The sequence below is a fragment of the Eoetvoesiella caeni genome, from assembly GCF_003315175.1.
Taxonomy (GTDB): Bacteria; Pseudomonadota; Gammaproteobacteria; order Burkholderiales; family Burkholderiaceae_B; genus Eoetvoesia; species Eoetvoesia caeni.
Window position 1 is genome coordinate 1 of the sequence record NZ_QNRQ01000008.1, and the last position, 55,278, is coordinate 55,278.

The following is a 55,278-nucleotide window of genomic DNA, read 5'->3' on the forward strand; positions in this document are numbered from 1 at the left end:
ACACCGCGCATCCTCCGATTTGCAGTGTCGAACCCTATCAGATCAACCGGCCAAGATAGTTGTCGCTGACCGGTCAAGTTAATTGTCGCTGAACAGCCAGCCTGAACCAGCCTTTTACCGCATGGCGGACGTGTTACGGATTACAGCCTTGAGCCGTTCAAGTCTTTACCGTCGTATTGCATCAGGGGATTTTCCCGCTCCTGTATCGCTCGGTGGACGAGCTAAGGGATGGCGGCGCGCGGCATTATTGGAATGGATCGAAGATCCGGTGAGCTATCGGCCACTAACCCATTGTGTGAAGGAAACCAGCTCCGCTGGTGGCCGTGTCAGGCGTGTTGCAGCGGCCACGTCCCAGTCATAGGCTTAGGCGTGGGTCAACACCAGGTGGCCGATTGGCTCTGCTGTCTCGCGCACACGAATTTCGATGTCGTAGCCCAGGCGGTTCAGACAATCCATCAGTTTGCGTTCGGAGAAGTTCGAGAACTCGCCGCGCAGCAGACTCGATACCTTGGGTTGGGTCAGGCCCATGCGCTTTGCCGCTTCGGCCTGGGTCAATCCGCGCTCGCGAATGGCTTTGGCAATTTCTACGGTCAGCCCAGACTTGATCTGGAGTTTGTCGGCATCGGGCAGGCCCAGGTCGGCAAACACGTTACCCGAACTGGCTTCGACCTCAATCCCTTCGACAATGCGTTTACTCATTTCTCAACTCCTGTGCGACGATCGCAGCGGCTTTCATGCGCTGACGGACGATGTCCATATCCGGCTTGGGCGTTTCGATACCTCGCTTGCTCTTCTTTTGAAAGACGTGCAACACGAATATCGCTTCAGCGAAACGCACGGTGTAGACAGTCCGGTAAGTGCCGCCAGTATCGTCTTCGACAATTTCTAGTACGCCAGCACTGCCAAAGCCCTTTAGCACTTTCGCTGCTTCGTGCTGTTCGCCGCGCTGGGCAGTGTCGAGCGCATGGCCGAAGAGCTTTCGTACGGCCACCGGCAGAGCCAACAGGTCTTTCTTGCTGCTGCCAAGCCAGAAGAGCGGTTTTATGGAGGAAGGCTTCATGTCAATATACCATTTCTGGGATGTTTCGGACTGCTGGTGAACGCAAGTAGGCGTAGGCTACGCCCGCTTGAGCCAGAGGACGTTTTCCGCAAGCTTGGGCATCTTTCCCGCTTCCAGTTGGTCCAGAAAATCCGCCCATTGCTGCACCATCACCTTGCGCTGAGCCAAGAAGGTGGCGCGGTCGTAGCTGGCGCCCAGTTCTTCTTTCGATACGTGCGCCAGGTGGCGTTCGATGACATCAGGCTCCCAACCGAGATACTCGCGGATCATCGTGCGCGCGGTGGCACGAAATCCATGGCCTGTGATCTGTTCTTTGGTGTCGTACCCCAGTGTGCGCAAAGCCGAGTTGATCGTGTTTTCGCTGATGTAGCGTGACTTGTCAGAGCGCCTGGCCATGTTGGGGAACACAGGGCCGGAGGGGCCGGTAATCGGCAGCAGATCCTCTAGAATCCGTCGCGCCTGGCGTGACAGGGGCACGATATGCGCAGGGGTGCGGCTATCGCGTTTCTGCCATTCGCGCATTTTCATGTTCTCTGGCGGGCAGCGCCACAATCCCTTTTTGAGATCGACATCTTCCCAATGAGCCAAGCGCAGCTGGCCGGGCCGCTGGAAGACCATGGGGGCCAAGCGCAGGGCGGCAACGGAAATGAAGTTGCCGGAGTAGGCGCGCATATCCCTCAAAAGCTGGCCCAGTAGCTGCGGGTCAGTGATGGCGGCGTAGTGGCGGCCGCGTGGTGTTGGCAAGCCGCCTGTGCGGTTGTTGACGAAATTCTGGGCCGGTTCCAGTACGCCGGTATCCACAGCGTACTGATAGACGTGCTGGACGGCCTCGCGGACACGCTGTGCCGTTTCCAGGTTGCCGCGATCCTTGATGCGATGCAGGCATCGAACGATTTCTGGGGGCCTGATAGCCTCCATCGCCTTGTCACCCACCCACGGGAATACATGAATCTCCAGATGACGAGTGACCTTGCTTTTGTAGCCGGCAGACCAGACGCGATCTTTGCTGGCACTTTCGAGCCAGGCGCGCGCCATCAGCTCGAAAGTATTCATCTTCGCGATTTTGGCTTGCTCTTGCTGCTCTCGTCGGGCGTCTTGCGGGTCGATGCCTTGAGCGCGCAGTGTGTTCGCCTCTCTGGTGAGTTCGCGTGCCATTGCGAGGGTGATCGTTGGGTAGGCGCCTAAGCCGATCTTGATTTGTTTCGTACCGGATTTGTACCGATAGAGCCAATTTTTGCTGGATGCGCGCACGCGCAGGTAGAGGCCATCGCCGTCATTCAGCATCTGTTCTTTGGTGCTGGGCGAGAGGGTGCGGATTTTAAGGTCAGTCAGGAATCCCATAGGTGTACCCCTGCAAAAAGAAAACTGGGTACAACCAGTCTAGGGTACACCTTGGGGGGCACGCAACGTTGGGATTTGCTGAAACTTGATGGAACTTCATGGGTTAAGTTTTCAACCTAACCGCATGATTTTTTTGAGAATTTGGTGCAACTTGAACCTGTTTGGAACAAGCCGTTGGTGCCCGGGGCCGGAATCGAACCGGCACGCCTTGCGGCGGGGGATTTTGAGTCCCCTGCGTCTACCAATTTCACCACCCGGGCATATCAAGCAGATCGCTTTGAAGAACTCCAAAGCGGGTAGAAAGAGCGTCATTATACGCTACTTGAAAAAACGTGCTTTGCCCCCATTGTTCAAACGATAAGCTCGAAGGGTGCCGGCCCTTTATTGTTTCAACTTCTTTTATGTGAATTGATTATGACGCAAGCAGAACCATCCACTCTATCTTCTGAAACGCTGGGTTTTCAGGCTGAAGTCAAGCAGTTGCTGCATTTGATGATCCATTCGCTGTACAGCAACAAGGAAATTTTCCTGCGCGAGCTGGTCTCCAACGCGTCGGACGCGTGCGACAAGCTGCGCTTCGAGGCTATTGACCAGCCCGACCTGATGCAGGGCGATACGGATTTGCGGATTCGCGTGGAATTTGACGCGGACAAGCGCACGGTTACAGTTTCTGACAATGGTATCGGGCTGTCGCGCGAAGAGGCTATCTCTAATCTTGGCACGATTGCGCGTTCGGGCACGAAGGAGTTTTTCTCCAAGCTTACGGGCGACAACAAGAAGGACGCGAATCTGATCGGCCAGTTTGGGGTTGGGTTTTATTCTTCGTTTATTGTTGCCGACAAGGTTTCGGTGCTTAGCCGGCGTGCCGACGCAGAAGCCACCGACGCGGTGCTGTGGGAATCGGACGGACAGGGCGAGTTTTCGGTAACTCAGGTTGAAAAGGCCGACCGGGGCACGTCGGTTACGCTGCATCTGCGCGAAGGCGAGGACGATTTCCTTAGCGGCTGGAAGCTGCGCGAGGTGCTGCGCCGTTATTCGGACCATATTTCCTTGCCGGTGCAGATGCTGAAGGAAGAGTGGAACGAAGAAAAGTCGGCCCAGGTCAAGACTACGGAATGGGAAACGGTTAACCAGGCCAATGCGCTGTGGACGCGCCCGAAATCGGACATTACTGACGAGCAGTACCAGGAGTTCTACAAGCATATTGCGCACGATTACGACGATCCTTTGGCCTGGACGCACAATCGGGTGGAAGGCCGCAGCGAATATACGCAATTGCTGTTTTTGCCCAAGCACGCGCCCATGGACCTGTGGGACCGCGAGGGCAAGCGCGGGGTGAAGCTGTATGTGAAGCGCGTATTCATTATGGACGACGCCGAACAATTGCTGCCGATGTACCTGCGTTTTGTGCGCGGGGTGATTGATTCGGCCGATTTGCCGCTGAATGTGTCGCGTGAAATCCTTCAAGAAAGCCGCGATGTGCGGGTTATTCGGGAAGGTTCGGCCAAGCGGGTGCTGTCGCTGCTGGAAGATTTGGCCGAGAACAAGCCCGAGCAGTACGCGGCATTCTGGGAGCAGTTCGGCCAGGTGCTGAAGGAAGGCGTGGGCGAAGATGCGGCCAATAAAGACCGTATTGCCAAGCTGCTGCGCTTTGCGACGACGCAGGGCGAAGGCGCGGCGCAAACGGCTTCGCTGGCCGATTATGTTGGGCGCATGAAGGAAGGGCAGGACAAGATTTACTATGTCAGCGCCGAGTCCTATGCCGCCGCCAGCAATAGTCCGCACCTGGAGATCTTCCGCAAGAAGGGGCTTGAAGTGCTGGTGTTGTCTGATCGCGTAGACGAATGGATGTTGTCATTCCTGCGCGATTTCGAGGGCAAGACGCTGGTGTCGATTGCCAAGGGCGGACTGGATCTTGACCAACTGGCCGACGAGGAAGAGAAGAAGCACCAGACCGAGGCGGCCGAGAAGTTCAAGCCGCTGGTCGAGCGCTTGAAGACGGCCTTGGGCGACAAGGTAAAAGATGTGCGCGTTACGGTGCGCCTGGTGGATTCGCCAGCTTGCGTGGTGGTGGATGCCAACGAGCTTAGCCCGCATTTGCTGCGCATGTTGCAGGCGGCCGGGCAAGAGGCGCCGCAGGTCAAGCCTATACTGGAAATTAACCCGGAACACGCGTTACTGGGCCGTATCCAAGAGGCTTCGGACGCGGACTTCGGCGAGTGGGCCTTATTGCTGCTAGACCAGTCCATGCTGGCCGAAGGCGCGCAGTTGGCCGATTCGGCGGCGTTTGTTAAGCGCCTGAACAGCTTGTTGTTGAAGGGCTAGTCGCGCAACGGCTCCGGCCTTGCGGCCGGAGTTGTTCAATCAACGCTTGAACCTAAGCCAGTGGCGGCAGCTCGCGCAGCAGCCACTGGCTTTCGCGCGCGTAGCGCCGCCAGTGGAATTTGGGGCCGGGGTCGGTCTTGCGCTTGGGGGCTATGTGTTCGTGGCCGCGCACGGCGCTTAGGTTGTGGCGTGCGCGCAGGGCGCGAGTCAGGCTTTTAAGGGCGCTGTATTGTTCGTCGCAATAGGGTTCGGTGTCGGTGCCTTCCAGCTCGATGCCTATGGAAAAGTCGTTGCAGCGTTCGCGCCCTTTGAAGCTGGACACGCCGGCGTGCCAGGCGCGGTCGCCGGTGGCGACGAACTGAACGATCTGGCCATCGCGGCGTATAAGAAAGTGCGCGGCAACCGTCATGCCTCGCAGGCATTCCAGCCAGGGGTGGCTGCTGTAGTCCAGCCGGTTCTGGAAGAAGTCGACGATTTCGGGGCCGCCGAACTGGCCGGGCGGCAGGCTTATGTTGTGGATGACCAGCAGGGTGGGCTCGACCGAGCGCGGCCGGGCGTCGCAATTGGGCGATGGCGCCAGCAAGACCCCGGCATGGGGTCTAAGCCAGCCTTGTCTGTCCAGCACCAGTCCGCTCATTGGTGGACTCCTAGTTTGGCGTGGTCTTTGCTGCACCAGGTCTGGCCGTTTACCAGCAGGGCTTCAGAGCGCGGCATGTGTATGCCGCAATGGGCGCAGCGCACCATGGCTTCGGGGGTAGCGGCGGCCTTGTTTTTGCTGGGCGCCAGCGGCGGCACGCGCGGCTGGTCTTCTTTGGCGGCCTGGCGGGCCAGCAGGCGTGCAACGAACAGGCCGCCTATGATTACCACGATCCAGAATACGATCTTTCCCACATTAGCCTCGTTGCAATATAACGTCCAGCACAAACCGGCTGCCTGTATAGGCCAGCATGACAAAAGCAAAGCCCACCAGGGTCCAGCGTAAGGCCTGGCGCCCGCGCCAGCCGCGGGCGTAGCGGCCCAGCAGCAGCACGCCGAAGGTTATCCAGGCCAGCAGTGTGAAGATGGTTTTGTGGTCCATGGGCAGGATGGCGTGGCTGATGCCCAGGGAAACAATGGACCCGGTAATGATGGTAAGCGTCAGCATGATGAAGCCGAACCAGATCAGCCTGAACAGGATGTGTTCCTGTACCAGCAGGGGCGGCAGGGATTCCAGCGCGCGGCTGATGCCGCTGCGGTGTTCGGCCTGTTCGACGGGGCGGTGCAGGTAGCGGTCGAGCATGGCCATCAGCATGGCTTGCAGTGCGGCTATGGTGATAAGCCCATAGGCAATGAAGGCGATGATCAGGTGGGTGCGCAGCCATTCGTTGTTGGCGTGGTCGATTAAATGGGTATGGGGGAACAAGGCCGCCAAAACCGTAACCAGGGTCGCTGCGGGAAGTAAAATAAGCAACAATCCGTCGATGCGCTGGGCCAGGCTTTCAAGCCAGAATACAATCATGCCCAGCCAGATGGCGACCGAAAGCGCCAGCGCCCAGCCCAGGTGCAGGTGGCCGCCATGCAGCACGGCGCGTTCTACCGCTATGGCATGCAAAACTATGGCGCCCAGCAGGCAAACGCGCTGGATATGGCCGGTTTTGGCCTGGGGGCCGTTCTTGATCAAAGGGCGCCATAGCGCTACGCCTAAAATGGCGTAGGCCAGCGCAGCCAGCGAGTGAAATACAATGTCAGCAGACATAGTCCTTGAGTTCAAATGGGACAGACGGGGCATAATGCCCTGATCACGGCATTTTAGACCGTATCCAGTTATACCAACTAGTTTAAGCGAAACCATCGACATGCTTGAAAATCTTACCCAGCGCCTGTCGCGTGTCGTCAAGACGATGCGTGGCGAAGCGCGCCTTACCGAATCCAATACCCAGGACATGCTGCGCGAAGTGCGGCTGGCCTTGCTGGAAGCCGACGTGGCGCTGCCCGTAGTGCGCGACTTCGTGGCCCGCGTCAAAGAGCGCGCCCTGGGCCAAGAGGTGGCCGGCAGCCTGAATCCGGGCCAGGCGCTGGTGGGCGTGGTGCACAAAGAACTGACCGTGCTGATGGGTGGCGACCAGGGCGCCGAGGGCAGCGAGCTTTCGCTGGCCACGCAGCCGCCGGCTGTCATCTTGATGGCGGGTTTGCAAGGGGCGGGTAAAACCACCACCACCGGCAAGCTGGCCAAGTGGCTTAGCGAAGGCGGCCACGTGCAGCAGGGCCGCAAAACAGGCAAGAAAAAAGTGCTGGTCGTCAGCGCCGACGTTTACCGCCCCGCCGCTATCGAGCAGTTGAAGACGGTGGCCGGCCAGGTGGGCGTGGATTTCCTGCCTTCTGATTCGTCGCAAAAGCCGGCCGATATCGCGCGCGCGGCGCTGGACCATGCCAAGCGCCATCATTACGATGTGCTTATTGTCGATACGGCGGGCCGCCTGGGCATAGACGAAGCCATGATGCTGGAGATCCGCGAACTGCATGGCTTGCTTGATCCTATCGAGACCTTGTTCGTGGTCGACGCCATGCAGGGCCAGGACGCCGTCAATGTGGCCAAGGCGTTTGCCGACGCCTTGCCGCTGACCGGAGTGGTGCTGACCAAGCTGGACGGCGACTCGCGCGGGGGCGCGGCGCTGTCGGTGCGCCACGTTACGGGTAAGCCGCTGAAGTTCGTGGGCATGTCCGAAAAGCTCGACGGCTTCGAGCCGTTTCATCCAGAGCGCATGGCGCAGCGGGTGCTGGGCATGGGCGATATTGTTTCGCTGGTCGAGCAGGCGCAAAAGAACGTCGACATGGCCGAAGCCCAAAAGCTGGCAGCCAAGATCAAGTCGGGCAACAAGTTCGACCTGAACGATTTCCGCGACCAGTTGCAGCAGGTCAAGAAAATGGGCGACATGGGTTCTATGCTTGAAAAGCTGCCGGCGCAGTTTTCGCAGGCGGCCAGCCAGCTGCAGGGCGGCCAGGCTGAAAAGCAGTTGCGCCGCACCGAAGGCATACTCAATTCCATGACGCCGGCCGAACGCGCCAAGCCCGAATTGCTGAAGGCTTCGCGCAAGCGGCGCATTGCCACAGGCGCCGGCGTGCCGGTGCAAGAGGTGAACCGCATGCTGACTCAGTTCGAGCAGATGCAGGGCATGATGAAGATGATGAAAAAAGGCGGCATGGCCAAGATGATGCGCGCCATGGGCGGGCTTAAAGGCATGGGCAAGGGCGGCTTTGGCGGCATGCGCTAGGCGTGTTTTAAGGTGCTGTTTGCCTTTGCAGCAGTTTGCACCTTCTCAATAAAAAAACCGGCGCTCTTTTGGGAGCGCCGGTTTTTTTGTGGCCCTGTGGCTTGGGCCGAAGTGGCGGCTAGGCGGCGCGGTGCTTAGCCTCCGCCCACGGCCACCACGATTTCTATGGCGTCGTTTTCGGCCAGTTCGGCCTGCGCATGCTGGCTTTTGGGAACGATGTCGCCGTTGCGTTCGACGGCAATGCGTTTGCCGGTATAGCCTAGCATGGCGATCAGGTCCTGGATGGTGCGGGCTTGGCCGCAGTTGTGCGGCTTGCCGTTAAGCGTGATGTTCATGGCGTACTCTTTGGGTTCTAGGGCTGGCCGGCGAATTTGTCGGTTGCCGCCAGCAGTTGGGCCAGGTTGCCGGGTTCGTCGAAGGCATGGCCGGCATTGTCGACCAGGTGGAATTCGGCGCGCGGCCAGGCTTTGTGCAGTTCCCATGCGGTTTTGGCGGGGGTGCAGGCATCGTACCTGCCTTGCACGATAACGCCCGGTATGCCGCTCAGCTTATGCGCGTCGCGCAGCAACTGGCCTTCTTCCATGAAGCCTTTGTGCACGAAATAATGATTCTCGATGCGGGCAAAGGCCAAGGCCGCCGCGTCGCTGACGTGCGACTGGCGGTGCTTTTCGCTGGGCAGCAGGGTGATGGTGCTGTCTTCCCATTGGCTCCAGGCATGCGCCGCCTGCAGTTGCATGGCGCCGTCGGGCGAGACCAGGCGCTTGCGGTAGGCGGCAATCAGGTCGTCGCGCTCTTCCGGCGGAATGGGGGCCAGGTAGCCTTCCCAGGCGTCTGGAAACAGCCACGAAGCGCCTTCCTGGTAGAACCATTTCAGCTCGGCCTGCCTTACCGTGAAAATGCCGCGCACGATCAGCGCGCTGACGCGTTCGGGATGGGTCTGCGCATAGGCCAGCGCCAGCGTTGAGCCCCACGAACCGCCGAAGACCAGCATTTGCTCGGCCGCCAGCACTTCGGTGCGCAGGCGTTCGATATCCGCAACCAGATGCCAGGTTGTGTTGTTTTCCAGGCTGGCATGGGGGGTGGAGCGCCCGCAGCCGCGCTGGTCGAACAGCAAAACGTTATATCGCTGCGGGTCGAACAGGCGCCGGTGCGTGGGCGAACAGCCGCTGCCCGGGCCGCCATGCAGGAAAATGGCGGGCTTGCCTTCAGGGTTGCCGCAAAGCTCCCAATAGACTTGGTGGCCGTCGTCCGTTTGCAGAAAGCCCTGGCGGTAGGGTTGGATGGCAGGATACATATCAGGCGCGGCGCTTGAAGATAAGGTCCCACACGCCGTGGCCAAGGCGCAGGCCGCGGGTCTCGAACTTGGTTTGCGGGCGGAAGTCCGGGCGCGGCGCATAACCTTCGCAGGTATTGACCAGGCTGGGCTCGCCGCCCAGCACAGCCACCATTTGTTCGGCGTAATTTTCCCAGTCGGTGGCGCAATGGATATAGCCGCCCGGCTTGATGCGGCTGGCCAGCAGTTGAATGAACGCCGGCTGGACCAGGCGCCGCTTGTGGTGGCGCAGCTTGGGCCAGGGGTCGGGAAAGTATATGTGCACGCCCGCCAGCGAGTCCGGCGCAATCATGTCGCGCGCCACTTCCACGGCGTCGTGCTGAATGATGCGGATGTTCTGCAACTGGGACGTTTCAATGCGCTGCAGCAGCGCGCCCACGCCGGCATTGAACACCTCGACGCCCAGGAAGTTGTCTTGCGGCCGGGCCAGCGCAATCTTTTCAGTGGTCTCGCCCATGCCGAACCCAATTTCCAGCACCGTGGGGGCGCTGCGGCCAAAGGCCTGCTCCAGGTTCAACAGCGCCGGGCGATAGGCCACGGACCATTTGGGCAACAGCTCGTCCAGCGCAACTTGCTGCCTGGGCGTAATGTGGCTGCGCCGATGCACGAAGCTGCGGATATGGGCGCTGCCGGGATGTGGTTTGGGAGCCTCGGCGGCTTCCATGCCGGCCGTTATGTCCGGGTTCTGGGAGGAGGGAGTATTCGTCATGGACGAATTATAAGATAGCCGGTGGTATCGCTCCGCTGCCGCGACGCTGCCAGGCCAGCACGCGTACATCTTGCGGCGACGTGTCCTCCAATGCCCAAGTGAGAGCGGCGCGGGCGCCTGGAAAGCCGACTTCCGACGCCCGTGTGAGTTTGCCAAGTACGCGCTATAATTTCGTGCTCTGCAACATCACAAAGCAGCATTGCTGCGGCGATTTCAGCCCAGGCGGGTGTCGTATAATGGTCATTACCTTTGCTTCCCAAGCAAAAGACGACGGTTCGATTCCGTTCACCCGCTCCACTTCGACTTTCCAGGGACTTTCACCGAACGCCATGGAACGCCGCAAGTCGTTGTCATGATTGATGATTTTCACCAAACATCGATCCACTGACATCCAGCGAGAACCACTGACAACCGGCCCAAACTGGTACAAAAAGTGGCCCAAACAATGTGCGAGGTTCCCAATCCGCATTGTTGCTGGAGGAGCTGGCGCTAGAAGAGAACGATTGCATTCAACTCGCCTTCTGGAGTTGGACATATGCTCTCGGACCTCATGGCTCGGCAAGCCAAGGCCACCGGCAAGCCGTACTCGCTTGCCGATTTCGACGGCCTTTACCTCTACGTCTCCGCCATCGGCAGCAAGGTATGGCACTTCCGCTATTCCTGGCTGGGCAAGCGTGAGCGCATCACCTTTGGCGGCTATCCGGCGCTTTCCCTGAAAGACGCTCGCAATCTGCGCGACGAGGCCCGGGCCATACTGGTCAAGGGCATCAACCCGCATTCGGAGCGCAAGCGCAAGCGCCACGCCATCGTCCTGGCGGGCGAGCACACCTTCCAGGCCATCTACGACAAATGGCTGGCCCACCGCAGCCTCTCTCTGGAAAATGAGGGCCGCCAAAGTACGCCCAAGCAGATCGGGCGCGTCTTCGCCAAGGACGTGTTTCCCGTATTGCGCCACCTGACCATCTACGACGTCACCCGCGCCCACCTGCTGGACATCATCGGCAGAGTGGAAAAGCGTGGCTCGCTGTCGGTGGCCGAGAAGCTGCGCACCTGGTTCAGCCAGCTATTCACCTACGCCTCGGTGGTGGTGCCCAACATGGGCGACAACCCGGCCAAGGATTTGGACGTGGTGGCGATGCCGCTGCCCCCGGTGGAGAACAATCCCTTTTTGCGCATGCCCGAGCTGCCGGCAATGCTGCAGACGTTGCGCAAGTACAGCGGTCGCCTGAATACGCAACTGGGTCTACGTCTGCTGCTGCTCACGGGCGTGCGCACCGGTGAATTGCGCTACGCCACGCCCGATCAGTTTGATCTGGAGCGCGGTCTGTGGATCATCCCGGTTGTCAGGCTCAAGCAACGCAAGCAGCTCACCAAGAAGAAGCGCCAGCGTTTCGCCGACATCCCGCCATACATCGTGCCACTGTCGTTGCAGGCACAAGAGGTCGTTCGTCATTTGCTGGGAAATCTGAAGCCAGCACAGGTGTATCTCATCCCCGGTGATTGGTGCCTGAAAAACCCTCTGAGCGAGAACACGCTCAATGGCGCGCTCAAGCGTATGGGCTATGAAGACCAACTCACTGGGCATGGCGTTCGCGCCACCATCTCGACTGCGCTCAATGAATTGGGGTATCCGCCCAAGTGGGTAGACGCCCAACTTTCGCATGCCGATCCGGATCGGATCAGCGCGACCTACAACCACGCCGAGTACGTCGAGCAACGCCGCGTCATGATGCAGGACTGGGCCGACCGGCTGGACTTGTTCGAGCAGAATCAGGTCGAAGTTGCCAGCACGCACTTGACCATCACGTTGCAGGGCCTGCCCACAATCGCCGGACAGGCGGCAGCGCAGCCGCCCGCCCTGAATCCAAACGCCCCTCAGTTGATCGTTGCGCCTGCACCCGATGCACCAGCGGTTCCAGCTTCCGTCTATCGACTTTCGGCGGTGCATCTGCCCGAGTACGCGCGACCCACGCTGTCAGAGGTGCAGCGCGAGCGCTTGCAATTGCTGGAGATATTCGAGGCATCCCACAACCTGTCGGTGGCCGATTACGCCAAGCTGGTTGGCAAGTCCCGCCGCTGGATCACTTACGAGATTCAGGCCGGCAATCTCCTGTCGATCCATCTGGGTCACCGTGGGCAGCGCGTCCCGGACTGGCAACTCGACCCCATCAAGCGCAAGCTGATTCAGGCTGTCCTGAAGCTGGTGCCGCGCGGTATCGACACCTGGCACATCTATCACGCACTGCTGCGGCCATACGATGCCCTGGGCAAGTGTCCAGTCATCGAGGCCGTCGATCCGACCAACCTGCATCTTGCAGCTCGACTGGTCGCCGCACATGCCATAGAAACCGATGAGCTTGCAGAGCAATCGGAGGCGTCTCCGGTGCTGGCCAGGCAGACTGTAGAGCGCCTGGTAAAAACGGCAATGTTGGTTGATATGCCCGAAGATCCCGTCGCCCGTTGAGCTGAGGCCGGGCGGCAGCACCGTCCGGTCAAGGTCAAAGGAGGGAACGTCGATCGCTTCGCATGGCCGCCCATCCGTCTTCTGCGCGGCCAACTCGCAATTTCCACGTTTTGGCAGGCAGCGTTTAGCGTCGGATCAGCGCTCGGCAGTCACCATAGGCGACTTCTCGGTAATGCTATCTCGCTATATCAGTATCTCGATCGGATATGACACCAGCGGATTTTCGTTGCCAATCTCAAGCCCCGATCAATAGATTCCGAGCGTTCGCCGCTTTTTGAAACCGCTGGCGCATCAGACCATACCGATACGGTTTTGCGAGAGCAGCCACTTCTCACGATCCTGATAGCGCAAGCGTCACTGTCGAGCCGCGACAGACGCTCGGTTTTCTTGTGCCCGATGGATTTTTGCACATCGAGCACACAACGCCTACTCGTTGCGCGAACTGATCAGAAGTCATCAAAAGCGGGCGTCATCACTCGCGTCTTGCGCGGACAACAGGCCGACCATGAGGACGGCTGCAAAAGCAGTCGGCCCTGTAGTTCTTCTCCTGGAAGGAGACGGAGCATGCACGAGAACAAAAATGATGCACCAACATCAAAGGTGTTCTACCGCCCGCTCGAAGCGTCCATCCGCTGGGCCGGACTGCTGCGATACGAGCAGGTGATCCTGGCTTCGGTCTCGTCGCCTATGGATCTGCCGCAGTCGCTGGACTGCCCGCGTTTGGGCGAACTGCGGCTGTACACCGACCGCATCTATGACGGCATCCTCAACGGGGAACTGCCCTTCGGGCAGCATGGCATCACGACACGCGACACCGCGTTGATCGAATCGCCTGATCTGACGGTACGTCATGTCGATCTGAAGTGCTGGATGCGCCAGCACTACCCCGAGCAGCGGCCCGGCTTTCTCTTCTCCCGCGGCGAGCGCATCACCCATCCCTTCATCTCTCTGGAAACAGGGCAAGCCATGCTGGTCGAACGCCAGGCTTTGAAATCCGTCCTGGAACAGACCAAACGTCAGCTTCGCGAGTTGCAGGACAAGCATGACGCGCTGCTCAAGCAGCCCACGGTGATTCCGGCATGCGCGCAGTGTCCGATCAGTGATCGAGCCGAGGCCACCTACCTGAACATCGTTGGCGGCCTGTTGGAGCTGATGCTCGGCCAGTCGCCATCGGGCACGCCGTACTCCAGCTTCAAGACGCAGGAGGCCGTGGTCAGCGCGCTGGTCGCCCATCACAGCGGTGCCATGGGCATCGCGGAGCGGACATTGAACGGCAAGTTCGCCACCGCCAGGCGCCGGCTGCGTAGCGCCTCCCGCTGAGATTTGCCAGCTTGTATGTGCAGTCGCGGAGATTGCATTTGCAATGTCTTTTCGCAGCCGTGTCTATTGAATAGAGGTCACGCCAACAAACGCCACTGAGCGTTCAGGAGTGACCGCCATGTCGCAAACACCTGTACTGCAGCCAAACGAGCGCCGCATCCTGCGCCTGGAAGAAGTCGAAGCGAAATCCGGTTTCAAGCGCGCCCACATCTACAACCTGATGAAGAAACGCCAGTTCCCGCAGGCGCTGCGTCTGGGCGTGCGCGCCGTGGGCTGGGACTCCATCGAAATCGATCAGTGGATCGACGAGCGCGTCAACAACAGGGCCTGACCCGTTCTCCCGCGGACTTTCCATCCTGACACGGAGAACGCCATGCAGGTCGTATCCATCATTTCAACCAAAGGCGGGGTCGGCAAGACCACCACGGCCGCAAACCTGGGCGGTCTCGCTGCGGACGCCGGGCTGCGCGTGCTGTTGCTCGATCTTGATGTGCAGCCCACCTTGTCCTCCTACTACGAGCTGGCCCATCGTGCGCCGGGCGGTATCTATGAATTGCTGGCCTTCAACGAGCGTGACCTTGGCCAGCTTGTGTCCCGCACGATCATCGCGGGCCTGGACTTGGTGCTCTCCAACGACCACCGAGGCGAACTGAACACTTTGCTGCTGCACGCGCCAGACGGGCGACTGCGGCTGCGGCACCTGCTGCCGATACTGAACCCCCTCTACGACCTGGTGCTGATCGACACCCAGGGCGCGCGCTCGGTGCTGCTGGAGATGGCGGTGCTGGCCTCCGACCTCGCGCTGTCGCCAGTGACCCCGGAAATCCTCGCCGCCCGCGAACTGCGGCGCGGCACCATGCAGTTGCTGGAGGACATTGCGCCGTACCGGCAGCTGGGTATCGAGCCGCCGCCGCTGCACCTGCTCATCAACCGCGTCCATCCGGTGTCCGCCAACGCCCGTCTGATCCAGCAGGCGCTGCGCGATCTGTTCCAGGGCCACACCGGCATTCGGGTTCTGGCCACCGACGTGCCGGCCATTGAGGCTTATCCGCGTGCCGCGACGCGCGGTCTGCCGGTGCATCGGGTCGAGTACCGCCAGCCAGTGGGCAGAGTCGCTCCCGCCGCGCTCGCCACCATGCGCGATCTTGCCGGCGAATTGCTCCCGCAGTGGCAGGATCGATTTGCCGCAGTGTCCGGCCGTCCGCCACAGCCTCTTGATACCAGGAGGCCCCATGGCCAACGCACATGAACTGGCCCGAGGCCACAGCCGGCTGCGCGCCCTGATCGAGTTCGCCGTCGGCGAAGGCTGGCACGTCAAGCGCACGGCGGGCGGTCACCTCAAGTTCACCAAGGCAGGCTGCGCCGCGATCTACACCAGTTCGACGGCCAGCGATCACCGGGCAGCCCTCAACGCCCGTGCGCAGATCCGTCGTGCCGAGCGCGAGACCCGATCCCAAGCGCAGGGAGGCGGCCATGACTGAGATCACCTCCCAGCAGATGGCCGGCAAACTGCTTGCGTCCGGGTTCGAGCGCAGCGGCCCGTCAGCAACGACCTTGAGCGACCCGATCGCCGACACGCCCATGGTCGTGACGCTCGACCAGTTGCACCCCTACGACCACGACCCGCGCAAGAAGCGCAATCCGGTGTACGAGGAAATCAAGGCATCCATCCGCAAGCGTGGCCTGGACGCGGCTCCGGCCATCACCCGGCGGCCCGGCGACGATCACTACATCATCCGCAATGGCGGCAACACGCGACTGGCAATCCTGCGCGAACTCTGGTCGGAGACCAAGGACGAACGCTTTTTTCGGGTCTCATGCCTGTTCCGCCCGTGGCCCGAGCGTGGTGAGATCGTCGCGCTCACCGGGCATCTTGCGGAAAACGAACTGCGCGGTGGCCTCACCTTCATCGAGCGCGCTTTGGGCGTCGAGAAAGCGCGCGAGTTCTACGAACTGGAAATCCGCTCCACCCTGAGCCAGTCCGAGCTGGCTCGCCGCCTGGCCGCCGACGGATACCCCGTGCAGCAATCGCACATCAGCCGGATGGCCGACGCCGTACGCTACCTGCTGCCCGCAATCCCGACCGTGCTCTACGCCGGCCTGGGGCGTCACCAGGTCGAGCGGTTGTCGGTCATGCGCAAGGCCTGCGAGCGCACCTGGGAGCATTACGCCAAAGGCCGCTCACTGGTTCAGGACTTCGACGAGTTCTTTCAGGAAGTGCTGTCGCAATTCGATGTCCAGGCCGACGAGTTCTCTACGCAGCGCGTACAGGACGAACTGATCGGCCAGATGGCCGAATTGCTGGACGTCGATTACGACGTGCTCGCTCTGGACATGACCGAATCCGAGAGCCGCCAGCGTGCCTTGGTCAGCGAGCCGACGCCGCCCTCGACACCGCCTGCCTTGCCAGAGCCAGAGGCCATCGCGCGCCCACCTGTCGATACCGCGCCACCCGCCGCGAAGCCTGCGGCAACGCCATCAACGGGCAAAAGCGACACGGATGGCAGCCTGCTTCAAGAGCACATCGTCTCCCCGGCGCCGACAACCGAACGGCTTGAGTCCATCCAGCGCATGGTCGCCGACCAGTTGGGCGATACACTGCCGCGCGACTTCTCGGCGAACGTCTTGCAGTCCATCCCGGTGCAGGCTGGCGGGCTCTATCCGATCTCGGATGTCTGGTACATCGCCCCCGGCCTGGACACACCCGAGCACCTGCGCATCCACGTCGCGCAGTTCGCCCGCGAGATTGCGGTCGAGGCAGACCTGGGCGAGTGCATCGATGACCGCCCAGACGGTATCGGCTTCGCCTGCCGTGCCCATACCTCAAGCCTGGCGCCAAAGGGCCGTGCCGTCCATACGCTGTTGGCTTGCCTGGCCGGTCAGCAGCCCGCCGACGTCGGTCTGGACAACGGGCAACTCGTCATCGACCTGCCGGCGCTGCTGTACGGCCAGGGCGACGTAACCCGAAGATTGAGCGACACCGCGCTGGTCAAGCTGTTCCGCCTGCTGCGACTGGCCCGCCGCCTGCTCGATCTCGAAGCCGGCGCTGCGGACTCTGGAACCTAAGCGAGGGAGGCCAGCATGTCCACAGCACACCCACTCAACCAGGCTGTCATCGCCCAGGCCCTCTATGACCTGCGCAATGGGCAACTGCGCCGCTGCAAACTGATGGGGTTTGGCGAGGCAGAGCTGGACGCCCTCAAGCATCCCGCGCTGATCAGCGTGCTGGCCAACGCCAACGTCTCCTGGTGCTCAGTGACGGTCAACCGCGAAGTGCTGCGGCGGCTGCTCCAGCAGGCGCAGGACGTGGAGAAGGAAATCGCCACAGTCGATCGCATGCTCAGGCTGGGCGCGAGCACGGAGATGGTCAGCAAGTTCTATGGCTTGACGCATCAGGAAGTGGCTCTTCGCCGTGAAATCCTTGGTCTGCCCAAACGGAAGGGTCGGCACCCCGTGCTGGACGAGGAGCAGGACACGGAGCTGTGGCGGCAATGGAAGGCCGTGACCAACAGCAGGACCGTCGATCTCGAAGACGAAACTTCCATCCTCGATGCCGCCATGGACTTGGCCGAAGGCATGTCGCTGCCTCTGTCGGTGGTCTGGGCCTCGATCAAGAGCTGGGTCGATCAGGGACTGGCTTGAGTCATGGCCGTGGACGACACCGCACCACGAGCCCTACGCCAAGGCCCCATCGCACTCGCAGAGCTGTTCGATGCTGCGCTAAAAGACCTTGTGCCCAAGCCCGCCCCCAGCGCACCTGCGTCTACACCGGCACAGTCGCCCACGCCCACCTCCGGCGATGCTTTCCTGTTCAGTGGCAACCGGCACGAGACGGTGCCACGCAAGTTGTTCCTCGACCGTCGCTTGACGCCGCTGGAACGAAACGCCTGGCAAGTGTTCCGGCTGATGCTCAACGACGATGGCGTAACCGCATTTCCCACCTACGAGCAGTTGCGGCCCTGGCTGGCGTCCATGCCCTGCGCAGGCCAGGCCTCGCATGAAACCGTGGCACGGGCGCTGACACTGATGCGCCTGACTCGCTGGCTGAGCCTGGTTCGGCGACGGCGTGACCCCAAAACCGGCCGCATCCTCGGCAATCTGTACGTGCTGCACGACGAACCCTTGACACCGTTCGAGGCCATGCAGCTCGACCCGGACTACCTGCAACTCGTCAGCCAGGCGCTCGGCCATTCTGCCAAGGCCGTGCAGATCGTGGGCCTGCACACGCTCAAGGAAATCGGTGAAGACCCATTACTGGCCGGACGCACCCTCCCGTCACGGTTGCAGGTGATGGCCGAACGTCTCGCCAAGCAGGACCTCACGGCCAGCGATAGTTATCCACAGGAAGACGCCATTCACGACTCCGAAGAAGGGGCTCCGAGCCTTCTTCGGAATGGCGAACGCCCCTCTACGGATTCCGAAGCAGGGTCGAAACCCGCGCCAGACGTCTCTCTTCGGAATCCGAAGCAGGCCCGTACAGTACGTAGTAGTTGTATTAATGAAATACGTACTACTGCGCAGGCGCGCGCGCTGGGCGATCTGCAATGGCCCAAGCGCTTTGCGCAACTGAAGGCGGAACAGCAGGCGGGTGCCAAGGTGGCATTGCAGCAGGTTGATGCCTCGCTGAGGCAGGACGTGCTGGACGAATGGGCCGCGCGTTGTAGCAACCACGGCATCCGCAATCCCGCAGGGTATCTGTTCGGCATCATCCAGCGGGCCATCCACGGTGAGTTCAATGCCTGGGCAAAGAAAGACCCGCCACCGGCACCCACTCAACCAAACGAACGGCCACCACCCGCACCGCCGGCCCAAACGCAGGGTAAGCCGGTGCCACCAGAAGTCGCCAGGCAGCACATCGAGCGGCTTCGAGATCTGCTCGCCAGCAAGTGAGCAGGCTGGCAAGGCGGTGAAGTGGACACCCATGGATGCCAATAGAGCTATCCCCTGGGGATAGTTCCACCGTTGGGGCGGATGCTGTGCAGTCGCAGACCTGACATCGAACATCTGCCGCAGCAGCGGCGTTGCCCGTCCTGATCCCGACGTGCAGCGTTCGTTGGCGCTCCATGGAGCTATCCCCTGGGGATAGCTCGCGCCGCATGCGGCCACCACGCGCTGAACCGGGGTCTGGCTGGTTTCGGTTTGTTGACTGACTGCCTTCCGCTTCCTGCCGAAGCTGACCGCTCCTTTTCCCACAACGAGCGGACACCATGGCAACCAATGAACCTCTGCAACTGAATCTCGGCTCCCTGCGCAGCGCGATGTCGCTGACGCTTCACACGCACCACGCCTCGCGCATCTGGCATGGCCGTGCCGCCGCCGAGGGGCGACCGGGCATCGTCGGCCTGAACGGCTACATCGCCCAAATGAACAAGATGCGGCGCGGTTCGGAGCAGGACGACCCGTACTCGGATTGGTGGATGCTGCGCATCGAGGCCAAGCTCGACCAGACCAAGACCACGCTGCAATCGCTGCGCGAGCAGGTGGATCAGGCACTGGCGAGCGTGCCGCCGGCACTCAGCCTGGGCGAGAACCTTAACGTGCAGCCCGTCAAGTTGCCGCTGTTCGTCAATGCGCAGCTCGGCTTTGCCGCCGTCTATCTGCTGGCCGACTACGACGACATCGCCCGCAAACTGATCCTCGCCCACCACACGGCGCTCATCGACCGCAGCACCTTGGAGCGCTGGCTTAACGAGGGCGCCCATGCACTGCGCAGCCTGTTTTCGCTGGCCCAGCAATACCGCTATTCGGGCTGCACGCGCGACGATTTCGTGTCAAAGAACGCCGCAGCACGGGCGGCGTTGGAGAAATTCGGCGAACTGCCCCAGGACGTGCTGGAAGGCACGCGCCGCTCGAAGTTCGCGCCGCCCATCGTGCGCCGTGGCCTGCAACAGCGTGCTCAGAGTCCTGCTGCAGCGCCTGCCCCCAACGACGCGGCCACCACCGACGAGCCCGCCACTGACGCAGCACCCGAAGTCAGCGCCGGCGAGGTCGAGGACGAGCAGGCATGAGCGATCCGAACCGCGAACCCCGCTACTTCCAGGGCCTGCAACAGGCTGCCTTCATGAAGCTGGAACACGCTGCCTCTCTAAAAGGCCTTTTAAAGCCTTTTAAGGGTAAGGGGGATCTTGAGACCTGGGCCAGTCAGTGTTTCGCCATGCGCGACGAGTTGATTGACATGGCGCAGCGGCAGGTGCTGCAACAGGCAGTCGGGCATCCCTTCCACCTACTGCCCGTGGAGTTGGCCCAGCAGACCACGGGCGCAGGCACGGCGTTTTTGCGCTGGCGCAAGCACGACCGCTCAGCCATGGGCGTAGCCCTGTGGCAGGAATTGATGGCGAGCACCGGCACGCCGGTCAACCTGCTGGCCGAGCTGCACGCGATCGAGCTTCAACGCATCACGCTGAACATGCAGATCAGCCTGTTGCACACCTTGGGCAGGCAGGCCCAGGAGTGCGCCAGCAAGGCCGCCAAGGCGGAGGACGCCTACCTGCGACGGCTCAAGTCCATCCCACCTGGAGTGCGTGATCGGTGATGGCATCGGACACCCCAGTACGCGCCCGACGCCGACGCGGCACGGGTATTTCAACCACCATGGAGATTGCAACATGAGCACGCATTTTTGGGGTGAAGGCAACATTGGCTCACCGCCCGAGTACCGGGAGTTCCCCAACGGCAACGACGAGCCGCGGCGCTTGCTGCGGCTGAACGTGTACTTCGACAACCCCGTTCCCACCAAAGGCGGCGACTTCGAGGATCGCGGCGGTTTCTGGGCACCGGTGGAAATCTGGCACCGTGACGTCGCACACTGGAAGGATCTGTACCAGAAAGGCATGCGCGTGCTGGTCGTCGGACGCATGGAGCGCGAACCCTGGACGGACAACGAGGATCAGCCGCGCGAAACCTGGCAGATCAACGCGCGCAGCGTCGGCATCCTGCCGTTTCGCATCGAGTCCGTGACCCTCAGCCCGAAGCCGCAGGATGCGGAGGCAAAGTCCCAGGCCGCCCAGGAACCGGCTGCGCCAAAAGAGCCGCGGCGTAGGAAGTGACCCGGTATGAGCCGGCCACTGTTCGCCGCTCCATGCACCCGCGAGCTATCCCCAGGGGATAGCTCCATCAACGTCCACCGGCTTCCACGCGCTCCCGAAAATCGCGGCTCCCGGCCCGCACCCCCCGGCTGCACGCCATCTCCACCCCAGCCATTCCATCCCGTGAAAGAGGTCGCCACCGCTCGCGACTTGTTTGCTGCTGCCCTTGGCGGTGCTCGGCATCCTCGATTCCAGCAACTCAATGAACCACGGAAATCGGATGGACGGACATGCGGCTGTTCTTGTGCGAGAAGCCCTCCCAGGGCAAGGATATTGGCCGGATTCTCGGCGCGACGCAGCGCGGTGAAGGCTGCCTCAGCGGCTCCGGCGTCACGATTACCTGGTGCATCGGCCATCTCGTAGAAGCGGCAGCACCCGAAGTCTATGACGCGGCGCTCAAGCGCTGGTCACTGGAGCAGTTGCCCATCATTCCCCAGCAGTGGCGGGTCGAGGTCAAACCCAAGACCGCCACGCAATTCAAGGTCGTCAAGGCGCTTCTGGCGAAGGCGACCCATCTCGTCATCGCCACCGATGCCGACCGCGAGGGCGAGCTGATCGCCCGCGAGATCATCGACCTGTGCGGCTACCGTGGTCCCATCGAGCGCTTGTGGCTGTCGGCGCTCAACGATGCGTCGATCCGCACCGCGCTCGGCAAGCTGCGACCGTCGTCCGATACGCTGCCGATGTATTACTCGGCGCTGGCGCGTTCGCGGGCAGACTGGCTCGTGGGCATGAACCTCAGCCGTCTTTTCACGCTGCTCGGGCGGCAGGCGGGCTACGACGGCGTGCTGTCGGTCGGACGTGTCCAGACCCCGACCCTGAAGCTGGTCGTTGATCGCGACCGCGAAATCGCGGCTTTCAAGTCGGCGCCGTTCTGGGCCATCGACGTGTCTCTGTCCACAGAGGGTCAGGCTTTCTCCGCGCAGTGGGTTGCGCCCGACGGCTGCACCGACGACGCCGGTCGTTGCCTGCAACAGCCGGTCGCCCAGCAGGCGGCGCTGCAGATTCGCGTCGCGGACAACACCCAGGTGGTGTCGGTCGAGACCGAGCGCGTGCGCGAAGGCCCGCCACTGTTGTTCGACCTGAGCACCTTGCAGGAGGTCTGTTCCAAGCAGCTCGGGCTGGACGTGCAGGAGACATTGCAGATCGCCCAGGCCCTGTACGAGACGCACAAGGCCACGACCTACCCGCGCTCGGACTCCGGCTATCTGCCCGAAAGCATGTTCGCCGAGGTGCCCGCCGTCCTGGACAGCCTGCTCAAGACCGATCCGTCGCTGCGCCCGATCATGAGCCAGCTCGACCGCTCCCAGCGTTCGCGTGCATGGAACGACGGCAAGGTCACGGCGCACCACGGCATCATTCCGACGCTCGAACCCGCGAACCTCTCTCCTCTGAGCGAGAAGGAACTGGCGGTGTACCGGCTGATCCGGGCGCATTACCTGGCGCAGTTCCTCCCGCACCACGAGTTCGACCGTACCGTGGCTGAGTTTTCCTGCGGCCAGCAGATGCTGGTGGCCACCGGTAAACAGGTGGTCGTCAAAGGCTGGCGTCTGGTGCTGGCCGAACCGCAAGCGGATGAGGACGGCGACGACGCGGCGCGCAGCCAGGTGCTGCCCCCGCTGCGTGGGGGCCTGGCGTGCCAGGTGGCTGAGGTCGAGATCAAGGCGCTCAAGACGATGCCGCCCAAGCCCTACACCCAGGGCGAACTGGTCAAGTCGATGAAGGGCATTGCGCGCTTCGTGACCGACCCGCGCCTGAAGCAGAAGCTCAAAGACACGACGGGCATCGGCACCGAGGCGACGCGGGCCAACATCATCAGCGTGCTGATCGCCCGTGGCTACATCGTGAAGAAGGGGCGCTCCATTCGCGCATCGGATGCGGCGTTCACGCTGATCGACGCCGTGCCCGCAGCGATTGCAGACCCCGGCACGACGGCAGTGTGGGAGCAGGCGCTCGACATGATCGAGGCGGGACAGCTCACCCTGGACGTATTCCTCAGCAAGCAGGCCGCCTGGATTTCGCAGTTGATCGCGCAGTACGGCAGCATGTCCCTGTCCATCAAGCTTCCCCATGGGCCAGCATGTCCGCAGTGCGGCGCAGCGACGCGCCAGCGCACCGGCAAGAGCGGCCCATTCTGGTCGTGCAGTCGCTACCCCGACTGCAAAGGCACGCTGCCGGTCGAATCCGGTACGCCCAAGCGTGGCGCTTCGCGCTCGCGTAGCAGCGGCCGCAAAGGCGCCTGACTGACTCCGTTTCCCGTGGGCCGCGCCCTGTTTCAAAGGCGTGGCCCGTGTCCCGCACGCCCCTGCGGGTCGCCCAGCGCGCAACACCTTCTTGTCCGTGTGCGCGTCCCGCCCAGCCGTCCCCGGCTGCGGGACCTGAAGGTAGCTTTTCCGCGAACCGTCTCCCGCGTGTTCTGCTGGTCTGTGTTTCTCCCGCCCACTGCGAAGGGTCCCCCGATGGCTTACCAGGCAGCGCGAGCCACCCGGAGACCCTTTGTGGTCAGCGGTATTCGGTGCCGGTGCCCACCGGCGCAAAAACGGGCTCCCTTTGTGCGCGGATGTGCGCCAGACGATGCCGGCCCCAGCCACGACATGGGCCGGGTGTGATTGCTGATGAGCAGACGGTTCTAGCGACGACCGGGCCTGCAACAGCCCACGGGTGGTTATTTCCTCCCGAGCCGAAGGTCAGCGAGCCTTCGGCATCTTCATCTCGCCGATCAACGTTCCGAGCCAACGGCCGGCCACAGCAACAGGAAACCGACGCATGCAACAACCGGAGAAAGTACGAGCCGCGTTCGAGCGCGACCTTGGCAACAAGGTGCTGTTCATCAAGGGCGGCAAACTGCTGTTCATCGATGGCATCAATCTCAAGGCCATCGCCGACCGTAAGGCGTATTTCGCTTCGCTGCGTGCGCGGCAGGCGCAACCCATTGTGGTCCTGGCCGAACTGGGACAGGACGAGGCATTCGCCCTGTGGAAGCAGCATGTCCTGGGCGACACGACCGAGTGAGCCAACGCACCCACGCCCCCCCCCTGACAGCCCGCACTCGATGCGGGTTTTCTGTCTCTGCGCCCATCAATCCGGGCTGGGCCGAATGTCGTTTTCCAACTGACGCAGCGCGGCCCCCGGACGAAGCTGCCCGCATGTTCGCTGATTCGTCAGCACATGCCAGCAGCCATGGGTTCCAGGCTGCCGTGGGTTCTTCCCGCGTAACCCGCCAGTCCGTATCGCATCAAGTCTGCGGACACGCGCCCCCGTGACGCCGATGCTTTTTATCCACCGCGTGCGGGAGCTGCCATCCCGTGAGGGACAAGGCCCCGCTTTTCCAAGGAGCCTACCCATGTCCCACAAAGCCTCTTTCGGCCAGTTGGCCTTGACCTATTGCGGCAAGTTCCTGCCGCTCGAAGTCCTGCAAAGCGCCGCCGGCCACTACATCGGCACGCGCGATACCGAAGGTCCCGTTTCGCGGGAATCGCACGAGTACTTCCGCAGCCATGCGGCGGCTCAACGTGCCCTCGAAAGAGGCGGCTGGTCCCAGCTCGCCATTCCCTGATCCAACTGGAGGAATCACGCCATGAATCAACTGCTGCCGCAGGAAGTCGTCGATCAGATCATGCGGGAAGAGCAGCATTTCGCTGCCGCGCCCCAAGCCTTCTTCGAGGCATGGAAGCGTGGTGCCGAGATCGCTGGCCCCGAATGGTTCGGCGACGGCACCCGTGACGGCCTGAACCAGGCCAAAAGCAAGTGGGATCTGCGTCCCAACATGCTGCGGCTCAACGATGCCCTCGGTGTCCTGAGCAGCGGGCAACGCATGTTTCTGTCCGCCATGGTCAGCTTCTACAACGCGCACGAGGGCGGTGCCATGCTCAAACGCTGCCATTTCCACGGGCTGTCGGACTTCGACGGTCTCGACTTGGAACGCCGCAAGGTCATTGCCGACTTGATGCTGAACTACAGCGGCTGGTGAGCCCGTTTCCGGCACACCCCCGTCTTTTCGTTCCCCACGAGGGACATGCGCCCACACAGCCATGCCCCTCGATTTCCTTTCCGTTGCCCAGCGTAAAGCGGCTGAATCAAAGCCAACGATCAGCGCCGACTGACGCATTTTCCCCTTTCAACCCACCGGGTCCAATTCCCGGTGGCGGGAATTGGCTCCATTATTCAATCTGGAGAGTTCCCATGTCCCAGAATCCCAATCCCTTTCTCCGTGGCTACTGGAATTTGAAGATCGTCCGCACGCTGTCCATCAGCTACGAGGACGGAATTCCGCATGTCTGGCGAAACATCCACCCGAGCCAACAACATCTTTCCGACGAGGAATTGATTTCATCGTCCTGCATCGTCACCAGCGATTTTGCGGTGGTCACGAACGGCTCTGAACCTGTGAGTGCCGAAGCACTGGCCGAATGCGATGCCGATGAAGGCGTTAACGGCGAAGGCGTGATCGGTGCCGTGGTCTATGCCATTCATGGCGAGGACTTCGACGGCCGCCTGATCCACGTCGGTGACAGCTATTCGGTCGAAGCCGCGCGGGAAGTTGTGCAGCGCCTGAGTTTCGAGACCGGCTACTACAGCCGATGCTGGGAGATCAGCAGCGCGCACATCAGCCAGGAAACCGGCCAGTACCTCGCCAACCTGGCGGACCTTGCCACGCCGGAGGCCTTTTTGTTCATCGCCTTTCGGGTTCCGTACAGCCCGGCGATCGGCGTCAAGCTGATCTCCACGCCCTGGACGGACAAGAACCTGGAGCACGCCGAGGGCATCACCGCCGAGCAGCTTCGGCAGGAGCACCGCAGCAAGGGCATGCCCGCCGACCTGGCGAACATCCTGGAGCTGGCTGGCCAGGCCGATGTGCGCATCCTCATCCTCGACGCTGACGCGCCCGTGTTGCTGGGCCTGCCGCTGGCCGAGCCCTAGCAAACACACCACGCGCCCACCTTCCTCTTTGCCCTCCATGCCAGCCCGTCTCCTTTCTGGGAGCCGGGCTGGTCCAATTCCATAGGAGCACTTTATGTTCCCCGACCTCATCTCGCCCGCACGCGACTTCGAGCATCAGCTTGGAGCCTGCGTCAACGCCATGGGCCAGGACGACGCCATCGGCCAGATCCTGGTATTCGAGCGCTTGAGCGGCATGCTGCACATGCGCCATATCGCCAGCGCCGATCTGGCAGACACCGACATTGATGCCTACGAAATGGTCGTCTTCGACGGCGGCAATACCGGCGGCGACTCGTGGAAGCACGTGTTCTTTCCACGTCAGCGCGAACACTACTTCGTGTACCAAGTCTGACCACCCAGCCGCTTTCGAGGGGCCTTTTCTTGTCGCGGCGCAGGAAAGCGGGTGCGGCGCGGTGCGGTTTCCTGAGCGCAGGCCGCTCACTCAAGGGCCATCTTTACCCCATGTTCGTCGGCGTTGCCGACACATGCCCAGGCAGCCAAGACCTTCAAGGCTGCAAGCGCGGGAAACCGTGCTGGTTGTTTCTTTCTACGGACGCATCGCGCCCATCCACCCACAAGGGACCTCTCCCTTGCGGGCGGGGAATCCCTTGTTCTTCCTCAAGGAGATTCACATGGATCGCTCTCTTATCAAGACCCTGATGCCTTCGCTGGTCGCAGGCCATGTGCCCCGCAACGTGCGGTCGTTCAAGTACCGCGTGTTCGATGATCAGCCACAGTCCTCGACACTGGGCTTTGTCATTGATCCCCAGCCCTTCGACGGCAAGGTGGTCGCAGCCAGCGAAGACGCCATCGTCGTCAAGCTCAAGCCCAGCGAGTTCGCGGTACTCGATCCCAACCTGGTGACCACCGTTCCCAGCGAGGGCACCAAGGTGCATGTCCAACCCTATGCCCGTCGTCGTTTCGACGGTCTGCGTGCGGACACGCCAGAAGAGCGCACCGAGATGATGTCCGACGGCACGCCCTACACCGTCAAGACACACATCCTCGGCTCCGCGCCGGCCAAGTTGCCCATTCCCGAGCCGCAGTGCATGGAACTGGGTCAGCTCATCGAGCAGTTGGAGGAAATGCCGGCGCCCGACGGGTTCCGGCGCATCACCCACATGCTGGTCGATGCGGGCGCCCACGACTTCACCTGGGTCGATCCGACGCCGTCCAGGATCATCGAAACGCCTCCGGCGATCAGTTTCACGGTTTCGACCGCGAAGTTCGCCGGCCAGGTGACGATCCTCTACCAGCCCGGCAGCGATACCTATGCGGTGGAGCTGCGCCGCGACGGCGAGTTGGTCGATCGGCACGACGAGGTGTATTTCGACATGCTCGGCGAAGTGCTGGAGCGACTCATAGACGACGGGCGCTGGCGCCTGATCGACGTGAGCGTGATCGGCGCGGAGACGTCCCGACGGCGCCGCGCTGTACCGGCGTGACACCACGAAAAGTACCAGGCGACATGCCCCCACAGGCTCTCCCTCCATTCGGAAGGAGGGCCTTTTTTCTGCCGTGGGAGATTTCATCAAAGGGAATCGATCGGATACCGATTGATGGCTGCCTCGCGCGCGAGGCCTGGCCATGCTGAGCCCATGCCTGCTGACGTTGTCAGCGACATGCCAGGCAACCATCGGTCTTCGAGGTTGCGGCGCAGTTCCCACTGCGTGACCGAGCCAGCTCGCACCGCATCCATCCGCGAGCGGCCACCAGTCTCTGGTGGTGGATGCTTTCGCCTTATCAACCCATCGCGGGGTTACGCACCTTTCCCCGCTGCGTGGGGCCGGTGTGTCTCCGCTTCATCCCTATGGAGATTCACCATGAGCACCACGTCCAACGAGAAATCGTATTTCGACCTCCACACCTCGGGCATCGGTTACATCCAGCGTGCCCGTGAAGTGCCTGTTCGGGGCGGCCGCCGTGCGCAGCCTTTCCTGGCATGCACCATCGCCGCGCTGGTCGGTTCCGCAAAGGATCCCAGCTATCGCTATTTCGACGTCAAGGTCTCGGGTGCCGAGGCCAAGAAGCTGGTCGAGCGCTACATCGGCGTTGACGATCCCAAGCAGCGCCCACTGGTGCGCTTTCGCCTCGGCGACCTGTGGGGCGATGCGTATATCCGCGACAAGGGTGAGCAGAAAGGCCAAGCCGCCGCGTCCCTCAAGGCGCGACTGCTCAAGGCCGAGCCGCTTGACCGGGCCGAACTGGCTTCGATCAGGCAGCACGAGCTGGTCACCCGCGGCATCGGCTACCTCAGCCGTCCGAAGGACGTCACACCCAAAGATGGCGACCCGTTCCTCTCTTGCACCGTCGCCGCTCTGGCCGGGCCTGTCGATGAACCGGAGTATCGGTACTTCGACACCATCGTCACCACCCCTGAAGCCGAGCATCTGGTTCGCCGGTGCGTGCAGGCCATCGAAGGGGACTGCAAGGTGCTGATCGCTTTCCGTCTCAACGACATGAAGATCGATCCGTACATCCGCACCAAGGGTGAGCGCGCTGGGGAACCGGCCGCAAGCCTGGATTCGACACTGATCCACATCGGCCTGATCAAGATCGACGGCACCAAGGTCTATCCGACGAGCCCCGCGCAAGCAGATTCGCCGCCGGCCCAGGACGCTCCCGCGCCCGAAGCCGAGGACGCCGCCCCCGCTGCAGATCAGCCTGCCGAGCCCGCCGAGTGCGAGCCCGAAGGTGAAGTCGAGGAGCAGGAGCCGGCATTGGCTGCTTCGTTCTGATCCGGCATGGCCCCTCATGGGGCCTTGCCGCTTCTCCTTGCTGCATCTGCAGCGTCCTCCATCCGCATAGCGCGCTCGCGCATTTCTTCCCCCGAGTTCCGCGTGGTCAGACGGCCGCGCGGTTGTCGCATTTTTCACAGGAGAACAGCCATGTCTCTGGCATCCCGTTTTGCTCCGCAGTCCCCGATCCTGCGCTCAGATCGCCCGCTCTCGGACGACCGCATTCGCGCCATTGCTCCATCAATCTTCGCCGACGCTCCGCATGGGAGCCGATCCGAGCGGTATGCCTACATACCGACCTCGACCGTGCTCGCCAAGCTGCGCCAGGAGGGTTTCGAGCCCTTCATGGTGTGCCAGACGCGCGTGCGCAACGAGGATCGGCGCGAGCACACCAAGCATCTCATCCGACTTCGCCATGCCAGCCAGATCAACGGCGACGAGGCGAACGAGATCATCCTGCTCAACAGCCACGACGGCACGAGCAGTTACCAGATGCTGGCAGGCATGTTCAGATTCGTCTGCCACAACGGCCTGGTCTGCGGCGATACCACCGCCGACATCCGTGTCCCGCACAAGGGGGATGTGGCCAGCCAGGTGATCGAAGGCGCCTACGAAGTCCTTGAAGGCTTCGAGCGCGTGAAGGACTCGCGCGATGCGATGCGCACCATCACCCTCAATGAGGGCGAAGCAGAAATCTTCGCGCACTCAGCGCTGGCACTCAAGTACGACGATCCTGCCAAGCCGACGCCTGTCACGGAGCGTCAACTGCTCGCGCCCAGGCGCTGGGACGACCGCAGGGATGACCTGTGGGCCGTCTTCAACCGTGTCCAAGAGAACCTCGTCAAGGGGGGCCTGAATGGACGCTCGGCCAATGGCCGCAATCAGCGCACCCGCCCGGTGCAAGGCATCGACCAGAACCTGCGCCTGAACCGGGCGTTGTGGCTCCTGGCCGAAGGCATGCGCCAGCTCAAGGCGTGATGCCAAGTGGACCTTGCCCACCTCGGGCGAGGTTCATTTCCTCTCATCCACCGGCTGCCACCAGCCGTCCGTCATTCATCATCAGGAGTACCACCATGACAGCCAAATCGGCACCCGAGCAATCGGTTTCGCCCATCATCGTCCCCGGCCAGCTCACGCTGCGTACCATCCGCGGCAAGAACGGCCCCTTCACGGTCGGACGCCTCGCCACGCACCTTGGTACGTTCGAGGTCAAGGACCCGGAGCTGGAGCAATACCCCGAAGGCAAGTACGACGGGGAGTTCATCATCAGGTACATCTTCCCGAAGTCCTACCCGGTCGGTGGCGGCATGCGCTTCGAGATCCGCGCCAGCCTGGACGGAATGACGCTCTACGACATCGACAAACTGAGCCGTGACGAAGCACGCAGCTTCGCCACCCAGGACCTCGATCCACTTGATGAAGAGCTGGGCGCACAGCCTGCAACAACACCGGCAACACCGGCCAAGCCCAGCAAAACCTCCAGGCCCGCCAAGCCCGCACCCGTACAGGCATCCACAGACCCGCTGGTCGATACCACGCCCTTCGGCGTGGATGCGCCGACGCCCGCTGCGGCAACTGCTCCCTGCAGTACCGAAGATGGCGACGCCGCGCTGTTCAGCTTGCTCTGGCCGCTGGGCGAGTCCGTGAAACTGGATTCGACCATCGACCGCCGCACCCTGCGCGCGCAGATCGTCCGCCTGGGCGAACTGGGCTACGCGCTGGACTTCAAGACGCAGGAGTGGAGCCGCCAGGCCGAACTGCAACCTGCGTAGTACTGGGCACCGCATCTGCGGTGTGCTTCATCCACCCGCCGGGGGTCTTCCCCACCGGGGAGGCTTCTGGCTCAATTTTTCCAGGAGGCCTCTCATGGGCTGGTATTTCTTACCCCAATCGCGGTCTGAACTGATCGCGGAGTTGATCGCACCGCAAGAGACCGAACGCGCCAGCGTGAAGGTCATCGCCCACGCGCTGCGTGGCAACGTCCTCTGGTCTGTTGTGCAAGTGACGGCCAAGGCCGAAGGCGTACACCGTGATCTCGCACCGGGCCAGTCCCTGTGCACCATCCGCTGCGATCTGCTGGAACGCAGCGGCGGCCAGTGGGGCTATAAGCCACTGGACGAATCCATGCACCCGTACTACTACTCGTGCCCGCTGTCCTATCTGAACCTCGCACCGGAGCAATCCGCCGACTGGCGTGCAGGCGTTCGCGCCTACCACGCGCGGCGGCGCACATCCAAGGAAGCCACAGCTCCAGCTACGGCGCTGACGGTCTGAGTCAGGGACGCCTTTTTTCCACCCCAAGGGGCAGTGCTTGCCCCCTGCGGGCGGTGCTGTTCCCGTTCATCCGAGGACACCACCATGCCCGCAAACACTTCTTCCACCACGCTGTACCGCATCGACGAATGCCCGGACGTGATGGCCGACGCTTGCGTCGGCGATGACCAGGGCAACCTGATCTTCCTGTCGATCTGGGCACGGGACACCGCCGTCCAGCAGTTCCTGGCTCGCCTGACCCTCGGGCGCGACGAGCAGGGCCTGGAGCAGTTCCACCTCATCACCGACCAGGGCAGCAGCGTCCCGGTGTTCGTCAGCAACGTCGATCGCCTGGAAAAGCGCATGACCCGCGCCTACCGGCGAACGCTGTTCGGTTCGCTGTCCAACGTGTGGCTGTTCGATCGGCGCTGCGTCAAGCCCGACAAGGCCAACGCCAGCGCACTGGCATTGCTGCCCCGCGATAGCGACCACCGGCTTGACCGCCTGTGGACGTTGGTGCAGGACACCTGCCCACTGCCGTTGCTCGACCACTGGCGCGAAACCGTGCTGGAACTGCTGCAAAGCCGCGAGATGCTGACCCGTCTGCCATTCGCCCTCGGGCCTTTGGTGGGCCATCGGCTCGCCATCGACGTGCCGGCGCTGACCCTGGCGCTCGGCTCGCTGATCCGCAGTGACGTGCTCACCGCCTATCCCTATCCGGCCAAGATTTGGACGCCGGAAACGGTAGCGGCTTGACCCACCTGCGCAGGCACGCCAAGGCGCGCCTTCGCCAATCATCCCCGCCAACCAGGAGACTTCCATGGCGCTCATGTTCCCGCGGCTCGCCCGCAATTTCGTGAAGAACGGGTACTTCCCGACCGACGAACCAACGCTCGAAAGAGCCCTCAATGCACTGATGCCCAGTGCGCCTGAATCCAATGGGCCGATGTGCATCCTCGATCCCTGCGCCGGCGAAGGCGTGGCGATTGCCGAAGCGGCTCATGCCCTCGGGCGCGAGCATGCCAAGGCGTTCGCCGTCGAGTTCGACGCAGAGCGGGCGCGCCATGCCCGCGGCCTGGTCGATCACTGCCTGCACGCGGACCTGATGGACACGATGATCTCCAAACAGTCCTTTGGGCTGCTCTGGCTCAATCCGCCGTATGGCGACCTGTCCAAGGACGTCAACGGCAACATTGGCTATCAGGGTCAGGGCCGTGCCCGCCTCGAAAAACTGTTCTACCAGCGCACGCTGCCCCTGTTGCAGTACGGCGGCGTGCTGGTCTTCATCGTTCCCGGCTACGTGCTCGACGCCGAGCTGGTCGGCTGGCTGACACGCCACTACACCGATCTGCGGATCTACCGAGCGGTGGAAACGCAGTTCAAGCAGGTGGTGATCTTCGGTCGCCGGGTGCGCCAGCGCGAGCAGACGCCCGATGGCGTCAAGGCCGTGCGCAATCTGCTGCTGCAGGTTGGGCTTGGCGAAGTCGAAGCCGAGGAGCTGCCGAGCGAATGGCCGTTCCTGCCGTACATCGTCCCCACCAGCCCGGCAGAGCCGGGGCATTTCTTCCGCGTGACGATGGAGCCGGAGCAGTTCGCCGATGAGGTTGGCAGGCTGCAAGGCCTCTGGCCGTCGCGGGATACGCAGTTGGGGGCCGCGCAGCAGACGCTGCGTCCACCGGCGCGGGCCTTGTCCCACTGGCATCTCGCCCTGGCTTTGGCCGCAGGCGCGATCTCGGGAGTCGTGCAATCCAAGGCGGGGCGCGTGCTCGTCGTCAAAGGTGACACCCACAAGGACAAGACGCTCCAGCGGGAATTCACCGAACGCGACGACGGCTCCATCGCCGAAACCCGCATCCTCACCGACAAGTTCGTTCCTGTCATCCGTGCATGGGACATGACGCCTGGCTCCGCCACGCGGGGCGAGGTGTTGACCATTCGCTGATCGTTTCTCCACCGCCGGCGGTTCGCCGTCGATTTTTTCCACCCACCGGGGTCCAGTCGCCCCGATGGGGTGCCGTGGCCCCTCCATCTCCAGGAGCCTTCCATGGCAGCCCAAGCACTTTCCATCAGCCAGACCCCGAGCCTGCGCTTCTCGCCCGGCCAGGTGGTCATGACCTGCGGCGTCGATGACCTGATCCAACAGGGCCAATTCAACCCGATTCCGTATCTGCGCCGCCACCTCGGTGGCGACTGGGGCGACCTCGACGACAGCGACAGGCGGCAGAACGATGCCGCGCTGAAGTCCGGTGAGGATCGCCTGTTCTCTTCCTACCAGGTCACACCCGGCCTGAAGCTCTGGATCATCACCGAATGGGATCGCAGCGTCACCACGCTGCTGTTGCCCAGCGAGTACTGATCTTCTCTAACGCGGGGCCACCGACACCCCTCAAGGGTGCTGTAGCCCCTCTACTCAGAAGAAAGCCACATGACATCCAACCAACATGACAAGCATCGCCGCAAACGGCTGTTCGAGATCGGTGCACTGGAGTTCAGCGAAGGCGTCGAACGCCTGATGAACGAAGGCCGGCTCGATCCCATGCCGTTTTTCGAACGCCACATGCGTGGCGACTGGGGCGACGTCGCCGACTACCAATGGCAACAGAACAACGCTGCGTTGGAGTCTGGTGAACGCCTCGATTCGTTTTACGTCGTCACCCGTGACCTGAGCATCCGCATCTTCACCGAAGCAGATCGCAGCGCGACCCGCATCGTGCTGCCGTCCGAGTACTGACCGCGAGTTGTCACCGCAGGCCACGAGCGCCTGCACTGTCCAACCACCGACGGTTCGCCGTCTCTCTTCCCACCACGGGGCATGCCATCGCCCCGCTGGGGTGGTGCATGTCCCATTTTTCTTTGGAGCATCACCATGTCCGTTGATCTCGACACCACCGCCAACGATGCAGCGCCCGTACAGGGCGAACTGCTCGAAGCGGAATCCAACCCTCTGACCCTGAGCCTTCAGGTTTTCGTCGGCGAGTTCGGCGACGAACTGCTCGATTCTCTCAACCGCGCCAACCCGCCGGTCTATGCCGGTCAAGCGCAGGCGCAGCGGCAACTCGTCGTTGCCAGCCTCAAGCGCAAGCTGTTCCAGGCCCAGGCTGAAGTTGTCCATGCCGCCGCCGAGCTGCTGGTCGATCAAGGCGAGCGCGCTGCGATCGTCAATGGCGAAATGGGCTGCGGCAAGACGACCGTCGGCATCGCCACGGCCGCCGTGCTCAACGCCGAAGGCTACCGCCGCACCCTGGTGCTTTCGCCTCCCCACCTGGTTTACAAGTGGCGGCGTGAGATCCAGGAGACGGTGGCCGGCGCCAAGGTCTGGGTGCTCAATGGCCCGGACACGCTGGTCAAGCTCATCAAGCTGCGCGAGCAGTTGGGTGTGCAGCCCACGGGCCAGGAGTTTTTCATCCTGGGGCGCGTCAGGATGCGGATGGGGTTCCACTGGAAACCTGTCTTCACCCAGCGGCGCACCCGCCACGGCGACGTGGCAGCCTGCCCGGACTGCGGCACACTCATCACCGACCTCGACGGCGAGCCGGTCAACCCGGTCGCGCTCGAAGCCGAGGAGTCCCGCAGGAAGTGCAGCCACTGCGCCGCGCCCCTGTGGACGCTGATCCGCCCGCGTAGCCTGTCCGGCAGCGACCAGTCCTCGGTCGTCCTCAAAGCCTTGAAGCGCATCCCGACCATCGGGGAAGTCACCGCACAGAAGCTGATGCAGAAGTTCGGTGACGGCTTCCTGGCCTCGATGCTGGGCGACAACATCCATGAGTTCATCAACCTCATGGATGGCAACGGCGAGCTGGTGTTTTCCGACCGTCAGGCCACGCGCATGGAACGTGCGATGGCCAACATGGAGTTTGGCTTTGGCGAAGGCGGCTACCAACCGTCCGAGTTCATCAAACGCTACCTACCGCAAGGCACGTTCGACCTGCTCATCGCCGACGAGGCGCACGAGTACAAGAACGGTGGCAGTGCCCAGGGCCAGGCCATGGGCGTGCTGGCGGCGAAGGCTCGCAAGACCTTGCTGCTGACCGGCACGCTGATGGGCGGCTACGGCGATGATCTGTTCTACCTGCTGTTCCGGGCACTGCCCGGACGGATGATCGAAGACGGCTACCGCCCGACCACGAGCGGCAGCATGACCTCGGCTGCGATGGCATTCATGCGCGATCACGGCGTCCTCAAGGACATCTACTCCGAGAGCGCCGGCACGGCGCACAAGACAGCCAAGGGCACCAAGGTATCGGTGCGCACGGTCAAGGCTCCCGGCTTCGGCCCGAAAGGCGTCTTGCGCTGCATCCTGCCGTTTACGATTTTCCTCAAGCTCAAGGACATCGGTGGCAACGTCCTGCCGCCGTATGACGAGGAGTTTCGTGAAGTCCAGATGGACGTGGCGCAAGCTGCGGCCTACCGCGATCTGGCGGGTCGGCTGACCGCAGAACTGAAACAGGCTCTGGCGCGACGCGATACGACCTTGCTGGGGGTGGTGCTCAACGTGCTATTGGCCTGGCCGGATTGCTGCTTCCGGTCGGAGACCGTGGTGCATCCGCGCACGCGCAACACCTTGGCGTTTGTCCCGGCTCAGTTCAATGAGTTCGAGATCAGCCCCAAGGAGCGCGAGCTGATCGACATCTGCAAAGCGGAGAAGGAACAGGGGCGCAAGGTTCTGGCCTACACGGTCTATACCGGAACGCGCGACACCACGTCACGCCTGAAGGGGCTGCTGGAGCAGGAAGGATTCAAGGTGGCGGTACTGCGCGCAAGCGTGGATGCCAGCCGCCGCGAGGACTGGATCGCCGAGCAACTGGACCGGGGCATCGACGTGCTCGTCACCAATCCCGAGCTGGTCAAGACGGGGCTGGACCTGCTGGAGTTCCCGACGATTGTGTTCATGCAAAGTGGCTACAACGTGTACTCGCTCCAACAGGCAGCACGCCGCTCCTGGCGCATTGGGCAGAAACAGCCCGTGCGCGTGATCTACCTCGGCTACGCCGGTTCCTCGCAGATGACCTGCCTGGAACTGATGGCCAAGAAGATCATGGTCTCGCAGTCCACCTCGGGCGATGTGCCCGAATCGGGGCTGGATGTTCTGAACCAGGACGGTGATTCCGTCGAGGTCGCACTGGCTCGGCAGTTGGTGGCTACCTAATTTCCACGCCATCGCCGGCCTAGCGCCGCCGGCTTTCTGTTCTTCCCACCTTGCAGCCACGTCCCGCAGTCTCCGCAGGACGTGGCTGCGTCCTTTCAGATTCAGTGTGGACTCTCTTTGGAGAAACGATTGGTTACTGGCTAAACTCACATGAGCAGAATCGGGGGAGCCAATGCAGATTGCAAAAGTCAAGGTCGAAAAGTTTCGTGGGATTGAATCCGGCATCGTGACGCTGTCAGGCCACAGCGTATTTCTCGGTGACAACAACGTCGGGAAGTCAACGCTGCTGGAGGCCATAGATCTCGTCCTCGGCCCGGAACGGCTCTCCCGAAGACCCGTCATCGACGAGCACGACTTCCACGCCGGGCGCTACCTGGATGAAGAGGGAGATCCGGTTCTCATTCGGATTGAAGTTATCGTCAGTGACCTGTCCGCCGAGCAGCAGCGACACTTTCGTGACCACATCGAGTGGTGGTCCGCCACGGAAAAGACGCTACTCGTAGGCCCGCCCCCGGAAGGCACGGATGCGTCAGACGTGTCGGCCGCGCTGCGGGTGTTTTTCGAGGGTCGCTACGACAAGGAAGAAGACGACTTCACGGGCAATACTTTCTTCGCGACCCCAGTGCTAGCTGAAGGTACTCACCCAACTTTCAAAACGACCGACAAGCGCAAGTGCGGCTTCCTGTACCTCCGGACGCTGAGGACAGGGGCGCGGGCATTGAGCCTGGAGCGCGGGTCGTTGCTTGATGTCATCCTCAGGCTTCAAGACAAGCGCGTGACGATGTGGGAAGACCTGCTGAACGAGTTGCGCAAACTCCCCGTGGCCGATAAGCCGGAACTCGGCATCGCCCCGCTCTTGAAGGACGTCCAGGACGCTGTTCGCCGATTCGTTCCTTCTGACTGGGCAGAGGAACCTCACATGCGCGTGTCGGATCTCACTAGAGAGGCCCTGCGCAAGGATTTGACCGTTTTCATGGGCACCGGCGCGAAGCGTCCGGACGGCAGCACCTATTGCGCGCCATATCACCATCAGGGCACCGGCACGATCAATACACTGGTGCTGGCGCTGCTATCCATCATCGCGGGCCTGAAGCAGAACGTCATCTTCGCGATGGAGGAGCCCGAGATCGCCCTTCCGCCACATACCCAGAAGCGCATCGTTAACAGCGTGCGCGAGACGTCGGCACAGGCGCTTTTCACGTCGCACTCGCCCTATGTGCTCGAAGAATTCGCGCCGTCCGAGATGCATGTGCTGCGGCGTGACGGGGGCAAGCTTTCTGCGATGCTGGCGACATACCCACCAGCGGTCAAGCCCAAGGCATACAAGGCAGAGTTCAGGGCCCGCTTCTGTGAAGCGCTGCTTGCCCGATATGTACTTGTTGTCGAAGGTCGAACGGAGTTCGATGCGATACCTGCAGCGGCGCGCCGGCTTAACGACTTGAACCCCACAGAATACAAGACGCTTGAGGCCCTGGGGGTGGCCGTCATCGATGCGCAAACCGATGCGCAGGTTGCGCCTCTCGGCAAGTTCTTTAGAGACTTGGGCAAGACGGTCTTTGCTGTGTTCGACAAGCAGGAACCAGCCGCTTCCGCTGCCATCAAGGCCGCCGTGCACCACTCATTTGAATCTGCCGAGAAAGGTTTCGAGAACGTAGTGCTGCACCACACCGCGGAGGCAGCCCTTCGTCGATATGCGCTCAGCCTCGTCGCGGAGAACGCGTGGCCGAACCATCTGATCGCCAAAACTCCTAACGCCGCCCAGACCGTGGAGCAAATTCGCGACGCATTGCGGCAATTCTTTGGCTGGGCCAAGGGAAGCGGCGATGCCGGCGACTTGCTCGGGTGCTGCACCGAGGCGGAGATGCCGCAGTATGTCCGGGACACGCTGCGGGTGATCCACATCACCGTCGAACCTCCGCCGCTGCCACCCGTGCCGTCAGCGGCGGCAGCACCGTTCGATGACGAAGAGTTATGACGGTCGAACAAGACTGGACACCGCAGAAGAGGGACTTTCTGCAAAGCACGGGGCACGTGCTCGCCATGGGTGGTCCAGGCTCCGGAAAGACGCATGTCGCCCTGGTCAAAGCCAGGGACGAGATTCGATCAGCAAAGCTCCTATCAGGCCAGCGCATCCTGTTTCTCAGCTTCGCGAGGCCCACAGTGGCACGGGTCCTTGAGAAAGCCAAGGAACTCATCACCGCGGATGATCTGAGACTTCTAGATGTCAACACCTATCACGGCTTCGCATGGAGCGTTCTGCGAAGTCATGGCTATCTGCTCAACAACGGAAAGCCGCTCCAGCTCCTACCACCTCCCGAGGGCTCCGCGCGCTTGGCTCACTTTGCCAAGGAGCAGCATCACCAGGAGAAGTTGCGCCTTTTCCATGAAGAGGGGCTGCTCCACTTCGACCTCTTCGCCCAGTTGACGGCTGAACTGCTGCGCCGCAGCCGGCGGCTGGCAGGTATCTACACAGCGACCTACCCGATACTCGTCGTGGACGAGTTCCAGGACACGAACGCCGACGAATGGGCGATGGTCCGCGAGCTTGGACGCGGCTGCAGGATCATTGCCTTGGCCGACCCCGACCAGCGTATTTACGAATTCCGCGGCGCCGATCCTCAGCGGCTCAAGGAATTCGTGGACCAGTTCGACCCCTTGCCAGTCGAGTTTGAAGGGGAGAATCATCGCAGTGCCGGAACCGACATCGCAACGTACGGTTCAGACTTGCTCACCGGGAAAAACAAGGGCGCCGTCTATGCCAATGTGTCGGTGGTCGAGTACGGCGTGTACTACGGAAGGGGTCCGCATTTCCATGCGAAGGCCCAGCTCATCCAGGCAATCAAGCGACTTCGCAAGGAGCCGGCCTGGTCCATCGCAGTGCTCGTCCCATCCAAGGCCTTCATGCTTCAAGTGTCCGACTACCTCTCCGCGGAGTCCGATGGCATGCCCAACCTTCGCCACGAGGTGGCGATGGACGCGGAATCCCCGGCGCTTGCGGCAAACGTCATCGCCACGCTAATGGAAGGAGGCCCTTCGGAGCTTCTGGCTGCGCGGCTACTCTCCGCCTTACATACCCACATCCGGGGCCGCAGTGGCACCAAACGCCCTGCGCAGGCGGAACTCGACATGGCCGACGCCATCGACCAATACTTGGTCTCCGGAAAGATCCGCGGCAAGAATCGCCAAGCGTTGATCAGCGAGTGCGCGCGCCTAGCAGCGCTTCGCCAGGACGTCGTATTCACCGGCCATCCTGAAGAAGACTGGTTGACTGCGCGGGGGCTTCTCGCGACGTCTGCCGTTGGCCAACTGTCGCGCGTTGCCGCTGATGCCAAGTATCTCCGCCTGCTTCACAAGGGCTCAAACCTGCGGGCGTCTTTGTCAGAGCTTTGGAGATCCCAAGGACAGTATGTCGGCGCTATCGAAGCTGTCCGGGGCGCTTTGCTGCAGGAGCATTTCACAGCAGCCGCCAAGGAATGGCGTGGAGTTCATCTCATGACCATTCACAAAGCAAAGGGTAAGGAGTTTGACGAGGTACTGATTTACGAAGGGCGATATGCTGGACGAATTGTGCCTGCGAATGCAGATACTTCTCGTCAAAGCCAAGCCCTTTTGGCACTGCGGGTCGCAGTCACAAGAGCTATGAAGAGAGCAACAATCCTGACGCCATCGGGAGACCGCAGCATTTTTTTGTAATCAGCTGGTAGCGAGTACTGTCCAAATCAGCACGGTCTTCGCATGTTTCTGAAAAAGCGGTCGTCCATCAGTCCGCATTCCTAGCTGACCGCTCAACGGCGCTCCGCCAAGGTATCGGCATCGCAACAGAAGAGCCGATGCCATGCCCGCAATCCCTGTATCCCGGCGTCTGGTCGGCGCTGGTCTCCTGGCCGCAGCGCTGGCCAGCGGCTGCGCGACCACCACCGCGCCGCTGGTGCCAGACGCCATAGAAGGCGTCTCCTCCGCTCCCGAACCCGAGGCACCCGAGTTCATTCCCGTCGTGCGCTATGGCCGCTACACGCTGGTCGAGCTGGCACCCACGGCGGCGCAGCGTGACTTGCTGTTGCAGACCATCGACGTGTCCATGCCCGAGGATGCCCGCGCCACGGTGGGCGATGGGCTGCGGCATGTGCTCAAACGCAGTGGCTACCAGCTTTGCGAGACGCCCAGCGCCGTGACCGAGTTGTATGCGCTGCCGCTGCCGGCGGCGCACCGGCATCTTGGCCCCATGACCTTGCGCGATGCGCTGCTCACCCTGGCCGGCCCGGCCTGGGAACTGCATGCGGATGAACGGGCACGGCAGATTTGCTTTGAGCAGCCTGGAGGCAGTGCGACCGCCGAGCACGCACACGAGCCGCCTGTTGCCGAGGCGGTGCAGACGTTTCCGCTGATGCCTTCGGTTTCGGGAGGCCAGCCATGAATACCGCGCAGGCTCCCCGGCGCCCGATCTCCGCCGTGGTGTTGCAGAGCCTAATGTGGCTCTGGCTGATCAGCCTCAGCGTTTTCGCTGCCCTGAGCTACCAGACCATGAACGACCAGGCCGACCAGACGCTGCTTGATTCCCGCCTGCAACGTCTCGAAGCGCAGGCGGTGGGCCTGGCCGAGACCATTGAGGCCATCCAGCAGCGTCCAGTCGTCGCAACAGCGGCAGACCTCAAAGATACCCGCGAACGCCTGGAAGCACGCGCCGCCCAGGTCGAGACAACGCTGAGCGGCTATGCCGCTGCCGAAGACCTTCAGGCGCTTCGTGCGGAAGTCGAGCAGATCAAGGCACGCCCAAGCGCCCTGCGTGCCGCAGCGCCCGCCCAGCCGCGCTCACCGAGCAGGCCCACCGCCAAACCAGAACCGCCGCCACTGCCGTTCCGCATCGTCGGCGCCGAACTTCGCGCCGGCCAGCGCAGCCTGTCCGTCACACCGAATAACGGGAACTTCACGCCCGACCAGCTTCAAGTGCTGCTTCCCGGCGATGCCGTCGGCCCGTGGCGCCTGCAGGCAGTCGAGGGCAACACTGCGGTGTTCCAGGCCGGCGACCAGACCCGTCGCATGGCGATTCCTTGAGCGGAGCGCACGACATGAAACCGTCGATCATCTTTTCCGCGCTCCTGCTCGCGTCTGCCCAGTTGCCCGCCTGGGCGCAGCAGCCGGCCACGGCTCCCGCCGGCAGTGCGCACAGCCAGGAGCGCCCGCTGGTTACTCGCTCCCTGGACGACCGAGTGGCAGGCGACTGGGGCCTGCAACCGCAGGAGTGGGCTCGCTATCGCGAGCTGATGGACGGGCCGTTGGGCATCTACTCGCCCAACCTGGACCCACTGTCCGCCCTGGGCATCGAGGCGCGCACCGACGAGGAACGGCGCCGCTACGCAGAGCTGCAGGTGCAGGTCGAGGCGCGCCGTATCGAGAAGCTGCTCGCCTACCAGCGTGCCTACGACCAGGCCTGGCAGCGCCTGAGTCCCGGCATGCAGCGGGTGAACCTGCCTGACGAAAAACCCGGCGCCGGCACAAGCGCCAATCCCTTGCGCGGTTCAGGCCGCACGGCCGTGTTCGTCAAGGACGGCTGCGCGGCCTGCGGGCAACTCGTGCAGCGCCTGCAATCCTCCGGCACCGAGTTCGACCTGTACATGGTCGGCAGCCGCCAAGACGACACGCGCATCCGCGACTGGGCCAAGCGTGCGAACGTCGATCCGGCGCGCGTGCGCAGCGGTGGCATCACGCTCAACCATGATGGCGGGCGGTGGCTGTCGCTGAGCTTGCCCGGAGACCTTCCTGCGGTCGTGCGCGAGGTGAACGGTCAATGGCAGCGCCAGCCATAGCGGCCACCTCCGTTTCGCAGTGCTTGCGCGCACTGGTGATCGCGGCGGGCCTGTGCGCCTGCGCCGCCCATACCCAGGAGCTTCCGCCACCGGCTTACCAGCTTGCCGCACAGCGCGCGGGCATCCCCTCGACGGTGCTCTACGCCGTGGCTTTGCAGGAAAGCGGCATCCGCCGCAACGGGCGCATCGTCCCGTGGCCGTGGTCCCTCAACGTCGCCGGTCAGTCGCGCCGCTTCACCACCCGTGCCGACGCCTGCGCTGGTTTGCAGCAGGCAATGCGCGCCACGCCGCACACACGCATCGACGCGGGCCTGGGCCAGATCAACCTCGGCTACCACCAGCAGCGCTACGCCAGCCCGTGCGACCTGCTCGACCCATACAGCAACCTCGCCATCGCCGCTGAAATCCTGAAAGAGCAGTACACCTCGGGCGAGGACTGGTTGCCGGCGATCGGTCGCTACCACCGTCCTGCGGGCGGAGAACCTGCGGCTCGTTACCGGCGCAGCGTGTCGCGCCACCTTGCCCGTGTGCAGGGCACACACCCAACCGCCGCGGCCATCGCCGTGCACCAGGAGAGCACCCCATGAAAACATCCCATTTGACCCATCTCACACTGAAGGGCCTGCTCGTGCTGCTGGCGGCTCTGCCACTGGCCTCGCGCGCCGGAGAGCCCCTGATCGTCGTCGAAGACCGTGGCGGCACGTCGGCGCTGCCGTACTACGAGGCTCTGAACCTTCAGCCGCGCGCCAATGCTCCGGCCGGGCCGCCCATCCCGATGCTCCCGGTGCCCGCCACGCCCATGGATGAGGCCGCGATGTTGCCGGTGCGCAGTGCCAAGCTCACGCCTGGCACCGTCGCGCGGCGCGTGATCGAGGCACCGGGCCTGCGGCCTTTCGTAGTCGTCGGCGACGACGAAGCTTCCCACGCCTGGCTGCTTCGCCAGGCGGGCTCGCTGCGCGAGCGCGGCGCGGTGGGCCTGGTGGTTAACGTCGAGACCATGCAGGGCCTGGCACGGCTGCGCGCCCTGGTGCCCGGCGTGCCCCTTGCGCCTGTGGCCGGTGACGACCTGGCCGAGCGCCTGGGTCTGCGGCATTACCCGGTGCTGATCACAGCCACCGGCATCGAGCAATGAAGCCATGTCGGGGAAACAGCCGGTCGAGGTTCTGCTGCGCCCAGCGGTGGAGTTCTATACCGTCGCGGCGTGTGCAGGCGCCGCGTTTCTGTCCCTGGTGGCCCCGTGGTCGCTCGCGCTGAGCCCCGCCATGGGCGTCGGCAGTGCGCTGGCGTTCTGCATCTACGGTGCCATCCGCTACCGCGATGCCCGCGTCATCCTGCGCTACCGACGCAACATTCGCCGCTTGCCGCGCTATGTGATGACCAGCAAGGACGTGCCGGTCAGCCAGCAGCGTCTGTTCGTGGGACGCGGATTTCTGTGGGAGCAGAAACATACCCATCGGCTGATGCAGACATACAGACCGGAATTTCGCCGCTACGTCGAGCCGACGCCGGCCTACCGGCTGGCGCGCAGGCTGGAGGAACGGCTGGAGTTCGCACCGTTCCCGCTGTCCCGGCTACCTGCGCTCACGGGCTGGGATGTGCCTTTCAACCCGGTGCGCCCGCTGCCGCCTGTGGGCGGCCTGCCGCGCCTGCACGGCATCGAACCCGATGAGGTGGACGTCAGCCTACCGCTGGGTGAGCGCGTCGGGCATTCGCTGGTGCTGGGCACCACGCGCGTGGGCAAGACGCGGTTGGCCGAGTTGTTCGTGACTCAGGACATCCGGCGCAAGAACGCCGACGGCGAGCACGAGGTCGTCATCGTCATCGACCCCAAGGGCGACGCCGATCTTTTGAAGCGAGTGTACGTCGAGGCCAAGCGCGCGGGGCGCGAGGGCGAGTTCTATGTCTTCCACTTGGGCTGGCCCGACATTTCCGCGCGCTACAACGCTGTGGGCCGCTTTGGGCGCATCAGCGAGGTGGCCACCCGTGTTGCAGGGCAGCTCTCCGGGGAAGGCAACAGCGCGGCATTTCGCGAGTTTGCGTGGCGCTTCGTCAACATCATCGCCCGCGCCCTGGTGGAACTGGGGCAGCGCCCGGACTACATGCTGATCCAGCGCCATGTGATCAACATCGACGCGCTGTTCATCGAGTACGCCCAACACTACTTCGCCAAGACCGAGCCCAAGGCCTGGGAGGTCATCGTCCAGATCGAGGCCAAGCTCAACGAGAAGAACATCCCGCGCAACATGATCGGGCGCGAAAAGCGCGTGGTGGCGCTGGAGCAGTACCTCTCGCAGGCGCGCAACTACGACCCGGTGCTCGACGGCCTGCGCTCGGCAGTGCGCTACGACAAGACCTACTTCGACAAGATCGTCGCATCGCTGCTGCCGCTGCTGGAGAAGCTCACCAGCGGCAAGATCGCCCAGCTTCTGGCCCCGAACTACTCCGACCTGGCCGACCCACGCCCGATCTTCGATTGGATGCAGGTCATCCGAAAGCGCGCCGTGGTCTATGTCGGCCTCGATGCGCTGTCCGACGCCGAGGTCGCCGCCGCAGTCGGCAATTCCATGTTCTCCGACCTGGTTTCGGTCGCCGGCCACATCTACAAGCACGGGATCGACGACGGCCTGCCGGGCGCATCGGCTGGCTCGCGCGTGCCGATCAACGTCCATGCCGATGAGTTCAACGAGTTGATGGGCGACGAGTTCATCCCGCTGATCAACAAGGGCGGCGGCGCTGGCCTGCAAGTCACCGCGTACACACAGACGCTCTCGGACATCGAAGCACGCATTGGCAACCGCGCGAAGGCCGGTCAGGTGATCGGCAACTTCAACAACCTGTTCATGCTGCGCGTGCGCGAGACGGCTACCGCTGAATTGCTGACCCGGCAATTGCCGAAGGTCGAGGTCTATACGACCACCATCGTCAGCGGCGCGACCGACAGCTCCGATATTCGTGGAGCGACAGACTTTACGTCAAACACCCAGGACCGCATCAGCATGTCCAGCGTGCCGATGATCGAGCCATCGCACATCGTCGGCCTGCCCAAAGGCCAGTGCTTCGCGCTGCTGCAGGGCGGTCAGCTTTGGAAGGTGCGTATGCCGTTGCCGGCGCCAGACCCGGATGAAGTGATGCCGGCGGACTTGCAGCAACTGGCCGGGCACATGCGCCAGAGCTACAGCGAGGCCACGCAGTGGTGGGAGTTCACCAGCTCCCCGGTCTTGCAGGACGCGGCCTTGCCGGACGATCTGCTCGATGAGACGGCCATCGCCACACCCATCACCGGCACGGGCGACACGGCCAGCGAAGAGGCCGCGCCATGAGCGATGCCGCCTCGACTGCGCAGCGCGAGCAGAACCGCCGCCAGGGCTTGATCGTCGGCACCATCACCTTGCCGCTCCGGCTGCTCGGGGTGCTGGTCGGCTCGCTGCTGTTCTCGATCCTGATGGAGTGCATCGGCATGCACCTGTTCTGGAAAGACCAGGGCTGGCAGCACTCCCAGCAAATGTTGCAGTACGAGCTGGGGCACCTGTCCAAGCATTTCACGCGCAGCGTGGTCGTGCAGGAGCCGGGGCGAACGGCGCACGAGCTGGTGGACACGGGTTATGAATGGGTGTTCGTGCGATCAGGGCTCCTGGAGCGCATGAGCCAGACCGCCGAGCGCGCCCGCGCGCCCAGCCAGGGGAAAAACCAGGACGGAGGGCGCAACTTCCGCTACTTCATCAGCCAGGTCTATGTCTGGACGGAGAGCTACCTGATCGCCGCAGCCTTCACGACGCTTACTTTCCTCGTGCGCCTGCTGGTCCTGGCGCTCACGCTGCCGCTGATCTTCACGGCCGCTTTCGTCGGCCTGATCGACGGTTTGGTACGGCGGGATGTGCGCCGGTTCGGCGCAGGCCGGGAATCCGGCTTTATCTATCACCGAGCGAAAGCCAGCCTGATGCCGCTGGCCGTGCTGCCCTGGGTCACGTACCTGGCGCTGCCGATCTCGGTGCATCCGCTGCTGATCCTGCTGCCCAGCGCCGGCTTGCTGGGGCTGGCCGTGAGCCTGACTGCAGGGAGCTTCAAGAAGTACCTCTAGGCCATCAATCCGGTCATCCGCAGGTTCTTATTGTTTGCGGCCTGATACGCCTTTGATCGCCACGATCAAGCCATTGCTTATCACACAGGAATGGCGCGATGTTGGCTCCGATCTGGCTGCGCGCCGCGCATCGCGGCGTGCCCACTTTTCTCGTGACGGCCCTGCTGATGGGTCAGTTCCCGGTTGCCTTGGCCGAATCCCCGGCACAGCGCCAGGAGCTGGTTGCCGCGCTACGCCAGCTCGACGCGCTGGAGCGCACCATCGCGGATGGCGCTGCACACGCACCCATCCAGCCGGGCGAGCGCTACCACTTCGATTACCCACGACTGCTGGCTGATCTGGCGCGTGTGCGCGCCGGCATCCAGGCCCATCTCACACCGTCGCGCGCCCAGCCACGCGACCTCTCCGAACTGGCTGGTGAGTACCGCACCGAGCGGACCGCCCCGCCATCGCTGCCGACGACTGCGCAGGGCAGACCATGAACGGCGCCCAGGTCTCGGCATTTCAAGCCAACAGCGGTATCGCGCCGTCCGCGATGGCGACCGTTCTGGTCGGCATCGTGTTTGCGGTTCTGCTCGTCTGGGGCGTCTGGGCCATCCGAACGGCCTACGTGGGGTGGGCCGAGAACCGCCTCAACCAACGCCAGTTCCTCGGCGTCTGCATCCGCTTCGTCGCGATGTACCTCGTCATGACGTTCTTCCTCCTCTCCTGACCTGAAGGGATTGACCATGCCAAACCGCATCCTCACTACTCGTTTTGTCCAACGCGCCGCCGTCGCCCTGGGTGCCGCCGCGCTGCCCGCGCTGTCGTTTGCGCAAGGTCTGCCGCAGCTGGAAAACCCGACCCGCGGCGCCGGCAGCGGCATCATGGACACGATCAGGAACTACGGCTACGACATCATCATGCTCGTGGCCCTGTTGGTGGTGGCGTCGATGTTCATTGGCGTGTGCTACCACGCCTACGGCACCTACGCGGAAATCCACACCGGCCGCAAGACCTGGGGCCAGTTCGGTCTCACGGTCGCCATCGGCGCCGTCCTGCTCGTGATCGGCATCTGGCTGCTCACCGAAGCCACCGGCATCCTGTAAGCGAGGACAGGCCATGTCCGAGCAACAGCATGTCCGTGCCGATGGGACGGTCACATTCCTTCCACACCGGCTCAACAGGCACCCGGTGGTCGTGCGCGGTCTCACCGCCGACGAGTTGTGGATTTGCTGCGGCCTGTCCGGCGCCGCCGGCCTAGTGGTCGGGGCGCCGCTGTCGTGGGTGTTACGCACGATTGCCATCGCGCCAACCTTCGTCGTCCTGGGCGTGGCGCTGGGCGTGTTCATCGGCGGCGGCATCCTGCGCCGTCTCAAACGCGGGCGTCCCGACACCTGGCTGTACCGGCAGTTGCAGTGGCACATCGCCACGCGCCATCCGCTGATGGCCGGTTGGGTGGGCGGCCATGTGCTGATCTCGCGCTCTGGCTTCTGGACTACCCGCAGGGGCATGCACGGGGGCGCACGATGAGCCGTTTCAAGAACGAGATCACCCACCTGCAGGCGCACATCAAGACGCTGCGCCTCGGCGCGGGTGCGCTGGTCGTCGTCGCCCTGGTCATGGGCGGAGGCTGGTGGAGCGCTCCCCGCGACCTGACCATCCACGTCCCGCCTGACCTGCGCTCCGGCAGTACCCGCAAGTGGTGGGAAGTACCGCCTGAATCGGTCTATGCGTTCACGTTCTACGTGTTCCAGACGCTCAATCGCTGGCCGACGAATGGCGAAGAAGATTACCCGCGCAACCTCCACTCGCTCTCGCCGTACCTCACCCCGTCCTGCCAGGCATTCCTCAAGGCGGACTACGACTACCGCCGCAGCACGGGCGAGCTGCGCCAGCGGGTGCGTGGCATCTACGAAATTCCCGGTCGCAGCTATGGCGACAACCCCACGGCGCGCGTGCGTGTGATCTCCGACCGCGACTGGGTGGTGACGCTGGACATCAGCGCCGACGAGTACTACGGCGCCGAGCAGGTCAAGCGCGCCCTGGTGCGCTACCCCGTGAAGGTCGCGCGGGTGGATGTCGATCCCGCCCGCAACCCGTTCGGCCTGGTACTCGACTGCTACGAGGGCACGCCCCAGCGCATCAGCGCACCGGAGCCGACGCGCCCGGTGCCTGGTGGCCTGACGCCGCAAGCGCCTCAAGGAGGTAATTCCCCATGAAGCCCATGAAGCATCCTGTACTCGCGCTGCTGGGGCTGCTGGCCGTGGCCGCCGCAGTGGTCGTGTCCCCCGCTGTCCAGGCGGTGGAGATCCTGCGTTGGGAGCGCATGCCGCTGGCGGTGCCGTTGAAGGTCGGCCAGGAGCGCATCGTGTTCATCGACCGAAACGTCCGCGTCGGCGTTCCCGCAGGCGTCGGTGAGCGCTTGCGCGTGCAGAGCGCGGGCGGCGCGGTGTACCTGCGCGCCAGCGAGCCGATCGAGCCCACTCGGCTGCAATTGCAGGACGCCGACACCGGCGCGCTGATCCTGCTCGACATTGCGGCGGAGCCGCCCAAGGACGGCGAAGCCGAGCTGGAACCGGTGCGAATCGTCGAGGGCAACAACTCAACAGCGCGCTATGGCGATCAGCCTGACGGTGCCGATGCGCCCCATGCACGCGCTCAGGAGCAGGCGGGCACCCGGACGGCGCGGCGCGAAACGCCAATCCCCGTCGTGCTGACACGTTTTGCTGCGCAGAACCTCTACGCACCGCTGCGCACCGTGGAAGCCTTGCCAGGCGTCATGCGGGTCAACCTGCGCCGCGACCTCGACCTCGGCACGCTGATGCCGACCTTGCCGGCACGCGCGGTCGCGCTCGCCTCGTGGCGCCTGGAAGACCAGTGGGTCACTGCCGTGCGCCTGACCAACAGTAGCAGCGACTGGATCAGCCTCGACCCGCGCGTGCTGCAAGGGGATTTCCTCACCGCCACCTTCCAGCACGAGGCGCTTGGCCCGCGCGGAACTCCCGAGGACACCACCGTCCTGTACCTGGTGACACGCGGACGCGGTCTCGCGCAGTCGCTGCTGCCGGCGATCCATCGCTTCGACCCCGCTGTGCATCTCCCGCAGCCCAAAGCCACAGTCAGCAACGACAGGGAGGCCCACCATGCGCAGTAACGGACTCCTGAAGTGGCTGCTGATCCCCGTGGCCCTGCTGGTGCTGTTCGTCGCCATCCGGCTGTTCTCCGGTGGAGGTACGGCGGCATCGCCTGCCGCAGATGGCGGCGGCAGGCTTACGCCGGAAGAAATGAAGGCGCTGGGCATCGAGGGCGATACCCCGCGCGACACCGTGGCCACACTCGTCGCGCAGGTCAAGCAGTTGCGCACCGAGCTTCAGACCGCGCTCTCGGACAACAAGTCCCAGCGCGAAGAGAACCAGCGACTGCGTCAGCGCGAGAACTCGATCGACCAGCGCATCAACTCTGCGCTGGAGTCCGAGCGCTCCAACCTACGGCGCGACCAACAGCAGGCGGCCAGCGAGCGCCAGCAGACCGAGGGGCTGCTCGCTGACCTGCAGCGGCGCCTGGACAGCATTGGAGGACGCGGCGGCAGCCATGCCGATCTGCCCGTGGGCCTGGGGCTGCACCATGGCGACGAGGCCGGGATGGAAGGCGGCATGCGCTGGGTGGAGCCTGATGACGCAAAACAAACCGACGGGCGCGGCATGTCGAATGGCGGCATAAGTTTTCCCACCAGCTTCGGTTCCGCACAGAGCACGCTGGAAACCACAGCGCAAACCGTGGCGAACGCGGGCGCACGCGCCGCTGGCGTCAAGAGCGCGACGCCTGTCTATACCGTGCCGACGAACTCGACGCTGATGGGGTCGGTGGCGATGACGGCGCTGATTGGCCGCGTGCCGATCGACGGCACGGTGAACGATCCATACCCCTTCAAGGTCTTGGTCGGGCCTGACAATTTGACCGCGAACGGCATCGACATTCCCGATGTGGCCGGGGCCGTGTTCTCCGGCACCGCATCGGGCGACTGGACGCTCTCCTGCGTGCGCGGCCAGGTGCGCAGCATCACGTTCGTGTTCCATGACGGGACCATCCGCACCATCCCCGAGGATCGTGAGGGCAACCAGCAGAACAACCAACAACGCGACGGCCTGGGCTGGATCAGCGACCCGCACGGCATTCCCTGTGTCAGCGGCGAGCGGCGCAGCAACGCCCAGCAGTACCTCGGCACCCAGGCGCTGATCACGGCGGCTGGGGCTGGCGTGGCCTCGCTGATCGAATCCGACAGTGGCAGGGCGTCCTATGTCGGCGCCGACGGCTCCATCGGCAGCGTGGGCATCAGCGGCCAGGAAGCCGTGGGCCGGATTCTCGCCAGCGGCGTCCAGGACATGTCGAGCTGGGTCAACAAGCTCTACGGCCAGGCCTTCGCTGCCGTGTATGTCCAGCCCGGCGCCAAGGTCGCCGTCCACCTCGAAAAGCCGCTCGCCATCGACTTCGATCCCGAAGGCCGCAAGGTCGATCACCGCGCAGGAGAAAGCCATGCCCTCGAACTTGAATAGCTGGGCTCAGGGCCTGGCGCTGGCCTTGGCCGTCGCGCTGCTCGGTGGCTGCGCCACCAGCAAGGAAAAGCTGCTGACCCACGGCGACAGCACGATGATGAACATCTGGCAGCAGAACGCCGGCGACGGCGGCGGTGGTGCCGGCCAGGTAGCGCGCAGGCAGTTGCTCGATGCGCGCCAGAGCCTGCGCAGGCCGCTGACCGAGATGGACGTGCAGGCCGCGCCTGCCGAGCAGATGCGCTACACGCGCACGGCGCGCAACGAGGTCTACCGCCAGTTCCAGCGCCTGCCCAACCCCGATCTCGTGATGTACGTGTATCCGCATTTGGCGGGCACCGACCCAGTGCCGATTCCGGGCTATACGACCGTGTTCCCGCTGTACCAGCGCGTGCAGTACGCCATGCCAGGCGAGCGCGTGGAGGATTACTGATGCGCTGGAAACTCCCCAGACCGAAGCCGACCGCGCCGAAGCTGGCCGCATCCGATGCTGACGACGACGAGCAGCCGGACGGCTGGCAACGCCACGTCGAGGCACTGCGCCAGGTCGGCATCCCCGAACCCGGCACGGCGGTGCAAGGCCGCAGGCCGGCGACCCTGGCAGACGAGCAGGCGCTGTACGAGGTCGCGCCGTCGTTCGTGGAACTGCTGCCCTGGGTGGAGTTCCTGGCGCAGTCGAAAGCCATGTTGCTGGAGGACGGGCAATCGGTGGCGGCGTTCTACGAGCTGGTGCCGCTGGGCACCGAAGGCCGGGAACCTGGCTGGCTCGCGCAGGCCCGCGATGCCTTGGAAAACGCGCTGCAGGACAGTTTCGATGAACTGGATGAGAACCCCTGGGTGCTGCAGCTCTACGCTCAGGACGAGCCCAGTTTCGACCAGTACATGCAGACCCTGCGCGACTATGTGCAGCCGCGCGCCCGTGAGACGGCGTTCACCGAGTTCTACCTGCGCTTCTTCGGCCATCACCTGCGCGCGGTGGCCAAGCCGGGCGGTCTGTTCGAGGACACGGTGGTCACACGGCTGCGCTGGCGCGGCCAGACCCGGCGTGTGCGCATGGTGGTCTATCGCCGCGTGACCGGCCAAGGGCAAAACAGCCGCCGCGGGCAGACGCCCGAGCAGATGCTCAATATCGTTTGTGACCGCCTGTGCGGCGGACTGGCGAACGCCGGCATTCAGGCCCGGCGCATGGTGGCTGCGGATGTTCACGACTGGCTGCTGCGCTGGTTCAACCCGCGTCCCACGTTGCTTGGGCCTGGGGCCGAAGACAGGGAGCGCTTCTATGCGCTGGCGCGCTACCCCGACAGTACGGAGGCCGGCGAAGACGGCGAGATCGAATTGGCGAGCGGGCGGGATTTCAGCCAGCGGCTGTTCTTCGGCCAGCCGCGCTCCGACGTGGCGCAGGGCACCTGGCATTTCGACGGCCTGCCGCACCGCGTGCTGATCACCGACCGCCTGCGCATGCCGCCGGGCACAGGGCACCTGACCGGCGAGACACGCAAAGGCGATGCCATCAACACGCTGTTCGACCAGATGCCCGAGGACACCACCCTTTGCCTGACGATGGTCGCCACGCCGCAGGATGTCCTTGAGGCGGACTTGAACCACCTGGCCAAGAAAGCGGTCGGCGAAACCCTGGCGTCGGAGCAGACGCTCAAGGACGTGCATGAAGCCCGTTCCCTGATCGGCAGCGCGCACAAGCTCTATCGTGGCACGCTGGCGTTCTACCTGCGCGGGCGCGACGAGGCGGAACTGGATCGGCGCGGCCTGGATCTGGCGAACGTCATGCTCAACGCCGGTTTGCAGCCGGTGCGCGAAGACGACGAGGTGGCACCGCTGAACAGCTACTTACGCTGGCTGCCGTGCTGCTACAACCCTGGCCAGGATCGGCGCCGGTGGTACACGCAACTGATGTTCGCCCAGCACGCGGCGAACCTCTCGCCCGTGTGGGGCCGCGCCCAGGGTACGGGGCACCCCGGCATCACGATGTTCAACCGCGGCGGCGGGCCGATCACCTTTGATCCGCTCAACCGCCTGGATCGGCAGATGAATGCCCACCTGTTTCTGTTCGGCCCGACGGGTTCGGGCAAGTCGGCGACCCTCAACAACCTCTTGAATCAGGTCACGGCGATCTACCGGCCACGGCTGTTCATTGTGGAGGCCGGCAACAGCTTCGGCCTGTTCAGCGACTTTGCCCGGCGCCTGGGTCTGACTGTGAATCGGGTCAAGCTTGCGCCGGGCTCGGGCGTTACCCTGGCGCCGTTCGCGGATGCGCGGCGGCTGATCGAGACGCCCAGCGACGTGCAGACGCTCGACGCCGATGCGCTGGATGAAGACCTGCCCCCCGATGCTGTGGCCATGGAGGCGGATGAGCAGCGCGACGTGCTGGGCGAATTGGAGATCACCGCACGGCTGATGATCACCGGCGGCGAAGACAAGGAAGAAGCCCGGATGACGCGGGCCGACCGCTCACTGATTCGTCAGTGCATCCTCGATGCCGCCGAGCACTGCCACAGCAAGGATGGAGAGAAGCGCACCGTGCTCACGCGCGATGTGCGAAACGCGCTGCGCACGCGCAGCCAAGACCCAACGCTGCCGGAAATGCGGCGTGTGCGACTGCTGGAGATGGCCGATGCCATGGACATGTTCTGCCAAGGCACGGACGGCGAAATGTTCGACCGCGACGGCTCGCCGTGGCCTGAAGCCGACATCACCCTGGTCGATCTGGCGACCTATGCGCGCGAGGGCTACAACGCGCAGCTCTCCATTGCCTACATCAGCCTGATCAGCACGGTGAACAACATTGCCGAGCGCGACCAGTACCTGGGTCGCCCGATCATCAACGTCACCGACGAAGGACACATCATCACCAAGAACCCGCTGCTTGCCCCCTACGTGGTGAAGATCACCAAGATGTGGCGCAAGCTGGGAGCCTGGTTCTGGCTTGCCACACAAAATATCGACGACCTGCCGCGCGCCGCAGAACCCATGCTCAACATGATCGAGTGGTGGATCTGCCTGTCGATGCCACCCGATGAGGTGGAGAAGATTGCCCGGTTTCGCGAACTGTCACCCGCGCAGAAAGCATTGATGCTTTCCGCGCGCAAGGAAGCCGGGAAGTTCACCGAGGGCGTCATCCTGTCCAAGTCGATGGAGGTGCTTTTCCGGGCGGTGCCGCCGAGCCTCTACTTGGCGTTGGCGCAGACCGAACCCGAAGAGAAGGCGGAACGCTATCAGCTCATGCAGCAGCACGGCATCAGTGAACTTGATGCGGCCTTCAAGGTGGCCGAGAAGATCGACCAGGCGCGCGGCATCGAGTCGCCGGCCTTGGGCCTGCCGCAATAGCCGCCGGAGACTGCCGTGAAACCGAAACCTCCTTCCGTTCCTATGCCGGTGCAGGCGTTTCGCCATCGGTGCTCGCTCAAGCGCTGGCCCTGGTTCCTGGCCGCAGGATTGATCACACTGCTGCTGATCTGGCTGGTGTCCCGTGCACCCAGCGAATCAGTATCGCAAGCTCACGCGCCGATCAGCACGGCGCAGGTAGCCGGCCCGCCCTGGCAGATGGGCAACCCCGAGGGCCGATTCACGTTGACGCTCTATGCCGACCTCGAATGCCCGTTCTGCCGAGCGTACTTTCCGCAACTCAAGCGCTGGGTCGGCAGCAACACCGACGTGGCCCTGCAATGGCAGCACCAGCCGCTGGCCGCGCACGAACCGGCTGCCTCCGCCGAGGCACGCCTGGCCGAGTGCGCCGCCGAAACAGGTGGGCATGCGGCCTTCTGGCAGGCCATCGAATGGGTCTATGCGCACACGCGCAGCGACGGCCTGGGCTTGCCAGAGGGTCTGCGTTATCCCGGCCTCAACCCAGCCGTCGAGCAGTGTTTGGCCAGCGAGCGACCCGAAGCGTTGATTCGCGCTCAGGCCGAGGACGCCATGAAGGGCGGTGTGACCGCGACGCCTTCGATTCGTCTGCACGATCGCCAGACCGGCCAGGCGATCCTGCTGCAGGGGCCGATCGAAGGCGATGCACTGCTGTCGGCCATGGACATGCTGGCGGTTGAGGATGCCGCCACTCCACCCACCACCGAAATGCCTGCCGACGTCGTCGGCGACATGCCCAGGTAGCCCGCGGTCATTGAGGCTACGGTGCAGCACGCTGCGCTGACCGCTACCCGTTCGCCTCGCATCCTGGCCGCGAACGATCACCGCAGCAGCGGTGATGGATGCACCTTGTTCCCTTGTTCCATTCCCTGGAGGGCCTGCCCTCCTGGGGCATGTGCGCCCTCCGATTTCCCTGTCTGGAGGTTCGCCATGTCTGTCGTCATCAATGACTCCTGCCTGGAGTCGCTTTCCGATATTTCTATTCAGAACGAGGACTGGATCGTCCAGCAAGCCATCGTGTTGCTGGAACGACGGGTTTTCAAAGCAGGGCCGCGTCTTGAACGGCCCGCTGCGGTCAGGGACTACCTTCGCTTGAAGCTGGTCGCCGAGCCCAACGAGATCTTCGTCGTTGTATTCATGAACAGCATGCACGACGTGCTGGCCGTGGAGCCGATGTTCCATGGAACGATCAATGCGACCTCGGTTTATCCACGGGTCGTGCTGCAGCGCGCTTTGCAACTGAACGCCGCTGCGGTCATCTTCGCCCATCAGCACCCCTCGGGTTCCACCGAGCCATCCAATGCGGATCGCGTGCTGACCGAGCAGTTGAAGACGGCCTTGGCGCTTATCGACGTGCGGGTACTCGACCATTTCGTGATTGGTCAGGGCGCACCGTACTCGTTCGCCGAGTCTGGTCTTCTGTAATCACAGCGGGGGCTTCGGCCTCCGCTTTCTCCATGCGGCTGCACAACCAGGTATGCGGGGTGCCCGCGATGCGCATTGTTTGTTGGGGCGGCAGC

Annotated in this window: 58 protein-coding genes, 2 tRNA genes and 1 pseudogene; 51 read left to right on the forward strand and 10 right to left on the reverse strand. The window is 63.2% G+C overall.

Annotated features, from left to right (window positions below; genetic code table 11):
* Window positions 1-121 precede the first annotated feature (121 nt).
* Window positions 122-361: a helix-turn-helix transcriptional regulator gene (locus DFR37_RS14405; protein ID WP_113934030.1), complete on the forward strand. Its 240-nt coding sequence runs from the start codon at window positions 122-124 to the stop codon at window positions 359-361.
* Window positions 362-363: 2 nt separating this feature from the next.
* Here DFR37_RS14405 and DFR37_RS14410 read toward each other — a convergent pair whose 3' ends face one another.
* The 4 genes from DFR37_RS14410 to DFR37_RS14425 form a co-directional block, all read right to left on the reverse strand.
* Window positions 364-699: a helix-turn-helix domain-containing protein gene (locus tag DFR37_RS14410; RefSeq protein ID WP_113934031.1), complete on the reverse strand. Its 336-nt coding sequence runs from the start codon at window positions 697-699 to the stop codon at window positions 364-366.
* Window positions 692-1,060 carry a type II toxin-antitoxin system RelE/ParE family toxin gene (locus DFR37_RS14415; RefSeq protein WP_113934032.1) on the reverse strand — a complete coding sequence of 123 codons (369 nt, stop codon included), beginning with the start codon at window positions 1,058-1,060 and terminating at the stop codon, window positions 692-694. Before DFR37_RS14415 ends, DFR37_RS14410 begins: the two co-directional genes overlap by 8 nt.
* Before the next feature lie 57 nt (window positions 1,061-1,117).
* Window positions 1,118-2,344 carry a tyrosine-type recombinase/integrase gene (locus DFR37_RS14420; RefSeq protein WP_242341873.1) on the reverse strand — a complete coding sequence of 409 codons (1,227 nt, stop codon included), beginning with the start codon at window positions 2,342-2,344 and terminating at the stop codon, window positions 1,118-1,120.
* Between the two features lie 232 nt (window positions 2,345-2,576).
* A tRNA-Leu gene (locus tag DFR37_RS14425) sits at window positions 2,577-2,661 on the reverse strand.
* Between the two features lie 154 nt (window positions 2,662-2,815).
* Between DFR37_RS14425 and htpG the strand changes: the two genes are divergently transcribed.
* A complete protein-coding gene (gene htpG, locus DFR37_RS14430; protein WP_113934034.1) occupies window positions 2,816-4,726 on the forward strand; it encodes a molecular chaperone HtpG in 1,911 nt (636 codons plus the stop codon).
* Between the two features lie 52 nt (window positions 4,727-4,778).
* Here htpG and ampD read toward each other — a convergent pair whose 3' ends face one another.
* From ampD to DFR37_RS14445, 3 genes are read right to left on the reverse strand one after another with little or no spacing between them, the layout of a single operon-like run.
* Entirely contained in the window at window positions 4,779-5,363 is a 585-nt protein-coding gene (gene ampD / locus DFR37_RS14435; RefSeq protein WP_113934035.1) for a 1,6-anhydro-N-acetylmuramyl-L-alanine amidase AmpD, read from the reverse strand.
* Window positions 5,360-5,617 carry a PP0621 family protein gene (locus tag DFR37_RS23020; protein ID WP_113934036.1) on the reverse strand — a complete coding sequence of 86 codons (258 nt, stop codon included), beginning with the start codon at window positions 5,615-5,617 and terminating at the stop codon, window positions 5,360-5,362. The genes ampD and DFR37_RS23020 overlap by 4 nt, the downstream gene beginning before the upstream one ends.
* A gap of 1 nt (window position 5,618) precedes the next feature.
* A complete protein-coding gene (locus DFR37_RS14445; protein ID WP_113934037.1) occupies window positions 5,619-6,461 on the reverse strand; it encodes a cytochrome C assembly family protein in 843 nt (280 codons plus the stop codon).
* A gap of 100 nt (window positions 6,462-6,561) precedes the next feature.
* Between DFR37_RS14445 and ffh the strand changes: the two genes are divergently transcribed.
* Window positions 6,562-7,977: a signal recognition particle protein gene (ffh, locus tag DFR37_RS14450; RefSeq protein WP_113934038.1), complete on the forward strand. Its 1,416-nt coding sequence runs from the start codon at window positions 6,562-6,564 to the stop codon at window positions 7,975-7,977.
* A gap of 134 nt (window positions 7,978-8,111) precedes the next feature.
* On the opposite strand, the gene thiS is transcribed toward ffh, so the two are convergent.
* From thiS to trmB, 3 genes are read right to left on the reverse strand one after another with little or no spacing between them, the layout of a single operon-like run.
* Complete coding sequence (gene thiS, locus DFR37_RS14455; protein WP_113934039.1) at window positions 8,112-8,312, reverse strand: sulfur carrier protein ThiS; 201 nt, start codon at window positions 8,310-8,312, stop codon at window positions 8,112-8,114.
* Between the two features lie 17 nt (window positions 8,313-8,329).
* A complete protein-coding gene (gene pip, locus DFR37_RS14460; RefSeq protein WP_113934040.1) occupies window positions 8,330-9,271 on the reverse strand; it encodes a prolyl aminopeptidase in 942 nt (313 codons plus the stop codon).
* A gap of 1 nt (window position 9,272) precedes the next feature.
* Entirely contained in the window at window positions 9,273-10,019 is a 747-nt protein-coding gene (gene trmB / locus DFR37_RS14465; RefSeq protein ID WP_113934041.1) for a tRNA (guanosine(46)-N7)-methyltransferase TrmB, read from the reverse strand.
* Between the two features lie 222 nt (window positions 10,020-10,241).
* Here trmB and DFR37_RS14470 point away from each other — a divergent pair.
* The 48 genes and pseudogenes from DFR37_RS14470 to DFR37_RS14710 all read left to right on the forward strand — a co-directional run bounded on the left by DFR37_RS14470 (window position 10,242) and on the right by DFR37_RS14710 (window position 55,183).
* Window positions 10,242-10,316: transfer RNA gene (locus DFR37_RS14470), tRNA-Gly, on the forward strand.
* Window positions 10,317-10,554: 238 nt separating this feature from the next.
* Window positions 10,555-12,483, forward strand: a complete 1,929-nt coding sequence (locus tag DFR37_RS14475; protein ID WP_113934042.1) for a tyrosine-type recombinase/integrase — start codon at window positions 10,555-10,557, stop codon at window positions 12,481-12,483.
* A 564-nt stretch (window positions 12,484-13,047) separates the two neighbouring features.
* On the forward strand, window positions 13,048-13,803 hold the full coding sequence (locus DFR37_RS14480) for a hypothetical protein (protein WP_108233275.1): 756 nt from the start codon (window positions 13,048-13,050) through the stop codon (window positions 13,801-13,803).
* 118 nt (window positions 13,804-13,921) lie between these two features.
* A complete protein-coding gene (locus DFR37_RS14485; protein WP_014603611.1) occupies window positions 13,922-14,134 on the forward strand; it encodes an AlpA family transcriptional regulator in 213 nt (70 codons plus the stop codon).
* 42 nt (window positions 14,135-14,176) lie between these two features.
* Window positions 14,177-15,052 (forward strand): ParA family protein, encoded by an 876-nt coding sequence (locus tag DFR37_RS14490; RefSeq protein ID WP_113934043.1) that lies wholly within the window; start codon window positions 14,177-14,179, stop codon window positions 15,050-15,052.
* The gene (locus DFR37_RS14495; protein WP_012205954.1) at window positions 15,036-15,284 is read left to right on the forward strand and encodes a hypothetical protein; all 249 of its coding nucleotides are present in this window, start codon (window positions 15,036-15,038) and stop codon (window positions 15,282-15,284) included. Before DFR37_RS14490 ends, DFR37_RS14495 begins: the two co-directional genes overlap by 17 nt.
* Window positions 15,277-16,869: a ParB family protein gene (locus DFR37_RS14500; RefSeq protein ID WP_113934044.1), complete on the forward strand. Its 1,593-nt coding sequence runs from the start codon at window positions 15,277-15,279 to the stop codon at window positions 16,867-16,869. The genes DFR37_RS14495 and DFR37_RS14500 overlap by 8 nt, the downstream gene beginning before the upstream one ends.
* Window positions 16,870-16,884: 15 nt before the next feature.
* On the forward strand, window positions 16,885-17,445 hold the full coding sequence (locus DFR37_RS14505) for a DUF2857 domain-containing protein (protein WP_008267477.1): 561 nt from the start codon (window positions 16,885-16,887) through the stop codon (window positions 17,443-17,445).
* A gap of 3 nt (window positions 17,446-17,448) precedes the next feature.
* Window positions 17,449-18,693 carry an STY4528 family pathogenicity island replication protein gene (locus DFR37_RS14510; protein ID WP_034004725.1) on the forward strand — a complete coding sequence of 415 codons (1,245 nt, stop codon included), beginning with the start codon at window positions 17,449-17,451 and terminating at the stop codon, window positions 18,691-18,693.
* 317 nt (window positions 18,694-19,010) lie between these two features.
* Window positions 19,011-19,811, forward strand: a complete 801-nt coding sequence (locus tag DFR37_RS14515) for a PFL_4669 family integrating conjugative element protein (protein ID WP_012205957.1) — start codon at window positions 19,011-19,013, stop codon at window positions 19,809-19,811.
* A complete protein-coding gene (locus DFR37_RS14520) occupies window positions 19,808-20,335 on the forward strand; it encodes a DUF3158 family protein (protein WP_012205958.1) in 528 nt (175 codons plus the stop codon). Before DFR37_RS14515 ends, DFR37_RS14520 begins: the two co-directional genes overlap by 4 nt.
* A gap of 73 nt (window positions 20,336-20,408) precedes the next feature.
* Entirely contained in the window at window positions 20,409-20,849 is a 441-nt protein-coding gene (locus tag DFR37_RS14525; RefSeq protein ID WP_012205959.1) for a single-stranded DNA-binding protein, read from the forward strand.
* Between the two features lie 269 nt (window positions 20,850-21,118).
* Entirely contained in the window at window positions 21,119-23,131 is a 2,013-nt protein-coding gene (locus tag DFR37_RS14530) for a DNA topoisomerase III (RefSeq protein ID WP_012205960.1), read from the forward strand.
* A gap of 538 nt (window positions 23,132-23,669) precedes the next feature.
* Window positions 23,670-23,900: pseudogene (locus DFR37_RS14535) on the forward strand (hypothetical protein); the annotation flags it as partial.
* Window positions 23,901-24,231: 331 nt separating this feature from the next.
* Window positions 24,232-24,444 (forward strand): hypothetical protein, encoded by a 213-nt coding sequence (locus DFR37_RS14540; protein WP_003158617.1) that lies wholly within the window; start codon window positions 24,232-24,234, stop codon window positions 24,442-24,444.
* 21 nt (window positions 24,445-24,465) lie between these two features.
* Window positions 24,466-24,858, forward strand: a complete 393-nt coding sequence (locus DFR37_RS14545; protein WP_012205962.1) for a hypothetical protein — start codon at window positions 24,466-24,468, stop codon at window positions 24,856-24,858.
* A gap of 212 nt (window positions 24,859-25,070) precedes the next feature.
* Window positions 25,071-25,808: a DUF5983 family protein gene (locus tag DFR37_RS14550; RefSeq protein WP_012205963.1), complete on the forward strand. Its 738-nt coding sequence runs from the start codon at window positions 25,071-25,073 to the stop codon at window positions 25,806-25,808.
* Window positions 25,809-25,902: 94 nt separating this feature from the next.
* Window positions 25,903-26,181, forward strand: coding sequence for a hypothetical protein (locus tag DFR37_RS14555; protein ID WP_012205964.1), 279 nt, complete (start codon window positions 25,903-25,905; stop codon window positions 26,179-26,181).
* A 280-nt stretch (window positions 26,182-26,461) separates the two neighbouring features.
* Entirely contained in the window at window positions 26,462-27,274 is an 813-nt protein-coding gene (locus tag DFR37_RS14560) for a hypothetical protein (protein WP_012205965.1), read from the forward strand.
* Between the two features lie 378 nt (window positions 27,275-27,652).
* Entirely contained in the window at window positions 27,653-28,567 is a 915-nt protein-coding gene (locus DFR37_RS14570; protein WP_026383897.1) for a DUF3577 domain-containing protein, read from the forward strand.
* A gap of 150 nt (window positions 28,568-28,717) precedes the next feature.
* Window positions 28,718-29,545 (forward strand): DUF932 domain-containing protein, encoded by an 828-nt coding sequence (locus DFR37_RS14575; RefSeq protein ID WP_113934045.1) that lies wholly within the window; start codon window positions 28,718-28,720, stop codon window positions 29,543-29,545.
* A 95-nt stretch (window positions 29,546-29,640) separates the two neighbouring features.
* Window positions 29,641-30,339 (forward strand): DUF3275 family protein, encoded by a 699-nt coding sequence (locus DFR37_RS14580; RefSeq protein ID WP_012205968.1) that lies wholly within the window; start codon window positions 29,641-29,643, stop codon window positions 30,337-30,339.
* A gap of 94 nt (window positions 30,340-30,433) precedes the next feature.
* A complete protein-coding gene (locus tag DFR37_RS14585) occupies window positions 30,434-30,841 on the forward strand; it encodes a hypothetical protein (RefSeq protein ID WP_113934046.1) in 408 nt (135 codons plus the stop codon).
* Between the two features lie 84 nt (window positions 30,842-30,925).
* Window positions 30,926-31,576: a hypothetical protein gene (locus DFR37_RS14590; RefSeq protein WP_012251144.1), complete on the forward strand. Its 651-nt coding sequence runs from the start codon at window positions 30,926-30,928 to the stop codon at window positions 31,574-31,576.
* 40 nt (window positions 31,577-31,616) lie between these two features.
* A complete protein-coding gene (locus tag DFR37_RS14595) occupies window positions 31,617-32,762 on the forward strand; it encodes a DUF6094 domain-containing protein (protein WP_223723579.1) in 1,146 nt (381 codons plus the stop codon).
* Window positions 32,763-32,864: 102 nt separating this feature from the next.
* A complete protein-coding gene (locus tag DFR37_RS14600) occupies window positions 32,865-33,176 on the forward strand; it encodes a hypothetical protein (protein WP_012251142.1) in 312 nt (103 codons plus the stop codon).
* 69 nt (window positions 33,177-33,245) lie between these two features.
* Window positions 33,246-33,551, forward strand: a complete 306-nt coding sequence (locus tag DFR37_RS14605) for a hypothetical protein (RefSeq protein ID WP_008266046.1) — start codon at window positions 33,246-33,248, stop codon at window positions 33,549-33,551.
* 135 nt (window positions 33,552-33,686) lie between these two features.
* Entirely contained in the window at window positions 33,687-35,966 is a 2,280-nt protein-coding gene (locus DFR37_RS14610; protein ID WP_033990589.1) for a helicase-related protein, read from the forward strand.
* Between the two features lie 172 nt (window positions 35,967-36,138).
* Window positions 36,139-37,941, forward strand: a complete 1,803-nt coding sequence (locus DFR37_RS14615) for an ATP-dependent nuclease (protein ID WP_012205971.1) — start codon at window positions 36,139-36,141, stop codon at window positions 37,939-37,941.
* Window positions 37,938-39,659, forward strand: a complete 1,722-nt coding sequence (locus tag DFR37_RS14620; protein WP_108233287.1) for a UvrD-helicase domain-containing protein — start codon at window positions 37,938-37,940, stop codon at window positions 39,657-39,659. The genes DFR37_RS14615 and DFR37_RS14620 overlap by 4 nt, the downstream gene beginning before the upstream one ends.
* 142 nt (window positions 39,660-39,801) lie before the next feature.
* Complete coding sequence (gene pilL2, locus DFR37_RS14625; protein ID WP_012205973.1) at window positions 39,802-40,380, forward strand: PFGI-1 class ICE element type IV pilus protein PilL2; 579 nt, start codon at window positions 39,802-39,804, stop codon at window positions 40,378-40,380.
* Window positions 40,377-41,018, forward strand: coding sequence for a hypothetical protein (locus tag DFR37_RS14630; RefSeq protein WP_012205974.1), 642 nt, complete (start codon window positions 40,377-40,379; stop codon window positions 41,016-41,018). Before pilL2 ends, DFR37_RS14630 begins: the two co-directional genes overlap by 4 nt.
* Before the next feature lie 14 nt (window positions 41,019-41,032).
* Entirely contained in the window at window positions 41,033-41,770 is a 738-nt protein-coding gene (locus DFR37_RS14635; RefSeq protein ID WP_113934047.1) for a TIGR03759 family integrating conjugative element protein, read from the forward strand.
* On the forward strand, window positions 41,752-42,357 hold the full coding sequence (locus tag DFR37_RS14640) for a transglycosylase SLT domain-containing protein (protein ID WP_113934048.1): 606 nt from the start codon (window positions 41,752-41,754) through the stop codon (window positions 42,355-42,357). Before DFR37_RS14635 ends, DFR37_RS14640 begins: the two co-directional genes overlap by 19 nt.
* A complete protein-coding gene (locus tag DFR37_RS14645) occupies window positions 42,354-42,902 on the forward strand; it encodes an integrating conjugative element protein (protein WP_014596100.1) in 549 nt (182 codons plus the stop codon). Before DFR37_RS14640 ends, DFR37_RS14645 begins: the two co-directional genes overlap by 4 nt.
* Before the next feature lie 4 nt (window positions 42,903-42,906).
* Window positions 42,907-45,090: a type IV conjugative transfer system coupling protein TraD gene (traD, locus tag DFR37_RS14650; RefSeq protein WP_113934049.1), complete on the forward strand. Its 2,184-nt coding sequence runs from the start codon at window positions 42,907-42,909 to the stop codon at window positions 45,088-45,090.
* A complete protein-coding gene (locus DFR37_RS14655) occupies window positions 45,087-45,848 on the forward strand; it encodes a TIGR03747 family integrating conjugative element membrane protein (protein ID WP_012205979.1) in 762 nt (253 codons plus the stop codon). Before traD ends, DFR37_RS14655 begins: the two co-directional genes overlap by 4 nt.
* A 98-nt stretch (window positions 45,849-45,946) precedes the next feature.
* Window positions 45,947-46,330, forward strand: a complete 384-nt coding sequence (locus DFR37_RS14660) for an integrative conjugative element protein, RAQPRD family (protein ID WP_012251136.1) — start codon at window positions 45,947-45,949, stop codon at window positions 46,328-46,330.
* Window positions 46,327-46,560: a TIGR03758 family integrating conjugative element protein gene (locus tag DFR37_RS14665; RefSeq protein WP_012205981.1), complete on the forward strand. Its 234-nt coding sequence runs from the start codon at window positions 46,327-46,329 to the stop codon at window positions 46,558-46,560. The genes DFR37_RS14660 and DFR37_RS14665 overlap by 4 nt, the downstream gene beginning before the upstream one ends.
* Before the next feature lie 16 nt (window positions 46,561-46,576).
* Window positions 46,577-46,936, forward strand: coding sequence for a TIGR03745 family integrating conjugative element membrane protein (locus tag DFR37_RS14670; RefSeq protein WP_113934050.1), 360 nt, complete (start codon window positions 46,577-46,579; stop codon window positions 46,934-46,936).
* Between the two features lie 13 nt (window positions 46,937-46,949).
* Window positions 46,950-47,360 (forward strand): TIGR03750 family conjugal transfer protein, encoded by a 411-nt coding sequence (locus DFR37_RS14675; protein ID WP_113934051.1) that lies wholly within the window; start codon window positions 46,950-46,952, stop codon window positions 47,358-47,360.
* Window positions 47,357-48,049, forward strand: coding sequence for a PFL_4703 family integrating conjugative element protein (locus tag DFR37_RS14680; RefSeq protein WP_113934052.1), 693 nt, complete (start codon window positions 47,357-47,359; stop codon window positions 48,047-48,049). The genes DFR37_RS14675 and DFR37_RS14680 overlap by 4 nt, the downstream gene beginning before the upstream one ends.
* On the forward strand, window positions 48,046-48,984 hold the full coding sequence (locus DFR37_RS14685) for a TIGR03749 family integrating conjugative element protein (RefSeq protein WP_429866787.1): 939 nt from the start codon (window positions 48,046-48,048) through the stop codon (window positions 48,982-48,984). Before DFR37_RS14680 ends, DFR37_RS14685 begins: the two co-directional genes overlap by 4 nt.
* On the forward strand, window positions 48,974-50,383 hold the full coding sequence (locus DFR37_RS14690) for a TIGR03752 family integrating conjugative element protein (protein ID WP_113934053.1): 1,410 nt from the start codon (window positions 48,974-48,976) through the stop codon (window positions 50,381-50,383). The genes DFR37_RS14685 and DFR37_RS14690 overlap by 11 nt, the downstream gene beginning before the upstream one ends.
* Window positions 50,364-50,813, forward strand: a complete 450-nt coding sequence (locus DFR37_RS14695; RefSeq protein ID WP_012205987.1) for a TIGR03751 family conjugal transfer lipoprotein — start codon at window positions 50,364-50,366, stop codon at window positions 50,811-50,813. Before DFR37_RS14690 ends, DFR37_RS14695 begins: the two co-directional genes overlap by 20 nt.
* Entirely contained in the window at window positions 50,813-53,722 is a 2,910-nt protein-coding gene (locus DFR37_RS14700; RefSeq protein WP_113934054.1) for a conjugative transfer ATPase, read from the forward strand. Before DFR37_RS14695 ends, DFR37_RS14700 begins: the two co-directional genes overlap by 1 nt.
* Window positions 53,723-53,737: 15 nt before the next feature.
* On the forward strand, window positions 53,738-54,502 hold the full coding sequence (locus tag DFR37_RS14705) for a DsbA family protein (protein WP_058137604.1): 765 nt from the start codon (window positions 53,738-53,740) through the stop codon (window positions 54,500-54,502).
* Window positions 54,503-54,688: 186 nt separating this feature from the next.
* A complete protein-coding gene (locus DFR37_RS14710; protein WP_113934055.1) occupies window positions 54,689-55,183 on the forward strand; it encodes a JAB domain-containing protein in 495 nt (164 codons plus the stop codon).
* Window positions 55,184-55,278: the final 95 nt, after the last annotated feature.

What these genes read in the sequence shown, in the direction of transcription:
- DFR37_RS14405 (WP_113934030.1), top strand. Translation starts at nt 122, where the DNA reads ATGGCGGACGTGTTACGGATTACAGCCTTGAGCCGTTCAAGTCTTTAC.
- DFR37_RS14410 (WP_113934031.1), bottom strand. Translation starts at nt 699, where the DNA reads ATGAGTAAACGCATTGTCGAAGGGATTGAGGTCGAAGCCAGTTCGGGT.
- DFR37_RS14415 (WP_113934032.1), bottom strand. Translation starts at nt 1,060, where the DNA reads ATGAAGCCTTCCTCCATAAAACCGCTCTTCTGGCTTGGCAGCAGCAAG.
- DFR37_RS14420 (WP_242341873.1), bottom strand. Translation starts at nt 2,344, where the DNA reads ATGCTGAATGACGGCGATGGCCTCTACCTGCGCGTGCGCGCATCCAGC.
- htpG (WP_113934034.1), top strand. Translation starts at nt 2,816, where the DNA reads ATGACGCAAGCAGAACCATCCACTCTATCTTCTGAAACGCTGGGTTTT.
- ampD (WP_113934035.1), bottom strand. Translation starts at nt 5,363, where the DNA reads ATGAGCGGACTGGTGCTGGACAGACAAGGCTGGCTTAGACCCCATGCC.
- DFR37_RS14445 (WP_113934037.1), bottom strand. Translation starts at nt 6,461, where the DNA reads ATGTCTGCTGACATTGTATTTCACTCGCTGGCTGCGCTGGCCTACGCC.
- ffh (WP_113934038.1), top strand. Translation starts at nt 6,562, where the DNA reads ATGCTTGAAAATCTTACCCAGCGCCTGTCGCGTGTCGTCAAGACGATG.
- thiS (WP_113934039.1), bottom strand. Translation starts at nt 8,312, where the DNA reads ATGAACATCACGCTTAACGGCAAGCCGCACAACTGCGGCCAAGCCCGC.
- pip (WP_113934040.1), bottom strand. Translation starts at nt 9,271, where the DNA reads ATGTATCCTGCCATCCAACCCTACCGCCAGGGCTTTCTGCAAACGGAC.
- trmB (WP_113934041.1), bottom strand. Translation starts at nt 10,019, where the DNA reads ATGACGAATACTCCCTCCTCCCAGAACCCGGACATAACGGCCGGCATG.
- DFR37_RS14475 (WP_113934042.1), top strand. Translation starts at nt 10,555, where the DNA reads ATGCTCTCGGACCTCATGGCTCGGCAAGCCAAGGCCACCGGCAAGCCG.
- DFR37_RS14480 (WP_108233275.1), top strand. Translation starts at nt 13,048, where the DNA reads ATGCACGAGAACAAAAATGATGCACCAACATCAAAGGTGTTCTACCGC.
- DFR37_RS14485 (WP_014603611.1), top strand. Translation starts at nt 13,922, where the DNA reads ATGTCGCAAACACCTGTACTGCAGCCAAACGAGCGCCGCATCCTGCGC.
- DFR37_RS14490 (WP_113934043.1), top strand. Translation starts at nt 14,177, where the DNA reads ATGCAGGTCGTATCCATCATTTCAACCAAAGGCGGGGTCGGCAAGACC.
- DFR37_RS14495 (WP_012205954.1), top strand. Translation starts at nt 15,036, where the DNA reads ATGGCCAACGCACATGAACTGGCCCGAGGCCACAGCCGGCTGCGCGCC.
- DFR37_RS14500 (WP_113934044.1), top strand. Translation starts at nt 15,277, where the DNA reads ATGACTGAGATCACCTCCCAGCAGATGGCCGGCAAACTGCTTGCGTCC.
- DFR37_RS14505 (WP_008267477.1), top strand. Translation starts at nt 16,885, where the DNA reads ATGTCCACAGCACACCCACTCAACCAGGCTGTCATCGCCCAGGCCCTC.
- DFR37_RS14510 (WP_034004725.1), top strand. Translation starts at nt 17,449, where the DNA reads ATGGCCGTGGACGACACCGCACCACGAGCCCTACGCCAAGGCCCCATC.
- DFR37_RS14515 (WP_012205957.1), top strand. Translation starts at nt 19,011, where the DNA reads ATGGCAACCAATGAACCTCTGCAACTGAATCTCGGCTCCCTGCGCAGC.
- DFR37_RS14520 (WP_012205958.1), top strand. Translation starts at nt 19,808, where the DNA reads ATGAGCGATCCGAACCGCGAACCCCGCTACTTCCAGGGCCTGCAACAG.
- DFR37_RS14525 (WP_012205959.1), top strand. Translation starts at nt 20,409, where the DNA reads ATGAGCACGCATTTTTGGGGTGAAGGCAACATTGGCTCACCGCCCGAG.
- DFR37_RS14530 (WP_012205960.1), top strand. Translation starts at nt 21,119, where the DNA reads ATGCGGCTGTTCTTGTGCGAGAAGCCCTCCCAGGGCAAGGATATTGGC.
- DFR37_RS14540 (WP_003158617.1), top strand. Translation starts at nt 24,232, where the DNA reads ATGTCCCACAAAGCCTCTTTCGGCCAGTTGGCCTTGACCTATTGCGGC.
- DFR37_RS14545 (WP_012205962.1), top strand. Translation starts at nt 24,466, where the DNA reads ATGAATCAACTGCTGCCGCAGGAAGTCGTCGATCAGATCATGCGGGAA.
- DFR37_RS14550 (WP_012205963.1), top strand. Translation starts at nt 25,071, where the DNA reads ATGTCCCAGAATCCCAATCCCTTTCTCCGTGGCTACTGGAATTTGAAG.
- DFR37_RS14555 (WP_012205964.1), top strand. Translation starts at nt 25,903, where the DNA reads ATGTTCCCCGACCTCATCTCGCCCGCACGCGACTTCGAGCATCAGCTT.
- DFR37_RS14560 (WP_012205965.1), top strand. Translation starts at nt 26,462, where the DNA reads ATGGATCGCTCTCTTATCAAGACCCTGATGCCTTCGCTGGTCGCAGGC.
- DFR37_RS14570 (WP_026383897.1), top strand. Translation starts at nt 27,653, where the DNA reads ATGAGCACCACGTCCAACGAGAAATCGTATTTCGACCTCCACACCTCG.
- DFR37_RS14575 (WP_113934045.1), top strand. Translation starts at nt 28,718, where the DNA reads ATGTCTCTGGCATCCCGTTTTGCTCCGCAGTCCCCGATCCTGCGCTCA.
- DFR37_RS14580 (WP_012205968.1), top strand. Translation starts at nt 29,641, where the DNA reads ATGACAGCCAAATCGGCACCCGAGCAATCGGTTTCGCCCATCATCGTC.
- DFR37_RS14585 (WP_113934046.1), top strand. Translation starts at nt 30,434, where the DNA reads ATGGGCTGGTATTTCTTACCCCAATCGCGGTCTGAACTGATCGCGGAG.
- DFR37_RS14590 (WP_012251144.1), top strand. Translation starts at nt 30,926, where the DNA reads ATGCCCGCAAACACTTCTTCCACCACGCTGTACCGCATCGACGAATGC.
- DFR37_RS14600 (WP_012251142.1), top strand. Translation starts at nt 32,865, where the DNA reads ATGGCAGCCCAAGCACTTTCCATCAGCCAGACCCCGAGCCTGCGCTTC.
- DFR37_RS14605 (WP_008266046.1), top strand. Translation starts at nt 33,246, where the DNA reads ATGACATCCAACCAACATGACAAGCATCGCCGCAAACGGCTGTTCGAG.
- DFR37_RS14610 (WP_033990589.1), top strand. Translation starts at nt 33,687, where the DNA reads ATGTCCGTTGATCTCGACACCACCGCCAACGATGCAGCGCCCGTACAG.
- DFR37_RS14615 (WP_012205971.1), top strand. Translation starts at nt 36,139, where the DNA reads ATGCAGATTGCAAAAGTCAAGGTCGAAAAGTTTCGTGGGATTGAATCC.
- DFR37_RS14620 (WP_108233287.1), top strand. Translation starts at nt 37,938, where the DNA reads ATGACGGTCGAACAAGACTGGACACCGCAGAAGAGGGACTTTCTGCAA.
- pilL2 (WP_012205973.1), top strand. Translation starts at nt 39,802, where the DNA reads ATGCCCGCAATCCCTGTATCCCGGCGTCTGGTCGGCGCTGGTCTCCTG.
- DFR37_RS14630 (WP_012205974.1), top strand. Translation starts at nt 40,377, where the DNA reads ATGAATACCGCGCAGGCTCCCCGGCGCCCGATCTCCGCCGTGGTGTTG.
- DFR37_RS14635 (WP_113934047.1), top strand. Translation starts at nt 41,033, where the DNA reads ATGAAACCGTCGATCATCTTTTCCGCGCTCCTGCTCGCGTCTGCCCAG.
- DFR37_RS14640 (WP_113934048.1), top strand. Translation starts at nt 41,752, where the DNA reads ATGGCAGCGCCAGCCATAGCGGCCACCTCCGTTTCGCAGTGCTTGCGC.
- DFR37_RS14645 (WP_014596100.1), top strand. Translation starts at nt 42,354, where the DNA reads ATGAAAACATCCCATTTGACCCATCTCACACTGAAGGGCCTGCTCGTG.
- traD (WP_113934049.1), top strand. Translation starts at nt 42,907, where the DNA reads ATGTCGGGGAAACAGCCGGTCGAGGTTCTGCTGCGCCCAGCGGTGGAG.
- DFR37_RS14655 (WP_012205979.1), top strand. Translation starts at nt 45,087, where the DNA reads ATGAGCGATGCCGCCTCGACTGCGCAGCGCGAGCAGAACCGCCGCCAG.
- DFR37_RS14660 (WP_012251136.1), top strand. Translation starts at nt 45,947, where the DNA reads ATGTTGGCTCCGATCTGGCTGCGCGCCGCGCATCGCGGCGTGCCCACT.
- DFR37_RS14665 (WP_012205981.1), top strand. Translation starts at nt 46,327, where the DNA reads ATGAACGGCGCCCAGGTCTCGGCATTTCAAGCCAACAGCGGTATCGCG.
- DFR37_RS14670 (WP_113934050.1), top strand. Translation starts at nt 46,577, where the DNA reads ATGCCAAACCGCATCCTCACTACTCGTTTTGTCCAACGCGCCGCCGTC.
- DFR37_RS14675 (WP_113934051.1), top strand. Translation starts at nt 46,950, where the DNA reads ATGTCCGAGCAACAGCATGTCCGTGCCGATGGGACGGTCACATTCCTT.
- DFR37_RS14680 (WP_113934052.1), top strand. Translation starts at nt 47,357, where the DNA reads ATGAGCCGTTTCAAGAACGAGATCACCCACCTGCAGGCGCACATCAAG.
- DFR37_RS14685 (WP_429866787.1), top strand. Translation starts at nt 48,046, where the DNA reads ATGAAGCCCATGAAGCATCCTGTACTCGCGCTGCTGGGGCTGCTGGCC.
- DFR37_RS14690 (WP_113934053.1), top strand. Translation starts at nt 48,974, where the DNA reads ATGCGCAGTAACGGACTCCTGAAGTGGCTGCTGATCCCCGTGGCCCTG.
- DFR37_RS14695 (WP_012205987.1), top strand. Translation starts at nt 50,364, where the DNA reads ATGCCCTCGAACTTGAATAGCTGGGCTCAGGGCCTGGCGCTGGCCTTG.
- DFR37_RS14700 (WP_113934054.1), top strand. Translation starts at nt 50,813, where the DNA reads ATGCGCTGGAAACTCCCCAGACCGAAGCCGACCGCGCCGAAGCTGGCC.
- DFR37_RS14710 (WP_113934055.1), top strand. Translation starts at nt 54,689, where the DNA reads ATGTCTGTCGTCATCAATGACTCCTGCCTGGAGTCGCTTTCCGATATT.